At 59.5% G+C, this 49,175-nt stretch carries 49 protein-coding genes and 1 pseudogene; 24 read left to right on the plus strand and 26 right to left on the minus strand.

The window, feature by feature from the left end:
* Positions 1–192 (minus strand): hypothetical protein (locus ACIOZM_RS05265; protein ID WP_401210295.1); only part of this gene is annotated, 192 nt, incomplete at its 3' end.
* Here ACIOZM_RS05265 and iolD point away from each other — a divergent pair.
* The 10 genes from iolD to ACIOZM_RS05315 all read left to right on the plus strand — a co-directional run bounded on the left by iolD (position 170) and on the right by ACIOZM_RS05315 (position 11,967).
* Entirely contained in the window at positions 170–2,101 is a 1,932-nt protein-coding gene (iolD, locus tag ACIOZM_RS05270; protein ID WP_401210298.1) for a 3D-(3,5/4)-trihydroxycyclohexane-1,2-dione acylhydrolase (decyclizing), read from the plus strand. The genes ACIOZM_RS05265 and iolD overlap by 23 nt on opposite strands.
* A gap of 30 nt (positions 2,102–2,131) precedes the next feature.
* The gene (locus ACIOZM_RS05275; RefSeq protein ID WP_401210301.1) at positions 2,132–3,142 is read left to right on the plus strand and encodes a Gfo/Idh/MocA family protein; all 1,011 of its coding nucleotides are present in this window, start codon (positions 2,132–2,134) and stop codon (positions 3,140–3,142) included.
* 119 nt (positions 3,143–3,261) lie between these two features.
* Positions 3,262–4,122 carry a sugar phosphate isomerase/epimerase family protein gene (locus ACIOZM_RS05280; protein ID WP_401210303.1) on the plus strand — a complete coding sequence of 287 codons (861 nt, stop codon included), beginning with the start codon at positions 3,262–3,264 and terminating at the stop codon, positions 4,120–4,122.
* A 160-nt stretch (positions 4,123–4,282) separates the two neighbouring features.
* The gene (locus ACIOZM_RS05285) at positions 4,283–5,320 is read left to right on the plus strand and encodes a Gfo/Idh/MocA family oxidoreductase (RefSeq protein WP_401210306.1); all 1,038 of its coding nucleotides are present in this window, start codon (positions 4,283–4,285) and stop codon (positions 5,318–5,320) included.
* A gap of 127 nt (positions 5,321–5,447) precedes the next feature.
* On the plus strand, positions 5,448–6,374 hold the full coding sequence (locus ACIOZM_RS05290) for a sugar ABC transporter substrate-binding protein (protein ID WP_401210308.1): 927 nt from the start codon (positions 5,448–5,450) through the stop codon (positions 6,372–6,374).
* 70 nt (positions 6,375–6,444) lie between these two features.
* Positions 6,445–8,010, plus strand: coding sequence for a sugar ABC transporter ATP-binding protein (locus tag ACIOZM_RS05295; RefSeq protein ID WP_401210311.1), 1,566 nt, complete (start codon positions 6,445–6,447; stop codon positions 8,008–8,010).
* Positions 8,011–8,067: 57 nt separating this feature from the next.
* The gene (locus ACIOZM_RS05300) at positions 8,068–9,090 is read left to right on the plus strand and encodes an ABC transporter permease (RefSeq protein ID WP_401210313.1); all 1,023 of its coding nucleotides are present in this window, start codon (positions 8,068–8,070) and stop codon (positions 9,088–9,090) included.
* 327 nt (positions 9,091–9,417) lie between these two features.
* On the plus strand, positions 9,418–9,822 hold the full coding sequence (locus tag ACIOZM_RS05305; RefSeq protein WP_236485158.1) for a TraR/DksA C4-type zinc finger protein: 405 nt from the start codon (positions 9,418–9,420) through the stop codon (positions 9,820–9,822).
* A 605-nt stretch (positions 9,823–10,427) separates the two neighbouring features.
* Positions 10,428–11,651 carry a methyl-accepting chemotaxis protein gene (locus ACIOZM_RS05310; protein ID WP_401210423.1) on the plus strand — a complete coding sequence of 408 codons (1,224 nt, stop codon included), beginning with the start codon at positions 10,428–10,430 and terminating at the stop codon, positions 11,649–11,651.
* Between the two features lie 112 nt (positions 11,652–11,763).
* Positions 11,764–11,967 carry a hypothetical protein gene (locus ACIOZM_RS05315; RefSeq protein ID WP_401210315.1) on the plus strand — a complete coding sequence of 68 codons (204 nt, stop codon included), beginning with the start codon at positions 11,764–11,766 and terminating at the stop codon, positions 11,965–11,967.
* A 6-nt stretch (positions 11,968–11,973) separates the two neighbouring features.
* Here ACIOZM_RS05315 and ACIOZM_RS05320 read toward each other — a convergent pair whose 3' ends face one another.
* Both ACIOZM_RS05320 and ACIOZM_RS05325 read right to left on the minus strand, forming a co-directional pair.
* A complete protein-coding gene (locus tag ACIOZM_RS05320) occupies positions 11,974–12,210 on the minus strand; it encodes a DUF2789 family protein (RefSeq protein ID WP_401210318.1) in 237 nt (78 codons plus the stop codon).
* A gap of 32 nt (positions 12,211–12,242) precedes the next feature.
* Positions 12,243–12,518, minus strand: coding sequence for a hypothetical protein (locus tag ACIOZM_RS05325; RefSeq protein WP_401210320.1), 276 nt, complete (start codon positions 12,516–12,518; stop codon positions 12,243–12,245).
* A gap of 426 nt (positions 12,519–12,944) precedes the next feature.
* Here ACIOZM_RS05325 and ACIOZM_RS05330 point away from each other — a divergent pair, with 426 nt between their 5' ends.
* The 3 genes from ACIOZM_RS05330 (at position 12,945) to ACIOZM_RS05340 (ending at position 14,743) form a co-directional block, all read left to right on the plus strand.
* A complete protein-coding gene (locus tag ACIOZM_RS05330; RefSeq protein ID WP_401210426.1) occupies positions 12,945–13,394 on the plus strand; it encodes a hypothetical protein in 450 nt (149 codons plus the stop codon).
* Between the two features lie 5 nt (positions 13,395–13,399).
* The gene (locus ACIOZM_RS05335) at positions 13,400–13,597 is read left to right on the plus strand and encodes a hypothetical protein (RefSeq protein WP_401210323.1); all 198 of its coding nucleotides are present in this window, start codon (positions 13,400–13,402) and stop codon (positions 13,595–13,597) included.
* A gap of 129 nt (positions 13,598–13,726) precedes the next feature.
* Entirely contained in the window at positions 13,727–14,743 is a 1,017-nt protein-coding gene (locus ACIOZM_RS05340) for an ABC transporter substrate-binding protein (protein ID WP_401210326.1), read from the plus strand.
* 88 nt (positions 14,744–14,831) lie between these two features.
* Here the strand turns inward: ACIOZM_RS05340 and ACIOZM_RS05345 are convergent, their stop codons facing one another.
* Together ACIOZM_RS05345 and ACIOZM_RS05350 are read right to left on the minus strand one after the other, a co-directional pair.
* On the minus strand, positions 14,832–16,964 hold the full coding sequence (locus ACIOZM_RS05345; protein WP_401210328.1) for a TonB-dependent receptor: 2,133 nt from the start codon (positions 16,962–16,964) through the stop codon (positions 14,832–14,834).
* Between the two features lie 90 nt (positions 16,965–17,054).
* Positions 17,055–17,441 (minus strand): DUF2946 domain-containing protein, encoded by a 387-nt coding sequence (locus tag ACIOZM_RS05350; RefSeq protein WP_401210331.1) that lies wholly within the window; start codon positions 17,439–17,441, stop codon positions 17,055–17,057.
* Between the two features lie 94 nt (positions 17,442–17,535).
* Between ACIOZM_RS05350 and ACIOZM_RS05355 the strand changes: the two genes are divergently transcribed.
* Positions 17,536–17,976, plus strand: a complete 441-nt coding sequence (locus ACIOZM_RS05355) for a DUF3995 domain-containing protein (RefSeq protein WP_401210334.1) — start codon at positions 17,536–17,538, stop codon at positions 17,974–17,976.
* A gap of 114 nt (positions 17,977–18,090) precedes the next feature.
* Here the strand turns inward: ACIOZM_RS05355 and ACIOZM_RS05360 are convergent, their stop codons facing one another.
* From ACIOZM_RS05360 to ACIOZM_RS05390, 7 genes are all read right to left on the minus strand, one after another.
* Positions 18,091–18,453, minus strand: a complete 363-nt coding sequence (locus ACIOZM_RS05360) for a Na+/H+ antiporter subunit G (RefSeq protein ID WP_401210337.1) — start codon at positions 18,451–18,453, stop codon at positions 18,091–18,093.
* A complete protein-coding gene (locus tag ACIOZM_RS05365) occupies positions 18,450–18,728 on the minus strand; it encodes a K+/H+ antiporter subunit F (RefSeq protein WP_401210340.1) in 279 nt (92 codons plus the stop codon). Before ACIOZM_RS05365 ends, ACIOZM_RS05360 begins: the two co-directional genes overlap by 4 nt.
* A complete protein-coding gene (locus ACIOZM_RS05370) occupies positions 18,725–19,213 on the minus strand; it encodes a Na+/H+ antiporter subunit E (protein ID WP_401210343.1) in 489 nt (162 codons plus the stop codon). The genes ACIOZM_RS05365 and ACIOZM_RS05370 overlap by 4 nt, the downstream gene beginning before the upstream one ends.
* Positions 19,210–20,889: a monovalent cation/H+ antiporter subunit D gene (locus ACIOZM_RS05375; protein ID WP_401210345.1), complete on the minus strand. Its 1,680-nt coding sequence runs from the start codon at positions 20,887–20,889 to the stop codon at positions 19,210–19,212. The genes ACIOZM_RS05370 and ACIOZM_RS05375 overlap by 4 nt, the downstream gene beginning before the upstream one ends.
* Positions 20,886–21,230: a Na+/H+ antiporter subunit C gene (locus ACIOZM_RS05380; RefSeq protein ID WP_339450172.1), complete on the minus strand. Its 345-nt coding sequence runs from the start codon at positions 21,228–21,230 to the stop codon at positions 20,886–20,888. The genes ACIOZM_RS05375 and ACIOZM_RS05380 overlap by 4 nt, the downstream gene beginning before the upstream one ends.
* Complete coding sequence (locus ACIOZM_RS05385) at positions 21,230–24,148, minus strand: monovalent cation/H+ antiporter subunit A (protein WP_401210348.1); 2,919 nt, start codon at positions 24,146–24,148, stop codon at positions 21,230–21,232. Before ACIOZM_RS05385 ends, ACIOZM_RS05380 begins: the two co-directional genes overlap by 1 nt.
* A gap of 271 nt (positions 24,149–24,419) precedes the next feature.
* On the minus strand, positions 24,420–25,355 hold the full coding sequence (locus ACIOZM_RS05390; RefSeq protein ID WP_401210350.1) for a DMT family transporter: 936 nt from the start codon (positions 25,353–25,355) through the stop codon (positions 24,420–24,422).
* 85 nt (positions 25,356–25,440) lie between these two features.
* Between ACIOZM_RS05390 and ACIOZM_RS05395 the strand changes: the two genes are divergently transcribed.
* Positions 25,441–26,004, plus strand: coding sequence for a helix-turn-helix domain-containing protein (locus ACIOZM_RS05395; RefSeq protein ID WP_401210352.1), 564 nt, complete (start codon positions 25,441–25,443; stop codon positions 26,002–26,004).
* Positions 26,005–27,417: an FAD/NAD(P)-binding protein gene (locus tag ACIOZM_RS05400; protein ID WP_401210354.1), complete on the plus strand. Its 1,413-nt coding sequence runs from the start codon at positions 26,005–26,007 to the stop codon at positions 27,415–27,417.
* Positions 27,418–27,559: 142 nt separating this feature from the next.
* Here ACIOZM_RS05400 and ACIOZM_RS05405 read toward each other — a convergent pair whose 3' ends face one another.
* Positions 27,560–29,368 carry a monovalent cation:proton antiporter-2 (CPA2) family protein gene (locus ACIOZM_RS05405; RefSeq protein WP_401210356.1) on the minus strand — a complete coding sequence of 603 codons (1,809 nt, stop codon included), beginning with the start codon at positions 29,366–29,368 and terminating at the stop codon, positions 27,560–27,562.
* Positions 29,369–29,615: 247 nt separating this feature from the next.
* Here ACIOZM_RS05405 and ACIOZM_RS05410 point away from each other — a divergent pair, with 247 nt between their 5' ends.
* Positions 29,616–30,530, plus strand: coding sequence for a LysR family transcriptional regulator (locus ACIOZM_RS05410; protein ID WP_401210358.1), 915 nt, complete (start codon positions 29,616–29,618; stop codon positions 30,528–30,530).
* Here the strand turns inward: ACIOZM_RS05410 and ACIOZM_RS05415 are convergent.
* Positions 30,520–31,287, minus strand: a complete 768-nt coding sequence (locus ACIOZM_RS05415) for a substrate-binding domain-containing protein (RefSeq protein WP_401210360.1) — start codon at positions 31,285–31,287, stop codon at positions 30,520–30,522. The genes ACIOZM_RS05410 and ACIOZM_RS05415 overlap by 11 nt on opposite strands.
* A 12-nt stretch (positions 31,288–31,299) precedes the next feature.
* On the minus strand, positions 31,300–32,592 hold the full coding sequence (locus ACIOZM_RS05420; protein ID WP_401210363.1) for an MFS transporter: 1,293 nt from the start codon (positions 32,590–32,592) through the stop codon (positions 31,300–31,302).
* Positions 32,593–32,972: 380 nt separating this feature from the next.
* On the opposite strand from ACIOZM_RS05420, the gene ACIOZM_RS05425 reads away from it, so the two are divergent.
* Both ACIOZM_RS05425 and ACIOZM_RS05430 read left to right on the plus strand, forming a co-directional pair.
* Positions 32,973–33,281, plus strand: a complete 309-nt coding sequence (locus ACIOZM_RS05425) for an RcnB family protein (protein WP_401210366.1) — start codon at positions 32,973–32,975, stop codon at positions 33,279–33,281.
* Positions 33,282–33,383: 102 nt separating this feature from the next.
* The gene (locus ACIOZM_RS05430) at positions 33,384–33,848 is read left to right on the plus strand and encodes a hypothetical protein (RefSeq protein WP_401210368.1); all 465 of its coding nucleotides are present in this window, start codon (positions 33,384–33,386) and stop codon (positions 33,846–33,848) included.
* Between the two features lie 2 nt (positions 33,849–33,850).
* Here ACIOZM_RS05430 and ACIOZM_RS05435 read toward each other — a convergent pair whose 3' ends face one another.
* Positions 33,851–34,927, minus strand: coding sequence for a diguanylate cyclase domain-containing protein (locus ACIOZM_RS05435; RefSeq protein WP_401210371.1), 1,077 nt, complete (start codon positions 34,925–34,927; stop codon positions 33,851–33,853).
* 178 nt (positions 34,928–35,105) lie between these two features.
* On the opposite strand from ACIOZM_RS05435, the gene ACIOZM_RS05440 reads away from it, so the two are divergent.
* Complete coding sequence (locus ACIOZM_RS05440; protein WP_401210373.1) at positions 35,106–35,444, plus strand: FKBP-type peptidyl-prolyl cis-trans isomerase; 339 nt, start codon at positions 35,106–35,108, stop codon at positions 35,442–35,444.
* Positions 35,445–35,518: 74 nt separating this feature from the next.
* On the opposite strand, the gene ACIOZM_RS05445 is transcribed toward ACIOZM_RS05440, so the two are convergent.
* From ACIOZM_RS05445 to ACIOZM_RS05460, 4 genes are all read right to left on the minus strand, one after another.
* Complete coding sequence (locus ACIOZM_RS05445; RefSeq protein ID WP_401210375.1) at positions 35,519–35,854, minus strand: hypothetical protein; 336 nt, start codon at positions 35,852–35,854, stop codon at positions 35,519–35,521.
* Between the two features lie 8 nt (positions 35,855–35,862).
* The gene (locus tag ACIOZM_RS05450) at positions 35,863–36,102 is read right to left on the minus strand and encodes a pyocin S6 family toxin immunity protein (RefSeq protein WP_401210377.1); all 240 of its coding nucleotides are present in this window, start codon (positions 36,100–36,102) and stop codon (positions 35,863–35,865) included.
* Between the two features lie 222 nt (positions 36,103–36,324).
* On the minus strand, positions 36,325–36,705 hold the full coding sequence (locus ACIOZM_RS05455; RefSeq protein ID WP_401210380.1) for a DUF6124 family protein: 381 nt from the start codon (positions 36,703–36,705) through the stop codon (positions 36,325–36,327).
* A gap of 453 nt (positions 36,706–37,158) precedes the next feature.
* A complete protein-coding gene (locus tag ACIOZM_RS05460) occupies positions 37,159–38,262 on the minus strand; it encodes a cytochrome P450 (protein ID WP_401210383.1) in 1,104 nt (367 codons plus the stop codon).
* Positions 38,263–38,341: 79 nt separating this feature from the next.
* Between ACIOZM_RS05460 and ACIOZM_RS05465 the strand changes: the two genes are divergently transcribed.
* The 3 genes from ACIOZM_RS05465 to ACIOZM_RS05475 all read left to right on the plus strand — a co-directional run bounded on the left by ACIOZM_RS05465 (position 38,342) and on the right by ACIOZM_RS05475 (position 41,299).
* Positions 38,342–39,118 (plus strand): ArsR/SmtB family transcription factor, encoded by a 777-nt coding sequence (locus tag ACIOZM_RS05465; RefSeq protein WP_401210386.1) that lies wholly within the window; start codon positions 38,342–38,344, stop codon positions 39,116–39,118.
* A gap of 70 nt (positions 39,119–39,188) precedes the next feature.
* Positions 39,189–40,409, plus strand: a complete 1,221-nt coding sequence (locus ACIOZM_RS05470; protein ID WP_401210389.1) for a putative DNA modification/repair radical SAM protein — start codon at positions 39,189–39,191, stop codon at positions 40,407–40,409.
* The gene (locus tag ACIOZM_RS05475; RefSeq protein WP_401210392.1) at positions 40,406–41,299 is read left to right on the plus strand and encodes a TIGR03915 family putative DNA repair protein; all 894 of its coding nucleotides are present in this window, start codon (positions 40,406–40,408) and stop codon (positions 41,297–41,299) included. The genes ACIOZM_RS05470 and ACIOZM_RS05475 overlap by 4 nt, the downstream gene beginning before the upstream one ends.
* On the opposite strand, the pseudogene ACIOZM_RS05480 reads toward ACIOZM_RS05475, so the two are convergent.
* Positions 41,259–41,867 (minus strand): annotated as a pseudogene (locus tag ACIOZM_RS05480) (LysE family translocator). The gene ACIOZM_RS05475 and the pseudogene ACIOZM_RS05480 sit on opposite strands and share 41 nt — an antisense overlap.
* Positions 41,868–41,972: 105 nt before the next feature.
* Between ACIOZM_RS05480 and ACIOZM_RS05485 the strand changes: the two are divergent.
* A complete protein-coding gene (locus tag ACIOZM_RS05485) occupies positions 41,973–42,851 on the plus strand; it encodes a LysR substrate-binding domain-containing protein (protein WP_401210395.1) in 879 nt (292 codons plus the stop codon).
* Positions 42,852–42,903: 52 nt separating this feature from the next.
* Here the strand turns inward: ACIOZM_RS05485 and ACIOZM_RS05490 are convergent, their stop codons facing one another.
* The 5 genes from ACIOZM_RS05490 to ACIOZM_RS05510 all read right to left on the minus strand — a co-directional run bounded on the left by ACIOZM_RS05490 (position 42,904) and on the right by ACIOZM_RS05510 (position 49,054).
* Complete coding sequence (locus ACIOZM_RS05490) at positions 42,904–43,923, minus strand: branched-chain amino acid aminotransferase (RefSeq protein ID WP_401210399.1); 1,020 nt, start codon at positions 43,921–43,923, stop codon at positions 42,904–42,906.
* A 188-nt stretch (positions 43,924–44,111) separates the two neighbouring features.
* Positions 44,112–45,485: a dihydrolipoyl dehydrogenase gene (lpdA, locus tag ACIOZM_RS05495; RefSeq protein ID WP_401210402.1), complete on the minus strand. Its 1,374-nt coding sequence runs from the start codon at positions 45,483–45,485 to the stop codon at positions 44,112–44,114.
* Positions 45,486–45,489: 4 nt separating this feature from the next.
* Positions 45,490–46,758, minus strand: a complete 1,269-nt coding sequence (locus tag ACIOZM_RS05500) for a dihydrolipoamide acetyltransferase family protein (protein WP_401210404.1) — start codon at positions 46,756–46,758, stop codon at positions 45,490–45,492.
* Complete coding sequence (locus tag ACIOZM_RS05505; protein ID WP_401210407.1) at positions 46,759–47,817, minus strand: alpha-ketoacid dehydrogenase subunit beta; 1,059 nt, start codon at positions 47,815–47,817, stop codon at positions 46,759–46,761.
* 1 nt (position 47,818) lies between these two features.
* On the minus strand, positions 47,819–49,054 hold the full coding sequence (locus ACIOZM_RS05510) for a 3-methyl-2-oxobutanoate dehydrogenase (2-methylpropanoyl-transferring) subunit alpha (protein WP_401210409.1): 1,236 nt from the start codon (positions 49,052–49,054) through the stop codon (positions 47,819–47,821).
* Positions 49,055–49,175 lie beyond the last annotated feature (121 nt).

The following is a 49,175-nucleotide window of genomic DNA, read 5'->3' on the forward strand; positions in this document are numbered from 1 at the left end:
AAAAATACCCCGTATATTCAAAATTCTTGGGCTTTTTTCAATTCCTCCACTACCACCTTGGTCGCGGGTGCCGGCTGCTATTTTTTTATTTTTTTTTTTAATAAAAAAAGATCGCAGCGTGCCGCAGCTCCTACAGAGATTGGCGGTTGCCTTTAAGAAAGGTGCAAGCATGACCACAACAAGACTGACCATGGCCCAGGCCCTGGTGAAATTTCTCGATAACCAGTACATCGAAGTCGATGGCGTGCAGAGCAAGTTTGTTGCCGGGATCTTCACGATTTTCGGTCACGGCAACGTGCTCGGCCTCGGTCAAGCGCTGGAGCAGGACAGCGGCGACCTGATCGTCCATCAGGGCCGCAACGAGCAGGGCATGGCCCACGCCGCCATCGGTTTCGCCAAACAGCATCTGCGCCACAAGATCTACGCCTGCTCCTCCTCGGTGGGCCCCGGCGCGGCGAACATGATTACAGCAGCGGCCACCGCGACGGCCAATCGCATCCCGTTGCTGCTGTTGCCCGGCGACGTCTACGCCAGTCGCCAACCGGACCCGGTGCTGCAACAGATCGAGCAGTTCCACGACCTGAGCATCAGCACCAACGACGCCTTCAAAGCCGTGAGCAAATACTGGGACCGGATCAACCGCCCCGAGCAGTTGATGACTGCTGCGATCCACGCCATGCGCGTACTCACCGATCCCGCCGAAACCGGCGCGGTGACGCTGGCGCTGCCGCAAGACGTGCAGGCAGAGGCCTACGATTACCCGGATTACTTCCTGCAAAAACGCGTGCATCGCATCGAGCGTCGACCGGCCACCGAAGCAATGCTCGGCGATGCGCTGGCGCTGATCAAAGGCAAGCGTAAACCGTTGCTGATCTGTGGCGGCGGGGTGAAGTATTCCGGGGCCAATGCCGCGTTGCAGGCGTTCGCCGAACGCTTCGGCATTCCGTTCGCTGAAACTCAGGCGGGCAAGAGTGCTGTGGTTTCCAGCCATCCGCTGAACCTTGGCGGCATCGGCGAAACCGGATGTCTGGCAGCGAATCTGCTGGCGCCCGAGGCGGATCTGATCATTGGTGTCGGCACTCGCTACAGCGATTTCACCACTGCATCGAAATCTTTGTTCAAGCATCCGGACGTGCAATTCCTCAACCTCAATATCAGCCCTTGCGATGCGCTGAAACTCGACGGCGTGCAGCTGCTGGCCGACGCGAAAACCGCTTTGGAGACCCTGAGCAACATTCTCGGCGACTACCGCGCCGAGTGGGGCGATCAGCCGCGTGAGGCCAAAGCGCAGCTGGACGCAGAGGTTGACCGGATTTATCAGGCCGAATACCAGACTCAGGATTTCGTCCCGGAAATCAACGACCACATGGACCCGGCGGTACTGCGCGAATTTATCGAGCTGACCGGTTCATGCCTGACCCAGAGCCGCGTGCTCGGCGTACTCAACGAAACCCTGGCCGATGATGCGCTGATCGTCGCCGCCGCTGGCAGCCTGCCCGGTGATTTGCAGCGCAGTTGGCGCAGCAAGGGCGTCAACACCTATCACGTCGAGTACGGCTATTCGTGCATGGGTTACGAGGTCAACGCTGCACTGGGCGTGAAGCTCGCCGAGCCGGATCGCGAGGTCTATGCGCTGGTCGGCGACGGCTCTTACATGATGCTGCACTCGGAGCTGGCGACCTCGATTCAGGAGCGCCGCAAGATCAACGTGGTGCTGCTCGACAACATGACCTTCGGCTGCATCAACAACCTGCAAATGGAACACGGCATGGACAGCTTCGGCACCGAGTTCCGCTTCCGTAACCCCGAGACCGGCAAACTCGACGGCGGTTTTGTCCCGGTGGATTTCGCCATGAGCGCGGCGGCCTACGGCTGCAAGACCTACAAAGTGAACACGGTTGCAGAGTTGCTGGCGGCGCTGGCCGATGCGCGCTTGCAGACGGTGTCGACCCTGATCGATATCAAGGTTCTACCCAAAACGATGATCCACAAATACTTGTCGTGGTGGCGGGTCGGTGTGGCGCAAGTGTCCACCAGTGCCCGCACTGATGCAGTCGCGAAAACCCTTAATGAACGGTTGGCCAAGGCCCGCCAGTACTGATTGTCCTGAAACCCGAAATGGAGAATGTTCATGTCTTTGAAGCTTGGCGTTATCGGTACCGGGGCCATCGGCCAGGATCACATCCGTCGTTGCAGCCAGACTTTGCTCAATAGCCAGGTCGTCGCCGTCACTGACATCAATTTGCAGCAGGCTGCCAAGGTTGTTGCCGATCTGAAGCTGACGGCCGAGGTCTACCCGGACGGTCACGCGCTGATCAAGGCGCCAGAGGTCGAGGCGATCCTCGTCACCTCGTGGGGCCCGAGCCACGAAGAGTTTGTGCTGGCAGCGATTGCCGCGGGCAAACCGGTGTTTTGCGAGAAGCCGCTGGCGGTCACCGCCGAAGGCTGCCGCAAGATCGTCGAGGCGGAAGTCGCCCACGGCAAGCGTCTGGTGCAGGTCGGTTTCATGCGTCCGTACGATGAAGGTTATCGCGCGCTGAAAGCGGTGATCGACAGTGGTCAGATCGGCGAGCCGTTGATGCTGCACTGCGCGCACCGCAACCCGAGCGTGGGCGAAAACTACAAGACCGACATGGCAATCACCGACACACTGATCCATGAACTGGATGTGCTGCGCTGGTTGCTCGACGACGATTACGTCTCGGTGCAAGTGGTGTTCCCGCGCAAGTCGAGCAAGGCGCTGGCGCATTTGAAAGACCCGCAGATTGTCCTGCTGGAAACCGCCAAGGGCACGCGCATCGACGTCGAGGTGTTCGTCAATTGCCAGTACGGCTACGACATCCAGTGCGAAGTGGTGGGGGAGACCGGCATCGCCAAACTGCCGGAACCGCAGCAAGTGCAAATGCGCAGCGGCGCCAAGCTCTCCAACGCGATTCTGATGGACTGGAAGGATCGCTTCATCGGCGCCTATGACGTTGAGTTGCAGGCGTTCATCGATAGCGTGCGCGCAGGGCAGGTCGGTGGCCCATCGGCATGGGACGGTTTCGCCGCTGCCGTTGCTGCCGACGCGTGCATTGAAGCCCAGAACAACGGTCAGATAGTAAAAGTAACCCTGCCTGACCGCCCACACTTCTACGGCTAACCCAATCCCTGTAGGAGCTGCGGCACGCTGCGATCTTTTGACGTTGTCTTTAAGATCAAAAGATCGCAGCGTGCCGCAGCTCCTACAGGGGATCGTGTCGATTCTGGGAGAACAAGAATATGCGCATCGCACTAGATCCCTACATGTACCGCAATCTGTCCCTCGGCAAGATGGTCGACAAGGTCGCCGAGCTCGGTTACGAACACATCGAACTCTCGCCCCGAGAAGACTTTCTGCCGTTCTACAAAGCCCCGCGCGTCGACAAGGCGCGGATCAAGGAGTTTCGCAAAGCCTTGAGCGACACCGGGGTCAAACTCTCTTCTTTATTACCGATGTACCACTGGGCCGCCGCCGACGAAGGCCTGCGTGTGGCCGCCGTGCGCAACTGGAAGCGAGCGATCCAGATTGCCGTGGAAATGGACTGCGAGCTGGTCAACACCGAATTCACCGGTCAGTCGGACAACCCGCTGGTGTGCGAAAACCAGTTCATGCGCTCGATGGACGAGCTGATTCCCGAGTTCGAACGCGAAGGCATCAAGCTCGATATTCAGGCGCACCCGTACGATTTCTGCGAGCGTAACAACGAGTCGGTGGACATCATTCGCGGGCTTGATCGTGACTGGATCAACTACCTCTACGCCGCGCCGCACACGTTTTTCTATGACGACGGCGTCGGTGACATTGCCTCGATGCTCAAGTACGCCGGGTCGAAACTCAGCCACTTGATCATCGCCGACACCTACAACCACAAGGCCTCGTCGGGGCTGCGCTACATCGTCAATCCGCCTGGCGTAACCGCCACCGTGCATCAGCATCTGGATATCGGCCAGGGTGAAGTTGATTGGGAGGCGTTCTTCAGCACCTTGCGCGAGATCAAGTTCGACGGCATCGCCACAGTCTCGGTGTTCGCCTGGGAAGACCGACCGGATGAGTCCAACCGGATGATGCTCGAACGGGTCAAAAGCGAACTCTGCCGCTGACCTTGCACGCAATACCTGTGGGAGCGAGCTTGCTCGCGAAGGCGTCAGTACAGTCAATATCGATGTCGCCTGACACATCGCTATCGCGAGCAGTCTCGCTCCCACAAAGGCCGCGAATATCCAACAAGCGGCTCACAGAACAATAAGAAGGAGTCGAATCATGCGTATCGGACTTGTCGGTTACGGCCATGGCGGCCGGTTTTTTCATGCGCCGCTGCTCAGCAGTCTGCCCGGTGCGACGTTTGCCGGTGTGGTCACTCGCTCCCCGGAGCGCCGACGATTGCTGGCCGCTGAATACCCGGGCGTAGCGGCGTTCGACAGCATCGGCCAATTGGTCGAGGCCGGCGTTGATGTGTTGGTGATTTCCACGCCGCTGAAGGGCCGTCCGGCGCTGGTGCTCGATGGTCTTGAGCATGGGGTGATGGTGGTCAGTGACAAACCCTTCGCTGCCGATGCGCATCAGGCGCAAACCCTGATCACCATGGCCGAGCGCCAAGGCGTGCGGCTCAGCGTTTATCAGAATCGACGCTGGGATTCGGACTTTCTCACCGTGCGCAAACTTATCGAGTCGGGTGCGCTGGGGCAGGTCACGCGTTTCGAATCACGGGTCGAACGCTACTCGCCGCAGTCGGTGAATAACGGCAGCGGCGGTGGTTTTCTGCGCGATCTGGGTAGCCATCTGGTAGATCAGGCGCTGTTGCTGTTCGGCCCTGTCAGGCAGGTGTATGCCGAGCTCGATTACCAGGACAAAGACCAGACCTACGACAACGGTTTTTTTGTCTCTCTGACCCACGCCAATGGGGTGGTCTCGCACCTGGGCGGCAGTTGCCTGCAAAGCACGCCGGGCCCGCGCTTTCGCGTCACCGGAACCCAGGGTTGCTACAGCGTAAATGGTCTCGACGGGCAAGAGGCTCAGGCGCTGGCCGGGCTCTCGCCAAAAACCGAGGGTGAACGTTGGGGCGTTGAGGAACATCGGCGCTGGGGTTGGTTTGAACACGCTGACGAACGCGAGCGCGTGCCGTCGGAGCGCGGTTGCTGGCAGCAGTTCTATCTGCAGCTACAAACCGCGTTACAGACTGGCGGCCCATTGCCGGTCGAAGCCCATGATGCACTGGCGACCACCCTGGTTCTGGACGCTGCGCGGCAGAGCTTCAAGCAACGTCAGGTGGTCGAACTGAGCCCGATTGGAAGCCATTGAATAAATTTAGAATAAAATTCTAAAATGAGTTGATATGGAAAATAAATTCCAATAGAGTCGATTTTGCCTACAGAAACCGTCACGACTGATCCATAAAACCAACAAGAAATGTGGAGAAAGACAGTTCATGAAGACTCATCTGCGTTTTGCCTCGCTGGCCCTGTCCTTGATGTTTGTCAGCGGCGCTGCCCTTGCCGATATGAAGATCGGCGTCAGCATGTCCCAGTTCGATGACACCTGGCTGACCTACCTGCGTGAATCCATGGACAAGAAAGCCAAATCCTATCCCGATGGTGTGCAACTGCAATTCGAAGACGCCCGCAGTGACGTGGTCAAGCAGTTGAGCCAAGTCGAAAGCTTCATCAGCCAGAAAGTCGATGCCATCGTGGTCAACCCGGTGGACACTGCCGCCACCCGGAAAATCACCGAAGCCGCCGTAAAGGCCGGCATCCCGCTGGTTTACGTAAACCGTCGCCCGGATGACCTCAAACTGCCAAAAGGTGTGGTCACCGTAGCCTCCAACGACCTGGAAGCCGGCGAAATGCAGATGCAGTACCTCGCCGAAAAACTCGGCGGCAAAGGCGAAATCGTGATTCTGCTCGGCGACCTCGCCAACAACTCCACCACCAACCGCACCAAAGGCGTCAAAGAGGTGCTGGCCAAGTACCCGAACATCAAGATCGAACAAGAGCAGACCGGCATCTGGCTGCGGGATAAAGGCATGACGCTGGTCAATGACTGGCTGACCCAGGGTCGCAAATTCGACGCTGTGGTTTCCAACAATGACGAAATGGCCATCGGCGCCGCCATGGCCCTGCAACAGGCCGGCGTCGAGAAGGGCAGTGTGTTGATTGCGGGGGTCGACGGCACGCCGGACGGCTTGAACGCAATCAAGAAAGGCAACATGGCGGTCTCGGTGTTCCAGGATGCCAAAGGTCAGGCAGACGGCTCCATCGACACGGCAGTGAAAATGGCCAGGAACGAGGCGGTTGAACAGAACGTCTGGGTACCTTATCGCCTGATCACCCCGGAAAACGTCGATACCTTCAAGTAATACGTCGGTTCAATAACAACAATAATCCTGCAGGGTTGCTGCCGCGACCTTGCTGATGGAGTACCTGAACATGTTCGCTTCAGCGACCGCTTCGAGCACCTCGTTGCTGGATATCCAGCCAACTGCAACACCTGTCGATGAGCCGTACCTGCTGGAGATCAGCAACATCAGCAAGGGTTTTCCCGGTGTGGTGGCTTTGTCCGATGTGCAACTGCGTGTACGTCCGGGTTCCGTACTGGCACTGATGGGCGAGAACGGCGCGGGCAAGTCGACGCTGATGAAAATCATCGCCGGCATCTACCAGCCCGATGCTGGCGAGCTGCGCCTGCGGGGCAAACCGGTGGTCTTCGAAACGCCGTTGGCGGCACTTCAGGCGGGGATCGCGATGATCCACCAGGAACTCAACCTGATGCCGCACATGAGCATCGCGGAGAACATCTGGATCGGCCGCGAGCAGCTCAACGGCCTGCACATGATCGACCACCGCGCCATGCACCGTTGCACCGCGCAACTGCTGGAGCGCTTGCGGATCAACCTTGACCCAGAGGAGCAGGTCGGCAACCTGAGCATCGCCGAACGGCAGATGGTCGAGATCGCCAAAGCGGTGTCCTACGACTCCGACATTCTGATCATGGATGAGCCGACCTCGGCGATCACCGAAAAGGAAGTCGCGCACCTGTTCTCGATCATTGCCGACCTCAAGCGCCAGGGCAAAGGCATCATCTACATCACCCACAAAATGAACGAAGTGTTCGCCATCGCCGATGAAGTCGCGGTGTTCCGCGACGGCGCCTACATCGGCTTGCAACGCGCCGACAGCATGGACGGCGACAGCCTGATTTCGATGATGGTCGGGCGTGAACTGAGCCAGTTGTTCCCGGTGCGCGAGAAGCCGATTGGCGATCTGCTGATGTCGGTTCGCGATCTGAAACTCGACGGCATATTTCAGGGTGTGTCGTTCGATCTGCACGCCGGGGAGATTCTCGGCATCGCCGGGCTGATGGGCTCGGGCCGCACCAACGTCGCCGAAACCATTTTCGGCATCACCCCCAGCGACAGCGGTGAAATTCGCCTTGATGGCCAAGTGGTGCGCATCACCGATCCGCACATGGCCATCGAGAAGGGTTTCGCGCTGTTGACCGAGGATCGCAAGCTCAGTGGCCTGTTCCCGTGCCTGTCGGTGCTGGAGAACATGGAGATGGCGGTGTTGCCGCATTACGCCGGTCACGGTTTCATCCAGCAGAAAGCCCTGCGCGCGCTGTGCGAAGACATGTGCAAGAAGCTGCGGGTGAAAACTCCTTCGCTGGAGCAGTGCATCGACACCCTGTCTGGCGGCAATCAGCAGAAAGCCTTGCTTGCCCGCTGGCTGATGACCAATCCACGAATTCTGATTCTCGACGAGCCGACCCGTGGCATCGATGTCGGCGCCAAGGCCGAGATCTATCGGCTGATTTCCCTGCTCGCCAGTGAAGGCATGGCGGTGATCATGATTTCCTCGGAGTTGCCGGAAGTGCTCGGCATGAGCGACCGGGTGATGGTCATGCACGAGGGCGACCTGATGGGCACCCTCAGTCGTGACGAAGCCACCCAGGAACGGGTGATGCAACTGGCCTCGGGCATGTCCGTGGTTCACTAATTGATGCCGGTGGTGGCTGCGGCCGGCACTGGCGGTGCGATAGAAGGGTGAGTGGTTATGAACGCGATACTGGAAAACAAGCCTGCAACGGCACCGACCAAGAGTCGTCGGCGCTTTCCAACCGAACTGAGCATCTTCCTGGTGCTGATCGGTATCGGTCTGGTCTTCGAAGTATTCGGCTGGATCGTCCGCGACCAGAGCTTCCTGATGAACTCCCAGCGTCTGGTGCTGATGATCCTGCAAGTGTCGGTGATCGGCTTGCTGGCCATCGGCGTAACCCAGGTGATCATCACCACCGGGATCGACTTGTCATCCGGTTCGGTGCTGGCGCTGTCGGCGATGATTGCCGCCAGTCTGGCGCAGACCTCGGATTTCGCCCGCGCAGTGTTTCCGTCGCTGACTGACTTGCCGGTGTGGATTCCGGTAATCGCCGGGCTTGGGGTCGGGCTGCTGGCGGGGGCGATCAACGGCAGTATTATTGCCATCACCGGGATTCCACCGTTCATTGCCACCCTCGGCATGATGGTTTCGGCACGCGGCCTGGCGCGTTTCTACACCGAAGGTCAACCGGTCAGCATGCTCTCCGACTCCTACACCGCGATTGGTCATGGGGCGATGCCGGTGATCATCTTTCTGGTGGTGGCGGTGATTTTCCACATCGCATTGCGCTACACCAAGTACGGCAAGTACACCTACGCCATCGGCGGCAACATGCAGGCGGCGCGCACCTCGGGGATCAACGTCAAGCGTCATCTGGTCATCGTCTACAGCATCGCCGGTCTGCTGGCGGGGCTGGCTGGCGTCGTGGCGTCAGCTCGGGCGGCGACGGGGCAGGCCGGGATGGGCATGTCCTACGAACTGGACGCGATTGCCGCAGCGGTGATTGGCGGCACCAGTCTGGCCGGCGGTGTCGGGCGGATTACCGGGACGGTGATCGGTGCACTGATTCTCGGGGTGATGGCCAGCGGGTTCACCTTCGTCGGCGTCGATGCCTACATTCAGGACATCATCAAAGGCCTGATCATCGTGGTGGCGGTGGTCATTGACCAGTACCGCAACAAGCGCAAACTCAAGCGCTGAAACCCTGAAAAACATGAAAATGCGCCACACCCGACCGGTGTGGCGCAGCCGTTTGTCTTCTATATACATCCGCTCGACTGAATTTCTTGCTATAAACGCACTCCGATAATCGCCGTGAAGCCTGTATCAGAGCAGTTTCCGGGCTTTGTCGGACAAATTTGCTGGATTTCCAGTTGCTGAGGCCTCAAGTCGGCCTTAGACTGCCGCCCCTCGTAAATTGAGTGCCGGGTGGCGTTTGCCATAAACGATGCCTTTCCGATGACCGAAGACGGTTTACCGGAACGCTCCCTTATTCGCCTTAATGCACGTTTTTTTATAGAGATATCAATGACAAAGGACAAGTTGCTGGCCATGCCGGCAGATGACTACATGAATGCCGAGCAACACGCTTTTTTCAGCGCGCTGTTGCAGAACATGAAAGTCGAAACCCACGAGCGCATTGAGCAGAACCGTATCGCCATTGAAAGCCTGGACACCCCGGCTGACCCGGCAGACGCGGCATCGGTTGAAGAAGAGCGCACCTGGCTGGTAAACGCGATTGATCGCGACCAGCGTATGTTGCCGCAACTGGAACAAGCCCTTGAGCGCATCAAGGAAGACAGCTTTGGCTGGTGCGACGACAGCGGCGAGGCCATTGGCCTGAAACGCCTGCTGATCAGCCCGACCACCAAGTACTGCATCGAAGCTCAAGAGCGTCACGAGCAGATCGATAAGCACCAGCGTCAGGCTTGATCCCTGAGACGACCCGCCATCTGCGGGCGTCCTGAAAAGATCGCAGCCTTCGGCAGCTCCTATATAGAGCGGCTGAAGGCTGCGATCTTTGCTTTTGCTCGTCTACGATATTTCACGTCGTTCCATTGACCTGCCACAGACCCACGACTAACGGACCATGGATAATGGCCTTGTAGTGGCGTTTAATGCAGTCACAATAATGAGAACAAGCGTGGGGTGTTGATATGACGAGAGATGGATCTCTGGTTGGGGCTTTGCCTGCACCAGTGCTTTTGCCGAAAAACCGCTGGCTTTCGCCGACCTTGCAGAGCATCGCCCTGATGCTGCTGTTAGCCGGTATGACGCTGGGTGGATGGTCGTTATACGTTGGCATGCCGTTGGCGGTGCTGATTGTCTGGCTGCCGCGCCTGCGCTCCCGTGCGACACCCGATGTGCAGCCTGCCGAGTCCGGCAATGCGATGTCCGAACTGACTCGCGACCTTTCCTACACCACCAGTCATAACGCGTTGTCGGCTGCCGGCGTAGCATTTTCTGTCAAGGAACTGGCCAGCAAGCTGCAATCGCAACTCGACGCCGCAGCGCGGATCGTCAGCAACGCCGAAGTCATGATTGCTACAGAACAGGCCACCTCGCAGCTCAGCCGCGATGCGCTGGAGGCTGCCAGCGAAGCTCATCACAGCAGTGCGGCGGGCCGAACTGAACTGATCGATTCGATTTCACGCATGCATCAACTCAGTCAACGCGCCAATGCCAGCCGGGAACTGATCGAAGCCTTGAGCCAGCGTAGCGACGACATTCAGCGCGTGACGCTGGTGATTCAGTCCATCGCCAGCCAGACCAATCTGCTTGCCTTGAACGCAGCAATCGAAGCGGCCCGGGCCGGCGAGCATGGCCGTGGTTTTGCGGTAGTGGCGGATGAGGTGCGCGGTCTGGCGGCGCGTACGGCATCGGCCACGGGTGAGGTGGGCGAGATGGTCGCGGATATCCAGCAGCGCACCGCGCAAGTGGTGGAGCAGATCCGCGAGTTGTCGGGCGACCTGCAAAGCGGCGTCGAGCAGGTCGAGCATACCGGCCAGCATCTGGAGAACATCGCCCGGTTGGCGGCGGGCGTGGAAAGTCAGGTCGGCGAGATCGCCCGTGGCGCGCAGACCAATCGTGAGCAACTCGACAGCCTGTTCAAGGCCATCGAGCAGATGCGCAGCGATCTGGCGATCAGCGACCAGCAGACGCGACGTCTGGCCGAAGCGGCAGTGCAGATGGAAGGGCAGGCGGAAACCATCAGCGAACGTCTGGCCGAAGTCGGTCTTGATGATTACCACCAGCGTATCTACGACCTGGCGCGTGAGGGAGCGAGTCAGATCGCCGCGCGTTTCGAGGCTGACGTCGAACAGGGGCGGATCAGCCTGGAAGATTTGTTCGACCGACAATATCAACCAATTCCCGGCACGCAACCGGCGAAGTTTCAAACGCGTTTTGATCGCTACACCGATCAGGTGCTGCCGGCGATTCAGGAACCGTTGCTGCCGCGTCACGAAGGGCTGGTGTTCGCTATCGCCTGCACGCAGCAGGGTTATGTGCCGACGCACAATCAGGCGTTCTGTCAGCCGTTGACTGGCGATGTTCAAGTGGACGCAGTGGGCAATCGCACCAAACGCAAGTTCGCCGACCGCACTGGAATTCGCTGTGGCAGTCATCAGCAACCCGTTCTGTTGCAGACTTATACCCGCGATACCGGTGAGCTGATGCATGACCTCTCTGTACCGATCATGCTCAAGGGCCGGCACTGGGGAGGATTGCGGTTGGGCTACAAACCCGAGAGTCCGCGCTGATCATTGTTACCGCATCTGTAACTGAGCTGTGCATCGTGGTTGCTGTTTCTGCTGCGTCGAAGTCATTAACATGCCGATATAGTTAGGCTGCTAATTAATTTCGGAGGTCAACATGCAGAGCAGAGTCGATGTTGCGGTGATGATTGGCAGCGGCGTGCCGGCCGGATTGCGCGCGATGGGGCAAAGCGTCTGTTGGGTTGTATTGCTCAACGGCGAGCGGCGCGGCACCGCGTTCGCCAGCCGGGACGAGGCGGAAGAGTGCAGGGCTGCCTGGCTCGCGCAATTGGAGACTGAGCACATGGGCAGCCTGCACTGACTGTTTTCAACGGCCGTCGTGCAGGCGTACGTTCAGTTCATCGACCAGAATCGCTTCCTCGCCATCAGCGCGTAGCCACTCTTTGAGTAGCTGTGCCTGGGACGGCGTCCAGAACCCGGCATCGATAAGCTTGGTGTTGGCATCCAGCGGATGCGCTTCGATGAAGTCATCGATTGCCGTACCTTCCGCAGGCAGCCCCAGTTGTTCGAACAGGGTTTTCAGATCAAATGCAGGCAGTTCCATCGTGTGCTCCTTGAAAGTGGTCGATCATTCTTTTATCTGAGGCGGTCGCCGCTCAGGAGTTCGATTCGCATTTCAAGAGAACGGGCGAGGGCGCAGGCTTCGTTATGATCTTCGCGGAAACCTCTTACGCGGCCGGTGGATGATTCTTTTATGTGAAAGAACGCGGTACCGGCCGGTACTACACGAAAGCGTGGTGCCGCCATGCCCGGTTCCATTGCAGACGACACCTGCAAAGCCGCGACATGCAGGATGTCAGTGGGCTTGATGCGCAAATCGGTGGACGGTACAAAGTGAGTAAGAGTGCACATATGAAGTCCTTTTCATGGGTTAGCCGACATTTACTGGTCGGTTCGAGTAGTCGTAACGAGCATCGCTGCTCTAGAATCGCCAGTACCTGTTGACGACAGTGCTTATCTAAAGCAATTTTTTACGTGCGATATGTCGGAAAAGTGCTTTTTTTCGTCAGTTTTTTCCTTAAAGTTTGTAGTCCGCCTTCTTTGGTCTTCAATGACGATTTTTCCTGCAAGGTTTGGCGAACATTGAGGCAAGTTTCGCGAGTGACTTTCCAGTAGTCTTACGAACCTCGCGACGATTGAGCGCTCTGCTCAATTCAGGCTTTTACTTGAGTCATTCGGCAACACCATCGGCCTGGCCGTTTTTTATGCCGTGCGCGTTTTCCGTGTACGGCTTTTTTCAGATGTGGGGATGGTTCTTTGGCAGTCAGTAATCTGGATATGCACGCTTTGTTCGTGCTGGGTGATTTGCGCGCAAAGCTGGTCAAGCTGTTTCAATCGCGTTTTGTCTACATCACCGAGCAGAATGCGGAAGGCATTTATGTCGCCGAAATCGACACCGAAAGCGCTTTGGTGGTCGATGACAAACCCGGGCTCAAGCTCAAGGTTGGCGATCACTTCAGCGCCTCGGTGCTGCCGAGTCGCGAAGGCGGAAAAATGGATATCCGTTTCCGCGAGATCAAATTGACCGTCTACGGTCTGGGCGATTACGCCTTTGTCACCACGGCGGACGGCGAAGCCATTCTGTTCAAGGAAGGCCACAGCGTGGTGACGGTATTTGCCGCGCACCAACAATTGCAGGAAGGCCTGACCAAGACCCTGAAGGCTGTTACCGGTAAAGCCGCGAAATGGCGCAAGGGCGAGTTGATCACTTTCAAAGCCAGCGAGTGAGCGGCGTGAGTCGCGCCGATTTCCACTCGCAGAACCTCGACCAGGCTCTTGAGGAAGCACAGCGTCTGTTCGCCGCCAAGGCGCAGATGCAGGGCGCCTGGCTGGGTTGGGTCGCGTCCGAGATCTACTCGTTGCGCCCTGCGGAATACGCCGGCATGGTCAGACGAGAGCTGCAACGCTTGCAGGAAATTTCTGAAAAGTAGTCCGCGCACTTCGTATCACGCTTAAAAAGCAGGAACCTCTACTACAGTCAGATGACTTAAGTATTCAGAGGCTTGTCGGTCTTCTGTAGACCATCCTGCCATTGCTGTGAACCGCACGAGGTGCAATGCATGAACGGATTTCAACAGCTTGTTGCCGCCAGTCTTGCCACATTCGGCTTGTTGACGTCGGCGTCGGCGGTCAACGCTGCGCCAGCGCCGATCCATTTTGCCGACCTGAACTGGGAGAGCGGCAGCCTGATCAGCGAGGTTCTGCGGATCATCGTCGAGAAGGGCTACGGCCTGCCGACCGATACCTTGCCCGGGACTACCATCACACTGGAGACCGCACTGGCCAACAATGACATTCAGGTCATTGGCGAGGAGTGGGCCGGTCGCAGCCCGGTGTGGGTCAAGGCGGAAGCCGAAGGCAAGGTCATCAGCCTGGGCGACACGGTCAAGGGCGCTACTGAAGGCTGGTGGGTGCCGGAATACGTGATCAAGGGCGATCCGGCCAAAGGCATCAAACCGATGGCGCCCGATCTGCGCAGTGTCACTGATCTGGCGAAATACAAGGACGTGTTCAAGGACCCGGAAAGTCCGAGCAAGGGGCGCTTCCTCAACAGTCCGATTGGCTGGACTTCAGAGGTGGTCAACAAGCAGAAACTGACGGCTTATGACTTGCAGGATGACTACACCAACTTTCGTAGCGGTTCGGGGGCGGCGCTGGATGCCGAAATCACTTCGTCGATCCGTCGCGGCAAACCGGTGCTGTTTTACTACTGGTCGCCGACGCCGTTGCTCGGCAAGTTCAAACTGGTACAGCTGGAAGAGCCGCCATTCGATGCCGAAGCGTGGAAGACCCTGACCGACGCTGACAATCCCAATCCGAAACCAACCCGTTCGCTGGCGTCGAAGCTGTCGATTGGCGTGTCTACGCCGTTCCAGAAAGAGCATCCGGAAATCGTAGCGTTCTTCAGTAAAGTGGATTTTCCGATTGATGCGCTGAACAAGGCATTGGCCGAGATGAGCGAGAAACACACCGCGCCTCGGGATGCGGCGCAAGCCTTCATGAAGGCGCATCCGGATGTGTGGCAGGCGTGGTTGTCCAAGGATGTGGCGGACAAGGTTTCGGCTGATCTGAAGTAAAAGGCGCCTGTACGGGCCTCATCGCGAGCAGGCTCACTCCCACATTGGAATGCGTTCCCCTGTAGGAGTGAGCCTGCTCGCGGTGCTTTTAGAACCGGGTTTGTACCGACAATTCGAAGGTGCGCGGCGTACCGAGGTAGTACGCCGGTGACACATGCGCAAACTCGGCATACACCTCGTTGGTCAGGTTGCGCACTCGACCGGTGACGGTGGTGTGCGAGTCGACCTTGTAGCTGAGGAAACTGCCGAACAGCGTGTAGGACGGCACCGTCATGGTGTTGGCATTGTCGGCAAACACCGAGGCCACGTAGCGGGCATCGACGCCACCTTGCCATTGCGAAGAAAAGTCATAGGTAAGCCACAGGTTGCCCACGCGGTCCGGGACGTTGGTCGGTGTGTTGCCCTTGCGCGATACAACCACGCCAGCGGCATTCTTCTCGTTGAACTCGTCGTACTGCGCATCGACCCAGGCGAAGTTACCTTCGGCCAGTAACTTGTCGGTGATCCGCAAGGAGCTGGCAATCTCGATGCCTTTCGACGTTTGCTGTCCCACCGGGATGCTGCTGGTCGGGTCCAGTGGATCGGTGACCGCGAAGTCCTTGCGCTCGATGGTGTACGCTGCAACGGTCGCCGAGCCGCGCCCGTTCAGGTAGTCGAACTTGCTGCCGATTTCCCATTGTTTGCCGGTCGAAACATCGAAGTCCTGCGTGCCGTTCGGCTGTTCGGCGGCGGTGCTGTATTGCACGTAGACGTTGGCTGAAGGAATGAACTGGTAGGTCATGCCAACCCGGCCGGTCAACGGCTCCCAACTGCGCTTGAGATGGTGCGGATTGCTGGCGGTCACGGTGCGATGGTTGGTCACGTCGAGATCGATATCGTCATAGCGCAGGCCGGTGAGCAAGGCGAGTTTGTCGGTCAGCGCCAGACGGTTTTCGGCGAACAACGCTTTGGTGGTGACCTCGTTGGTCTTGTCGCTGACAAAGCCCGGTTTAGTGCCGGGGATGTCGTAGAAGTGTCCCGGGCGATAGTTGTTTGGATCGACCGTGCTCGCACCTTTGACGTTTAGCGGCGAGTTGGTGGTCTGATTGACCTTGTACTCAAAGCCGCCCGACCAGGTTGTGTCCAGGCCGAACAGCGTATTGTCGTGACGCAGTTCGAACTGGTTGCCGTTCTGCTCACCCTGATGGCGCACCTGATAAGCCGTGGAGCGGTTCACTGCGCTGTTGTCGGCGTTGTATTGATAGGTTTCCAGATTGCGGTAATCGCGCTGACTGTCGAGGTGATACAGCGTGTTGCGCAGGGTGGTGCTGTCGTTGATCCGGTAGTCGATGATCGAGCGTACCCAGATCGTGCGCTGCTCGTAGCGCCCGTCCTCGACGTTGTAGTTGTTGAAGCGGTTGTGCTTGTCGATCTTCAACTCGCCGGCCTTGGGATTGAGCACCGGCGTGCCCCAGTACGGACTGTCTTCGTGCTCGTCCTGATATTCCAGCGCCAGGGTATGCGACAGGTTCGGCGTCAAATCGCTGAGCAGCGAGAACGCCACGCTCCACGCATCGCGTTCCTGACGGTCGATGTAGCCGTTGCTTGTGTTGTGGCTGACGTCCAGCCGGGCGTAGTGCTGCACGTCGGCGCCGGGCGCGGTCAGTGCGTGATTGAGGCCAAACGCGGTTTCCGTGGTGTCGTAAGTGCCGTAGCTGACTCGGCCCTCCAGCGCCTGTTCGTCACGGGTCGCCAGTTTGGTCACGTAGTTCAGCGAACCGCCCACCGAGCCTGCGCCGTTGATCAGCGACGATGGGCCACCGACCAGTTCCACCCGATCGTAGATCCACGAATCCACCGGACGGGCGAGGCCGCCGGAGACGTTGATGCCGTTGAACATTTGGGTGATTTGACTGCTGGTGAAACCACGATAGGAGACAAAACCGCCGAAACCCGGTGGTGCACTGGCGTTGACGCCGGGCAAGGTATTGGCGGCGTCCTGAAAGTTTTGCGCGCCGCGACGCTCGATGTCATTGCGATTGGCGATGGCCACCGATGCTGGTGTGTCGCGTACGCTCAGGCCGAGGCGTGAGGCCATGCCGCTCGATTGATCGAGGCTCAGTCCCGGCTCGTTGCCGGCCTCGCCATCAATGGTGATCGGGGCCAGATCGACAGTCGATTGTGCCCAGGCGTTAACGGACAGGCAGCCGCACAGGCTCGCCAGCAAAGTAAGATTTTTCATCGATGAATCCTGAATGCTCGTCTAGGAATCAGCGCACAGACAAACGCGGCGCGTTGGCGCAGTGGGCTGAACAGAAAAAGGCAAAGACACTCAGGCGAGCGGTGGGGCGCGGGGGTTGGCTGACGGCCAGGTGAAGCGGGCAGGGAGGTCGGCACTGACGATCGGCGCCAGCGGCGGGCTGTGTTGTTCCGGCAGGATCGCCAGCGTCAAGCTGGAGTTGAACGCCGGGCCCATGCCGCCAGTGGAGCACAGCGGACAGCCGAAGGCCTTGGCCAGGGTCGGCAATTTTTCTTCGGATGGACTGGTGGTTTGCGGTGCCTGGGTTGCAGGGTCTACCGCGCAGAACTGACCGCCGATGCCGTTGAGCTGCATCCCGACCATTTGTCCGTGACCGATGCTGCAGGCGAACACGTTGAACAGGACGCAGCAATAGAGCATCCAGGCCAGCAGTGAGCGATCGGAACGGTTGAATTTCATGGGGCGGCACTTTAACCCACCGCCGATCGGTCGTGCACTTCAAAAAATGCCGACTAGGATGTTTTGTTCAGATCCCTTTCAAGGATTCTCGACCATGACCTTTGCGTTGGCTCAATGGCTGGTGACGATATTTGCGGCAATCAGTCTGGTACATGTGTATTGGGCGTTGGGTGGGCAGTGGGCGGCGGCAGCGGTTGTGCCGCAAATTCCGGTGGATGGCGCAGGTTTGAAGCTGCGACCGGCGTTCAAGCCCAGTAGCTGGATCACGTTTGTGGTGGCGGCGGCTTTGTTGGTGATTGCGCTGCTGGTGTGTCTGCGGGTGGGGTGGTGGCTGCCGGCGGTGCATCACTGGTCGCTGCAATGGCTGATCAGTGCGATTGCGTTGTTGATGTTTGCGCGGGCGATTGGCGATTCGAATCTGGTGGGGTTTTTCAAGGAGATCAAAGGCTCGCGGTTTGCGCGGCTTGATACCTGGGCGTATTCGCCGTTGTGTGTGGTGCTGGGGGCGGGGTTATTGGCAGTGGCGTGGGTTTGAGGGCAAGGTGATCTGGAGATAGCTATCGCGAGCAGGCTCACTCTTACAGGGGAACGCATTCCAAATGTAGGAGTGAGCCTGCTCGCGATAGCGGCAGTTCGAACAACTGGATTTTCAGTTACCGCTTTCAGTACGACGACTACTCACCTCGGCCGGCACATCATCCCCGGCCATGCGCTTGCGGAACAATGCCGCCCGCGCCAGCAGCAGGGTGGTCACCGGAACCGTGATCGCCAGCAGAATCGGAATCAGCCACGCATGCAGCACCGGCCCGGACTTGAGCGCCGAAAAGCAGATGATCGACGCCAACGCCACGCACCACGCGCCGATGGTCGAGGCCAATGCTGGTGGGTGCATGCGCTGAAAGTAATCCTTCATTCGCAACATGCCGATTGCGCCGATCAGCGCAAACACGCCGCTGAGGACCAGAAGAATCGCCACCGGGATTTCCACCCACAGAGACAGTTGTTCGTTCATTCAATCACCTCGCCACGCAGCAGGAATTTCGCCAGGGCAAACGAGCCGACGAAGCCGAACAGCGCGATCAACAGCGCCGCCTCGAAGTAAGTGTCGCTGGAATAACGAATGCCCAGCGTCAGCATCATCAGCATCGCGACGATGTACAGATAGTCCAGCGCCAGTACCCGATCCTGCGCCGAAGGCCCTTTGAATAGGCGGATCAGGGTCAGCACCATGGCCATCGAAAACAGGAACAGCGTCAGCAGGATCGCGTTCGACAGTAATGGGCTCATTCGAAAATCTCCATCAACGGTCGCTCATAAGTCGTCTTGAAGTGCTCGATGAATTGCGCCTCGTCATCCAGATCCCAAACGTGCAGCAACAGAATGCTGCGATCCAGCGCCAGTTCCGACCAAACAGTACCGGGCACCACCGTGCAGATCATCGACAGCGCCGCCAGGCCGTGGGCTTCGCGCAGGTCCAGCGGCACTTTGACAAAACGCGAGCGCGGTGGGCGACGACCGGCGTTGAGCACGCCCCAGGCCACGATCAGGTTGGAGGCGATCACGTCGCGACCAACGAGGAAGAACAGCCGCAGGATCGTCAACGGCCGGCGCACGCGTACTTGTTTCGGACGCAGCTTGCGCATCATCAGTGGTGCGCAGAAACCCAATATTGCGCCGAGCAACAGGTTGCCCGGGCTGATCGACAGGTTCAGCACCAGCCACAGAATCCACAGCGCCAGTGACAACCACGGAGCAGGAAACAATCGCTTCATGGTTGCACCTCCAGCATGGCCGCTTTGCTTTCCGGACTGGGCACCGAGCGGGTGCCGAGCACCGCCATCACGTATTGCTGAGGATTGTTCAGTGCATCAGCCGCCGCTTGGGTGTAACGCATTAGCGGTTCGGCCTTGAAGGTCAGCGCGATGCTGAGCCCGAGCAGCAGGAAGATCGGCGCGCATTCGAGTTTACGCAGCAGCGGCGACGGGCGCTCCTCGGGCGTCCAGAAGCGCTGGATGCCCATGCGCGCGAAAGCCATCAGCGAGGCCAGCCCCGACAGGATCAGCAGCGCCAGCAACGCCCAGGCAGCGTTCGATACTGGCTCACCCGAGCCCATTCCCAGTGGATTGAGCAATGCGTTGATCAGGTTGAGCTTGCCAATGAACCCGGAGAGCGGCGGCATGCCGATGATCAGCAGGGCGCAGGCGATGAAGCTCAGGCCGAGGAACGCCATGGTCCACGGAATCACCTGACCGACCACGGCTTTCTGTTCGTCGTCGAGGTTGATGCCTTTGGGCGGTTGCAGCGATTCCTGCGGGCGCGGCAGTAGTTCGCTTTCATCCTCCAGCGGAATCTCGTTGGCCGAACGCGAACGCTCGATCAGCTCCGACAGCAGGAATAGCGCGCTCAGCGCCAACGTCGAGCTGACCAGATAGAACAGCGCCGCGCCAATCAGGTTCGGCTGAGCGAAACCGACCGCCGACAGCAGAATACCCGCAGACACCAGAATGCTCAGGGCAGCCATACGCTCAAGACGCTGCGCGGCGACAATCGCCAATGCGGCGCAGGCCATGGTCGCCATGCCGCCGTAGATAAGCCATTCGCCACCGAAATACGCCGAGGCTCCGGCCTGTCCGGAAAACAGCAGCGTCCACAGGCGCAGCAAGGTGTAGACGCCGACCTTGGTCATGATCGCGAACATCGCCGCCACTGGCGCACTGGCTGAGGAATAGGCCGGCACCAGCCAGAAGTTCAGCGGCCACATGCCGGCCTTGGCCAGGAACGCCACCGCGAGAATCCCCGCGCCGGCGTGCAGCAAGCCACGGTCGGCTTCCGGCACCAGCGGAATCTTCAGCGCCAGATCGGCCATGTTCAAGGTGCCGGTAACGCCATAGATCAGCGCCGCGCCGATCAAAAACAACGACGATGCCAGCAGGTTGATCGAGATGTAATGCAGCCCCGACGATACCCGCGCCCGACCGGAACCATGCAGCAACAGGCCATAGGAAGCGGCGAGCAGCACTTCGAAGAACACGAACAGGTTGAACAGATCCGCCGTCAGGAACGCGCCGTACAGGCCCATCAACTGAATCTGGAACAACGCGTGGAAGCTCGAACCGGCGCCATCCCAGCGCGCCATCGCAAACAGTAACGCGCTGACGCCGATGATTCCGGTCAGCACCAGCATCAACGCCGACAGGCGATCCACCACCAGCACAATGCCGAACGGTGCCTGCCAGTTGCCCGGCAGGTACACGCCGATGGAGCCGGGCACGCCGGTGGTATTAGTCCACTGCAACAGCATCACGGAAATGAACAGGCCGACCAGGCTGGAGAACAGGTTGATCCTGGCTTTCAGCGGCCGGTGCTTCTCGCCGAGCATCAGCATGATGGCGGCGGTCAGCAGCGGCAGCAGAATCGGTGCGGCGATCAGGTGAGTCATCGCCATCATTCTTTAGGCTCCCGGCCGTCAACGTGGTCGGTGCCGGTCAGGCCCCGGGACGCGAGCAGCACCACCAGAAACAACGCGGTCATGGCGAAGCTGATGACGATAGCGGTCAGTACCAGCGCTTGCGGCAGTGGATCGGTGTAATGCAGCAGATCCTGGGTGACGCCGTCCTTGATCACCGGCTCCTTGCCGATGAACAGGCTGCCCATGCTGAAAATGAACAGGTTGACGCCGTAGGACAGCAGGCACAGGCCCATGACCACCTGAAATGTCCGTGGCCGCAGGATCAGCCACACGCCGGACGCGGCGAGCGCGCCGATGGCGATTGCGATGACTTCTTCCATCAGACGGCTCCTTTGCTGGCGACGGATTTGGGCAGGGATGCAGTCTTGTGGCCTCGCACCGATTGGTGGGCGAGGGCGGTGAGGATCAACAGTGTCGAGCCGACCACCACTGCGTACACGCCAACGTCGAAAAACAGCGCGCTGGCGATATGGATGTCACCCAGCACTGGCAACGAGAAATGCCAGGTGTGGGTGGTGAGGAACGGATAACCGGCCGCCATCGCCCCGAGCCCGGTGACGGTGGCGAACAGCAGTCCGGTGCCCATCCAGCGCAGCGGCCGCAGGCTCATTTGTGCTTCGACCCACTGAGTGCCGGCGACCATGTATTGCAGGATGAACGCCACCGACATCACCAGACCGGCGACGAAACCGCCACCCGGCTGGTTGTGCCCGCGCATGAACAGGTAGAACGACACCACCAGCGCAATCGGCAGCAGCAGGCGCACCAGCACCGCCGGTACCATCATGAAGCCCAGCGCGGTATCCGTTGCCGAACGCGGGTTGACCAGATCGGTGACCACGTCCGGTGCCAGCAGACGCTGCTGGGCCGGCAGTTGCAGGCTTTCTTTCGGCGGACGGAAGCGTCGTAGCAGGGCGAACACGGTCAGCGCCACGGCGACCAGCACGGTGATTTCACCCAACGTGTCGAAACCACGGAAGTCCACCAGCATCACGTTGACCACGTTGCTGCCGCCGCCCTCGGGCATGGCCCGGCTGAGGTAGAACGAGGAAATGTCGTTCGGTGTTTGTCGGGTGAGCATGGCGTAGGACAGCAACGCCATGCCGCCACCGACTGCAATCGACAGCAGCAAGTCGCGCAGACGTCGGACCCGCGCCTTGCGCAGACTGCTTGGCAGTGGCGAGACTTCTTCGATCCGACGCGGCAACCAGCGCAGGCCGAGCAGGATCAGCACGGTGGTCACGACTTCGACCGCCAGTTGCGTCAGCGCCAGATCCGGCGCCGAGAACCAGACGAAGGTCACGCAGGTCATCAAGCCGCAAACGCTGACCATGGTCAGGGCCGCGAGACGGTGATACTTGGCCTGCCACGCGGCACCGAGGGCGCAGGCGATCGCCAGCAGCCACAGAGTCACGAACACGATGGAGCCGGGGATCTTCGGCCGGTCGCCCCAACTCAGACTGCTGTGCAACATCGGGATCAAACCGGCGAGCACCGCCGCCAAAACCATCAGGAACAGTTGCGCTTGCAGGCGCTTGGTGCCGATCCGTCGCTCGACACGGCGGGCCAGACGCATCATCACCACCAGACTGCGCTCGAACAGACGCTTGCCGTTGAAGCGTCCCACCAGCGGCGGGTATTTGAAACGGCCATGCTTGAACTGGTTACGCAGCAGCAGATAAAGGACGATGCCACCGGACATGGCGATCAGGCTCATGATCATCGGCGCATTCAGACCGTGCCAGATCGCCAGGCTGTACTCCGGCAACTCGCCCCCCACCACGGGCATTGCCGCAGCGGCCAATATCGGGCCGACCACTTGCGCCGGGAAAATCCCCACCAGCAGGCAAGTGAACACCAGCAACTCTACCGGCGCACGCATCCAGCGCGGTGGTTCGTGCGGGGTGTGCGGCAGGTCGGTGGCAGGCGGGCCGAAGAATACGTCGACGGTGAACCGCAGCGAATAAGCGACGCTGAAGGTACCGGCGATGGTCGCGACAATCGGCAGCGCCGCTTCGACCCACGCCGTTGCGTTGATGAACACGGTCTCGGCGAAGAACATCTCTTTCGACAGGAAGCCGTTGAGCAACGGCACCCCGGCCATCGACGCACTGGCAACCATCGCCAGCGTCGCGGTGAACGGAATCAGTTTGATCAGACCGCTGAGTTTGCGGATGTCGCGGGTGCCGCTTTCGTGGTCGATGATGCCCGCTGCCATGAACAGCGAGGCCTTGAAGGTCGCGTGGTTGAGGATGTGAAACACCGCCGCGACTGCCGCCAACGGACTGTTCAGGCCCAGCAGCAGCGTGATCAGGCCGAGATGGCTGATGGTCGAGTAAGCCAGCAGACCCTTGAGGTCGTTCTGGAACATCGCGCAGTACGCGCCGAGCAACAGGGTGCAGGCGCCAGCGCCGCTGACGATGTAGAACCATTCTTCACTGCCGGACAGCGACGGCCACAGGCGTGCGAGCAGGAACACCCCGGCCTTGACCATGGTCGCCGAGTGCAGATAGGCCGAAACCGGTGTGGGCGCCGCCATTGCGTGCGGCAGCCAGAAGTGGAAGGGGAACTGGGCGCTTTTGCTGAGTGCGCCGATGAGAATGAGGGGAAGCAGAATAGGGTAGAGGGCATGTGCGCGAATCAGATCGCCGGCGGCCAGAACCTTGTCCAGGTCATAGCTGCCGACGACATGGCCGAGAATCATCACCCCCGCCAGCAGGCATAGTCCGCCCGCGCCAGTGACCATCAGCGCCATGTAGGCGCCACGACGTGCGTCGGCGCGGTGATGCCAATAGCCGATCAACAGGAACGAGAAGAGGCTGGTCAGCTCCCAGAAAAACACGATCTGGATCAGGTTGCCCGAGATCACCAGACCGAGCATGGCGCCCATGAATGCCAGGAAAAACGCGAAGAAGCGCGGCACCGGGTCGTCCGGCGACATGTAATAGCGGGCATATAAAGCGACAAGGGTACCGATGCCGAGGACGAGCATCGAGAACAGCCAGGCGAAGCCGTCCATGCGCAGGACGAAGTTCAGGCCCAGGCTGGGCAGCCACATGAACTCTTCACGGATCACGCCGCCGTGGGCGATTTGCGGGTACAACAACGCAACCTGGACGGTACCGATCAGAGCGACCAGACCCGCCAGCAGGGATTCGGTATTACGCGCGTTGTGTGGCAGCACGGCTGCCAGACAGCTGCCGATAAAAGGCAGAAGCAGTAGAACTATCAGGGACATAGGCTTCTAATCTGCGGAAGTTTGTGAAGCATCATACGTGCCAGCTCCCCGATCACCAAACGCCAGGATGTCTCAGAATCCTACAAAGTAGTCTCAAATTTTCTGTTTGGCATTATTTCGGGGGAAGGGATATTGCCTGTACCGACCTCTTCGCGGGCAAGCCCGCTCCCACAGGTTTCTTTGTCGTACACAAAATACGGGTGCACCGCGAATACTGTGGGAGCGGGCTTGCCCGCGAAGGCTTACGCAAGAGCACTATCGAAAGTTGCTGTTAACTATTAACTTCCTGATCCAATTCGGCGGCAGCTACTTCAGCCTTACCCTTGGTCTTCAGCTCACTGACAATCACCGCCGCGACAATCAACCCGGCGCCCAGCAGGGCAATCGCCGGCAGTCGCTCCCCGGCGATTCGCCCGACGATCCCGGCCCACACCGGCTCCCCGGCATAGATCAACGTGGCACGAGTCGGTGAAACGCTTTTCTGCGCCCAATTCATCGCCACTTGAATCGCCGCACTCGCTGCGCCCAGGCCCAATGCGGAAGCCAGCAACAACCAGGAAAAGTCCGGAATCGCCTCACCGGTCGGCACCACCATCAGAAACGCCAGCACCGAAGTCACCGCCAGTTGCACCACCGTCACCCGTCGCACATCGACCAGACCTGCGTAGGTGCTGATCAGGATGATCTCGGCAGCAATCGCGATGGCGCTGATCAACGTGGCGATTTCACCGGGACTGAAATTCAGCGATGCACCAGCAGGGCCCGACAGCAGCATCAGCCCGGTAAACGCCAGCATGATGCCGATGCTTGGCATCAACCCCGGGCGACGGCCGAGCACCATCCATTGCAGCAGTGGCACGAACGGCACGTACAGCGCGGTGATAAACGCCGACTGGCTGCTCGGAATGGTCTGCAAACCAACCGTCTGCAAGCCATAGCCGAGCATGATCGCCACACCAATGAACGCACCAGCCTTGAGTTCGAACAGGGTCAGGTCACGCAGGTGGCGCCAGGAGAACAGCGCGACGATGCTCGCTGCTGCGGCAAAGCGCAGGCCAACGAAGAACATCGGGCCGCTGACGGTCATCGCGTGTTGCACCAGCAGGAATGTGCCGCCCCAGACCATGGTAATCAGCACCAGCACGCACTCGGCCTTGCTGAAACGGGAGAAGCGGAGCGGGGTTTGGGGGCTGTTCACCGACGTCATGACCTTGCGCACTATAAAAGAGAGGCCGCACAATGCGCCCAACGTTGCGCAGTATACTGCCCAACCTCACCAAGTGAGCAATATAGTGCACAAAGATTCCACCCAACGGGCGTCCGTCCTGCAACACGTCAGCCAGAACGTCCGACGCCTGCGGCATGCCGCCGATATGAGCCAGACTGCGCTGGCGGAAAAATCCGGAGTCAGTCGACGGATGCTGGTGGCGATTGAAGCGGGCGAGAAAAATGTCAGCCTGACCACCCTCGACCGTGTTGCTGAAGCACTCGATGTCGCATTCAGTGATCTGATTCAGGCGCCCGACGCTCGCGACACCAGCCGTATCAACGAAGTGGCCTGGGCCGGCGTGATTCCCGGCAGCAAAGCGGTGTTGCTGTCCAAAGCCACCGCGACGCGAGAAGTGGAACAGTGGGAGTGGTGCCTGCAACCTGGAGAGGTTTATCCCTCGCAGCCGGATGCCGAAGGCTGGAGCGAGCAGATTTACGTATTCGAAGGCTGCCTGACGTTGACGGTCGGCGATGTGACCAACATGATTTCGGCGGGTGAGTTTTTCATGTTCGCCAGCAACCAGCCGCACGGCTATCGCAATGACGGGCAAGTGGCGACGCGATTCGTCCGTAACGTGGTGATCTGAATGAATCAAAGCTCCAGCGACAAGCGCAGTGCGGACATCCTGATTATCGGCGGCGGCCTCAGCGGCACGATGCTCGCGGTGCAACTGCTGCGTCAGCCCGGCCAGCGGCAGATCCTGATCATCGAACCGCGTGCGGAACTGGGGCGTGGCGAGGCTTATAGTGCTGTCGAACTGGGCCATACGCTGAACGGAAATGCGGCGCGGATGAGCGTCGATCCGGACAACGCCGACGATCTGACGCAATGGTTGACCGAACATATTGCCGGTGGTGGCTGGCCGGAATCCGCTGAGCAGAACGTGCCGGTCAGCGAGTTATTCCCTCCGCGCGGTCTGTTTGGTGTCTACGTGCAGCAACGGCTGGCCGAAGCGCGAGCCGTGGGCGCGCAGTACGGCTCGACGGTTGAACACCTGCGTGCCGAGGTCGTTGACCTGCAAATCGCCGATGATTCGGTGCATCTCACTCTGAGCGACGGCCAGTGTTTGCAAGGCGCGCATGCCGTCATTGCCACCGGAATGTTCCCCGCTGCGCGCACCCCGCAGAGAGAGTCCAGCGGACTCAATGCCGCCGCGCTCGATCCGTGGGACGTCGCAGCCATGCGTCAGCTCAGCCCGCAATCGACGGTGCTGATCATCGGCTCGGGTCTGACCATGGTCGATGCCGTGGTGTCGCTGGAGCAGGCCGGACACCGTGGCCCAATTGAAATTTTTTCCCGTCACGGACTGCTGCCGCATGTGCGGCGGCAACCACCAGCCTGGGTAGACTTTCTCGCTGAGGATCACGGCATCCGTTCGCCGCGCCAGTTGTTGCGGGAGGTGCGCCGTCAATGTGCTGAAGCCATCGCGCAGGACATCGATTGGCAAGCACCGCTCGACACGGTTCGGGCGCATATCGGTCGCTTATGGAGCCAGGCAACTGACGTGCAGCGTCGACAATTCGTACGGCACGTGCGGCCGTGGTGGGAAAGTCATCACCATCGTTCGCCACCATTAAGTGCGGCGCTGGTTGCGCGTTTGCATAGTGAGGGGCGATTGCAGATTCATGCGGCGTCGTTCAAAGGGCTTGAGCCGGACAGGGAGGGCGCGGTGAGTATCCGCATCCGTCGTCGCGGCGAAACTGAAACCCGCGTGGTGCGCGCAGCGGCGCTGATCAACTCCAGCGGCATCGAATACGACTGGCGTCGAGTGGCGCGGCCGTTGCCGCAGCAATTACTGGCTCGCCGGTTGGTGCAGTCGGGGCCTTTGGCGCTGGGGATTGCGGCGGCGGTCGATGGCGCGGTGCTGAGTACCGACGGGCAGGTTTCTGACCGTTTGTTTGCCATGGGACCGCCGTTGCGCGGGATGTGGTGGGAGAGCACGGCGGTGACCGATGTGGCGTTGCAGGCGAAGGCGCTGGCGTTGCGGTTGCTGAGGTAAACATTGAGTTGATCTCTCTGGCCCCATCGCTGGCAAGCCGGCCCCCACAGGTTTCTATGTTGACCTCACAACTCCGGCACACTACAGATCCCTCTGGGAGCGGGCATACACCGCGATGGCGACTTGAGCTGCGCCTGATTTCTCAGGGCTTGCGCGCTTCTTCTTCCAGTTGATCAGATTCAAACAGCCGCGCCAGTTCCGCCCGGGCTTCCTGGGCGGTTTGCAAGACTTTGGCCGCGTCGTCATAGATCGAGTGCTGCGCCTCCAGTACCTGTTCGTCGTGATGCTTGAAGCGCTTGATCCGCGCATCGGCCTGGGCCTGGGTCAAACCAAGGCCGACCAACGTGCGCCGGCTCATTTCCAGACTTGAATAATAGGTCTCACGAATCGCCTCGGCGCCGACATCCACCAAACGGTGAACGTGCTGACGGTTACGCGCACGGGCGATGATTTTCATGTGCGGGTAAAGCTTGCGCACGATCTCGGCGGTCTTGATATTGGTTTCCGGATCGTCGGTAGCAATCACAAAGTATTCCGCGTCGCCGACCTTGGCTGCGCTGAGGATTTCCGGGCGCATCGGGTCACCGTAGAACACCGGCACCCCACCGAAACTGCGCGACAACTCAATGGTCTCCACCGACGTATCGAGGGCCACGAACTTGATGTTCTGCGCGCGCAGAATCCGCGCGACGATCTGGCCCATCCGGCCCATGCCGGCAATCACCACCCGTGGAGCGTCGGTATCGATTTCGCGGAATTTCTCCGGCACTTCCACCGGCTGCACCTTGGGGCTGACCAGTCGCGCGCAGATCAACAGCAACAACGGCGTGACGGCCATCGACAGGGTGATGGTCAGCACCAGCAGGTCGTACAGACGCGGCTCGAACAGGCCCTGATCTCGGCCGATCTTGAACACCACAAAGGCAAACTCACCGCCCGCCGCAAGCACGATCCCCAGGCGAATCGCACTGACCTTGTTCAAACCACCGGCCAGACGCCCGACGACAAACAGCAGCGGCAATTTCAGGCCGATCAGCAGCAGCGTCAGGCCGAGCACGGTGATTGGCGCACTCAACAGCAAACTGAGGTTGGCGCCCATGCCGACGCTGATGAAAAACAGTCCGAGCAGCAGACCTTTGAACGGTTCGATCTGCGCTTCCAGTTCATGCCGGTATTCCGAGTCCGCCAGCAGCAGACCAGCGAGAAACGCCCCCAGCGCCATCGACACGCCTACCTGATCCATCAACCATGCAGTGCCGATCACCACTAGCAATGCAGTCGCGGTGGAAACTTCCGGCAGACCGGTTTTTGCTACCACGCGGAACACCGGGCGCAGCAGATAGCGCCCACCGATCACCACTACCGCGATGCTGCCGAGCACGCGTAAACCGTGGTTCAAGTCCTCGGCGGCGCTGGTGGTGTGATCGCCGCCCGCGAGCATCGGCACCAATGCGATCAGCGGGATCGCGGCGATGTCCTGAAACAGCAGAATCGCAAACGCCAGCCGCCCATGGGGGCTTGTCAGCTCCTTGCGTTCCGCCAGACTTTGCAGACCGAACGCGGTGGACGACAGCGCCAGCCCAAGGCCAAGCACGATGGCGCTATTGAGCGACTGGCCGAAAGCAAACAGCGCCAGCACGCCAATAACCGAGCCAGTCAGCAGCACCTGCGCCAGCCCTACGCCAAATACCGATTTGCGCATCACCCACAAACGTCGCGGCGACAACTCAAGACCGATGATGAACAGCAGCAACACCACGCCCAGTTCCGAGATGTGGCTGACACTCTGCGGATTACCGATTAGCCCCAACACTGACGGGCCAATGATCACCCCGGCAAACAGATAACCGAGTACCGCTCCCAGTTGCAGACGTTTGGCCAGCGGCACAGTGAGCACCGCGGCAAACAGAAACACGACGGCGGCTTGCAACAAATTGCCTTCATGGGGCATGGGATAACTCCTGACAACGGTACGGCGGGGGCGACAAGGATAAGGGCTGAATCGATTCAAGATCCACAGAAGATCCATTGTAGGAGTGAGCCTGCTCGCGATCGCGGTGTGACATTCGACAATGATGTCGACAGATTCACCGCGATCGCGAGCAGGCTCACTCCCACAGGGATTTTCATCGAGTCTGTAATATGTTGCATCAATTGGTTACATTTATAGCCTTAACGAATCAATCCCGAGTCCCGCCATGGCCATCAACTTCGACCTCAACGACCTGCAAGCCTTCCGGGCCGTGGTCGAGCAGGGCAGTTTTCGTAAGGCCGCCGACACCGTGCGCCTGTCGCAACCGGCGCTGAGCCGGCGCATCGAAAAACTCGAAGACGCCCTCGGCGTGAAACTGTTCGAACGCACCACACGCAAGGTCAGCCTGACCCAGGCCGGGCGCGGCTTCATGCCGAGCGTCGAGCGTCTGCTGGACGATCTCGATGTAGCCCTGCTGGGCATCAGCGAAGTGGCCTCGACCCGGCTCGGCCATGTCACGGTCGCTTGCGTGCCGTCCGCCGCGTACTACTTCATGCCGCGCGTAGTCGCTCGCTATCACCAGCAATTCCCACGGATCAAGGTCAAGGTTCTCGATTCCAGCGCCCACGATGTGTTGAGCGCGGTGGTCAATGGCGAGGCGGATTTCGGTTTGAGTTTCTTGGGTACGCAGGATGCCAAAGTTGATTTCGAATCGCTTGTGCAGGAGTGCTACGTCGTTGCCTGTCGCCGCGATCATCCGCTGGCTGGACGCACTAGCGTGAGCTGGGACGAGTTTTATCAGCAGGATTACATCTCGCTGGACAAGACTTCAGGCAATCGCTTTCTGCTCGATCAGGCCTTGAGCAGCGTGGTGCCGCAACGCCAGAGCATCTGCGAAACCCGGCATGTGACGACGATGATCGGTCTGGTGGAGGCGGGACTGGGCGTGGCGGCAGTGCCGCTGATGGCGATGCCGGGGCCGGATCATCCGATCCTGACGCGGGTACCGCTGACCGATCCGCAAGTGATGCGCAGCGTCGGCATCATCAAGCGCCGGGGTCGCACGTTGACCCCGGCAGCGTTGGAACTGGAGCGGCTGGTGGTGGAAATGAAGGTACAGCCGCCAATCGTCAGCGCTTGACCGAATCCAGCCCGGTGGCTTGCACATCAGCCTGCGCGGCGGGTGCGGCGAGGTACTCGAGCAGGGCTTTGGCTTCGGTCGGGTGTTGCGCGCCGACCGGAATCCCGGCAGCAAAACGCGTCACTGACTGCACCGATTCCGGAATCTTGCCGACAAAACTCACCCCTGGCACCGGCAGCAATTCACTGACCTGCTGGAAGCCCAACTGATAATCGCCAGTCGCAACCACCGAGCCGACCGGGATTTTCGGGATCATTTTCGCCTTCGGTTTCAGCTGATCTTCAACGCCGAGTGTCTTGAACAGTTGCTGCTCGATGTACACGCCGCTGGCGCTGTCGGAGTAGGCCACCGATTGCGCGTCGAGCAGGGTTTGCTTCAGCGCTTCGACGTTGCTGATATCCGGTTTCGGCGCGCCTTCGCGCACCACCAGGCCGATCCGCGAATCTGCCAGTTCAACGCGTGAGGCCGGGTCAACCTTGCCTTGCTTGATCAGGTCATCAAGGGCGTAGCCGACCATGATCACCACATCAGCGTGCTCACCACGGGCGAGTCGATTGGGAATTGCCTCCGGCGCCTTGCCCATCGACGGGCCGAGTGCGGTGTCGAGGGTATTGCCGGTGGCCGCCGCGAATTTCGGGCCGAGGATTTTATAGGCGGCAGTGAAGCCGCCCGAGGTCATCACCCGCACCTCTTCGGCTTGCGCCAGGACGCTGAAAGCGAGAAGGGCGAGGGCGCTCAGCTTGATCAGTTTTTTCATGGTGAGCGCTCCTTATGCCGCAACCGGTTGCAGACGACCGCCCGCACGGCGATAGAGATACAGCGTCGCGCACAACGCGCAGAGCGCGCCGACACTCATCCAGTACCCCGGCGCGGCTTTGTCGCCGGTGTACTGAATCAGGAAGGTCGACATCGCCGGCGTGAACCCGCCGAAGATTGCCGTCGCCAGGCTGTAAGCGAGGGAAAAACCGGCAACCCGCACCTCGACCGGCATGATTTCGGTCAGCGCCGGAATCATCGCGCCGTTGTACATGCCGTAGATAAACGACAACCACAACAGCGACAGCAGCATGTGACTGAAACTCGGAGCCTGCACCAGATACGACAGCGCCGGATAAGTCGTCGCGAGGGCCAGCAGCGACATGGCAATCAACAGCGGACGACGACCGATACGATCGGACAACATCCCGCCAATCGGCAACCAGAAGAAGTTCGAAACCCCGACCAGCAACGTCACCAGCAACGCATCGGAAGTGCTCAGTTGCAGCACGGTTTTACCGAAGGTCGGCGCGTACACGGTGATCAGATAAAACGCAGTGGTGGTCAGCGCGACCATCAACATCCCGCCCAGCACCACCACCCAGTTCTGGCCGAGGGTACGGAACACTTCGCCCATGCTCGGACGGTGTTTGCGGGCGGCGAACTCTTCGGTTTCCGCCAGATTGCGTCGCAGCAAGAAGATGAACGGCACGATCATGCAACCGACGAAAAACGGAATCCGCCAGCCCCACGCGGCAATCATGTCCGGTGCCATCCAGGCGTTCAGCGCGTAACCCAGCGCGGCGGCAACGATGATCGCCACTTGCTGACTGGCCGACTGCCAGGCAGTGAAAAAGCCCTTGCGACCCGGCGTGGCGATCTCGGACAGATAAACCGAAACACCGCCCAGTTCCGCACCGGCCGAGAAGCCTTGCAGCAACCGCCCGAGCAACACCAGCGCCGGAGCAAACAGACCGATGGTTTCGTATCCGGGCACCAGCACAATCAGGATCGTGCCGCTGGCCATGATCGACAATGTGACGATCAAACCTTTGCGCCGACCGACGTCATCGATGTACGCGCCGAGCACGATAGCCCCCAGCGGACGCATCAAAAAGCCTGCGCCGAACACCGCAAAGGTCATCATCAGAGAGGCGAATTCACTGCTCGCCGGAAAGAACACCGCCGCGATCTGCGTGGCATAGAAGCCGAACAGGAAGAAGTCGAACTGTTCGAGGAAGTTACCCGAGGTCACCCGGAAAATAGCGCCGGCCCGCGAGCCGCCGTGTGGGATTGAGGCTGTCATAGAAAAGTACTCCACCGCTTTTATGACGTGCGCGACGGGGAGGCGGCGCACGGTTTTTATTGGGGCGGATGGTGGCGCAGGTGTAACAGGATGTTAATTGCATAGTTGGCATGGATTGATGCGCAAAGCGGATCAATGGTTTGTCAGCGATTGAACATGTCGTATGTGCGGGCCCCATCGCTGGCAAGCCAGCTCCCACAGTTTTTTGTGGTGAACACACTGATTCTGCAAGCGCCCCAGAACCCTGTGGGAGCTGGCCTGCCAGCGATGGCGGCCTGACAGCCGACTACAATCCCTCAGCCAGTCCAGGCAAAAACAAGGAATGATTCCAACCCCGCGCAGTCGGAGTTCAGGTATCACACATCTCAGGAGGTTCACCGATGAACAGCAAGACCCTAATCGCCAGCCTGGCCCTCGTCGCCGGCATCGCCGGGATCAGCCCCATCGTTCAAGCGGCACAAACCTCACCCGACACCGTCGAACATTCGCCCACCGGCGACCGCGAACTGAAAGTCGGCGACCGCGCCCCGGACGTCTACCAACGCAACGAAAAAGCCCTGAACAACTGGAAGCAGAAAGGCCTCAAGCAGCCGGATGCGCAGTCGCAGTGGGTGCAGATGAATGACAAATACGTGCTGGTGAAGATTACTAACGGGACGATTGTCGATATCAAACCGGTTGAGCGTTAGGCCGTCCGGTAACAATTGACCACGGACGGTCGATTGAAAACGAGCGCCGTTCTGGTAAAACCCGTGGGGCGTTTCGTGTGACTGGATGTCAGGAGCAACAAGTTGGAAAAGAAACCGCTTTATCGCAAGGAAAACACTACCGCCCACAACGTTTGGCGCAACAACCCGGGTGGGCACTATCGGTATGAACGCAACACCAAGGCTGAAAGCAACAGCAAGGCGTTGCGCGGTTCGATGCACGGAATCAAGCATCACGGCTACGATTACACGCCGTTGTTTCGTTTCCTGTTATCTCGTGTCGGAGGCAATTGGGATGAGATTTTCAGTGAGGCAGTTTCTCGCCTTGATCGGCCGGAACCGGTGTTCTGGATGGTTGCACAGCATGAACATGAGCGACGGGAGGTCTTCGGCGTGGGTGAGTCGAGTTGCTTCAGCGGCTTGTACATCGATGAACAAAAACGTCTGCGAATCGTCAATCCCGAGTTGAAGGCCGAGGACATGACGCCGACCTGTACATGCTGCACGCATACCTTTAACGGTGTTGTGATTGGCAAACCTCAGGTTTGATTTCACTCCACCCGGCTATGGCTCAACGTCTGCCCGCCACCCAACCGATACTGATTATTCCCACTCCTTTTCGCCTCATACATCGCCAGATCGGCAATATGGATCAAACGATCCATGCTCGGCGCATGGTCCGGAAACACCGCGACCCCAAGGCTGGTGCCGATGTGGCGCTGGTCGTTGCCGATGCTGATCGGTGGCGATAACTCGATAAAAATTTTCTGGCAGATGCTGCGCGCTTCGTCCTGCAAGTTGATGCCCGGAGCCAGGCCTTGCAGGATGACCACGAATTCGTCGCCGCCGATGCGTGCGACAGTGTCGGTAGTGCGCAGAATCCGTTTCAGTCGCGTGGCGGTGGTGATCAGCACGCGGTCACCAGCGGCATGGCCGTAATGATCGTTGATGGCTTTGAACCCGTTGAGATCGACAAACACCAGCGCCACACGGGTGTTGTTCTGTCGTGCCAGTTCCAGGGCTTCGGACAAGCGTTCTTCGAGCACCAGTCGATTGGGTAAACCGGTGAGCGGGTCGAAGTGGGCAAGGTGCTGGAGGTAACTGGCCGAAGCTTTCTCCTCGGTAATGTCGCGCACCACGCCCATCATTTTGATCACCGCATCGTGGTCGTTGCGCACCACATTGCCGGTTTCCCGTAGCCAGTGAGTGGTGCCGTCAGGCCAGACCACGCGGTATTCCTCGTCGTGGTTTTCACCGGTTTGCAGGCAACGCAATTCACCGTCGCGCACCCTGACGCGGTCATCTGGATGCACGCAGGAGCAGAACAGCGCGTAGGAGGGCGTAATCTCACCGATCTTGAAACCGAACATGCCGTAGATCGCGTCCGACCAATACAGCCGATCAGTATCGACCTCCCAATCCCAGGTGCCGATACGGGCAAAATACTGGCTACGTTTGAAGCGCTCGGCGTCGCCGTCCTGATGGATGTTCTGGCCATCGACGGCGCGGGTGAGCAACTCGCGGTACTCGGTCAGTTGTTGTTGCAGCCCGCGCACCCGCCAGATCAGCCAAATGATCACGGCAAGCATCCCGGCGCCGATGGCAACGCTGATCCACAGTTGAGTCATTTGGAAACTGCGCGCATGGCAAATCGATCCGTGAGCTGATGGCGGTTGGCTATCTTAATTCTTCACAAGCGTGTTCGGATACAGCGCCGATCTTCGCTTTTTTGTTGCCAATCCCTGGCAATTCTGGGAAAACGGCGGCCATCGAGCCTCTGGGCCACTGAACAATAGAGTGAATGTCATGAATGATGAACTGCAAGTAATCGAACTTCAGATGGGCGACGGCAAAGCCGCCGTCAAAGGCGCGCTGATCACCGCTCAATACACTGGATGGCTGGAGGATGGCACCGAGTTCGATTCTTCCTGGGGTCGGGGCAAACCCTTTCAATGCGTGATCGGCACGGGCCGCGTGATAAAGGGCTGGGATCAGGGCCTTATGGGCATGCAGGTGGGCGGCAAACGCAAACTGCTGGTGCCGGCGCACCTGGGGTATGGCGAACGGACGATGGGCAAGATTCCGCCGAATTCGAATCTGGTGTTTGAGATTGAGTTGTTGGAAGTTTTGGCGCGGGAGGATTGAGGCCCGCGGGTTTTGATGGTGCTGGATGAGGGGCGGGCCTCATCCAAGTGTTTGGCATCTGAGTGTTAGGCAAGTCAGGTGAATGCATCGATATCGTCAAGTGTGTCCTCAATGATTCCTTGCAGAGAAGGGTATTTCCTCTTCACCGACTCGAGTGCCGGCAAGACCACATCAGTGTCCAGTTCGCCATGTCGCCGAGCGATGTGGCCAAACGCCGTAACGGCAGAAGCCACAATTGCTTCGGTTTGGGCGGTGAGGTGTTGGAGGCAAATGTCTTGAGCCCAGTTTCTGTCGGTTTCATTCAGGCCGATGGAAGTCAGTGCTGAGATGACATCTGCATCCAATTCGCTGGCCAGAAGTCGTATGGCCGTATCGTGGCTTATTGATGGATCTTGATAGGTGAGGCTCACTGGAGAGGCTAACCCCTAACACCGATAAAAAGATCGAGTTCTGTAGGTAGCTTTTCGTTAACCGCTAAGGCGATTTTTCGAGCTTGATCACCTGTCAGCAGCCATTCTCCGTCCGGACTGGCTTCAAGCCCTTGCCAACTCATTACTGCCAACACTGCAGGCTCAAACTCAGGCTTGACCGTAAGTTCATATTTTAAGGCGTCGTCTTCGTCGTCACCTTTCAAGAAACCGCTAATCCATAAAAACATTCATAGCCTCCTGTTTATTTCGCCAGAGCGGACCGCGCCGGTTGAGCCAAATGATCACCACCATCCAGGCACCTTCCCCTGTGGCGAGGGAGCTTGCTCCCGCTGGGTTGCGTAGCGACCCCAAAACCATTCGCCCGGTTATGTCAGGCAAATCGGCATCGGTCGGGTTGCGACTGCTTCGCAGCCGAGCGGGAGCAAGCTCCCTCGCCACAGGGGTTCGGGTCAGTTTCTGGTTGGCGGTTCGAGGTTGTCGAGGGCGCGGTTTACGGCGAGTTCGCCGAGCATGACGACTTGCTGGATGCCGAGCAGGGTGTGGCGGTAGGGCGTGTCGAGCAGGGCGGCGAAGTCGCTGAGCATGATGCTGGCCGAGGCCATGGATTCGCAGGCGTGGGCCAGCAAGGATTCGTTGTCTATTTGCGGGGCTACGACGAACATGCCGCTGGGTTTGCGCGGTGGCTGTGGGGTGGTCGGTTTGAGGTAGTGGTCGAGGGCGCGTTCGGCGGCGTCGTTGAGTTTTGTGGGGTCGAGGGTGGAGTAGGGCGACGTGGGATCGGAATCGGTGGGTGCGTCTGATTCGGGTGGATTTGGTGTAATTTTGAACATTTTTGAGACCTTATATTGAGGCTGCCAACCAGTCGCGACTAAACGATGGGAGGCAGCTATGCGCAGGTTAGTCGACCGGTGGTCTCACAATATCCGGCGCGCCCGAAAGCGCCCTGCGCACAGCCACCATTCAGTGCAGGAATGTGAATTACCTGACTAGATGGACGCTTTACGATTTGTAAGACCACCGAGCGACTAAACCCGATCACTGAACATTCAGTGACCCGAACCAAGTTACCGGCACCCCCCAAACCGCACAAGCCGGCGGATTCTGGCTTGTTTGTAGGCAAAAGCACAAGGCGCTGTAGCCTCTTGGGTGGAGGCAAAATGATGCTGCGTTTTTCCGGGCCCCATCGCGGGCAAGCCACGCTCCCACAGGTTTTTATGTCGATTGCAAAAGGTGCGGGCACTCCAGAACTTGTGGGAGCGTGGCTTGCCCGCGATGGCTGACTATCAGTCACTAATGAAGCTGAACAGTGGAATACGCCCATTCAGAGAAGGCCGATAGCGCCAGGCCAGCCGCTCCAGATTCACACCGTGGTCGAGGATTTCTCCGACAGTGGCGCTCGCAATCCCCATCGCCAACACCTGCCCCGGACACTGATGCCGCCCGCCACCAAAACTGAAACTGCGCCGATTCGGTCGATCCAGCAGAAACCGCTCAGGCGCCTCATTCAGCGCCGGATCACGATTGGCCGAAGCCAACAGCACCAGAATCACTGCGCCAGCCTCGACCCGCACGCCATCGATATCACAACTCTGCGCGACAAAACGCCGAGTGTTCTGCACCGACGGATCAAACCGCTGCACCTCGGCCAACAACGATTCAATCGATTCACCGCGCAACTCTGGCTGAGCCCGCAACGCCAACAATGCATTGCCGATCAACCCGGCAGTGGCTTCATAGGTCTGCGAGCAAAGTCCGATCAGATTAGCGATCAAGGTTTCCTGATCGCCTTCAAATCGCTGCGTAATACCGGAAAGCAAACCGCTATTCGATTCCGCCAGCAACTCGATGAAATATCCGCGCAGCCGTTCCGCCGCCAAGTGCGCCGTAGCCAATTGCAGGTCATTGCTCAACGGCGACAGGCACGCGACGAAATCCGCCGTCAGCTCACGGATCGCTCGAGCCTGCGCCGGGTTGAAGCCAAGCAGCGCCGCAACCACGCAGACCGGGCCGCGAAACATTGCCTTATATAAGCCGTCAGCATCTGCCGTGATCAGCCGCGCCGCCACTAAAGCGCGAACTTCATCCAGATCAACCATCGCAAGCGACGGCTCAATCGCCGAGCGCGGGCAGCGCTGACGTTCGCCGTCATTCATCCGCATCAACTGGCCAAACACTTCGCCGGCCATGCCTGAAGCAATCGCTTTGGGCACCGGTTCCTGCGCCGGACGCACTCGGCAATCAGCATGCGCCAATACTTCGCGGACAGCCCGGGCGCTGCTGGCGACCCACATTTTCAGCCCCGGGTGAAACACCAATCCGCCCTGAGCCCGCAGCTCGGCGTAATAAGGATAAGGATCAGTGTGAGTCGCAGCGATGATCGGGTCCATGGTCGGCAGCCTTGTCGATGGGGAAAGTGTTGCTACTATCTCCAGTCCGTAGCGGCGACGATTCGTCCGGGAGCGAAATATGCACGCAGAACACCAAGACATCGGCGTCTCACAGGTGGCCGCCGCCATCGCCGAACCGGCGCGCACCAAAATCCTCTGCTCGCTGATGGACGGCCACGCTCGCACCAGCACCGAGCTCGCGGCCATCGCCGAGGTTAGCGCCTCCACCGCCAGCGCGCACTTGGCCAAACTCAAGGATCTGGCCTTGGTGCGCCTGCATGTACAGGGCCGCCATCGTTACTACAGCCTCGCCGACCAGCGAGTCGCGCAAGCGTTGGAGGCGTTGATGGTGATCGGCCAGAACGCTGCGCCGACCTTCAAACCGCACACGCCGGATCGTCTGCAATTTGCCCGCACTTGCTACGACCACATGGCTGGCACGTTGGCGGTTCTGCTGCACGACCGCTTGATCGAGGCGGGGTGGCTGATCGAGACCGATGAGCAGGCCTATCGCTTGAGCGACAGCGGCGAAGCATTGTTCGCTGGGTTGGGCATCGAGGTGCAGGACTTGAATACATTGCGCCGCAAGTTTGCCTGCCCGTGCCTGGACTGGAGCATGCGTCGGCCACATCTGGGCGGTTCGCTGGGGGCGGCGTTGCTGCAAACCGCGTTGAAGCGCAAGTGGGTGACGCAGGATCTGGACAGTCGGGCGTTGGCGTTGACAGTGCTGGGGCGCAAGGAATTCGGGAAGCGGTTTGGGGTGGAGTTGCCGATTGAAGATAAGGTCAAAAGATCGCAGCGTACCGCAGCTCCCACAGGAGATCGCGTACCCGTTTTAAACGCTGCGATATCTTGATCACGCTTTGCACCTTGTGCCAATCCAATAGACTCGATACTGTACGCATAACCAGTATCGAGCCGCCGCCATGCAAATCATCGACAAGCTCAGCATCCTCGCCGACGCCGCCAAGTACGACGCCTCCTGCGCCAGCAGCGGGGCGCCCAAACGCAGCTCCGAAGGCAAGAACGGGCTGGGTTCGACCAATGGCATGGGCATTTGTCACAGCTATACGCCGGACGGGCGCTGCGTTTCTTTGCTGAAGATTCTGCTGACCAATTTCTGCCTTTACGATTGCCAATACTGCGTCAACCGTCGCTCAAGCGACGTGCCGCGTGCGCGCTTCACGCCCGAGGAAGTCGTGGCGCTGACCATGGATTTCTACCGGCGCAACTGCGTCAGCGGGCTGTTTCTCAGTTCGGGGATCATCCGCTCGGCGGACTACACCATGGAGCAACTGGTGCGCGTGGCGAAGCTGCTGCGCGAAGAGCACGAGTTTCGCGGTTACATCCATCTAAAGACTATTCCCGAGGCCGATCCGGCACTGATCGCAGAGGCTGGGCGCTATGCCGACCGCTTGAGCGTCAATATCGAACTGCCGACCGATGCCAGTTTGCAGATCCTCGCTCCGGAGAAGCAGATCGGCTCGATCAAACAGGCTATGCAAACCATCTATACCGGCGAGCAAACCGTGCTCAACGAGCCTCGGGCGCCTAAGTTCGCGCCGGCCGGGCAGAGTACCCAGATGATCGTCGGCGCCGATGACACCGACGACAGCACAATCCTGCATGGCGCGCAGGCCTTGTACGGCAATTTCCGCCTGCGTCGGGTCTATTACTCGGCGTTCAGCCCGATCCCCGACAGCCCGAAAAGTGTACCGCTGGCCGCGCCGCCTCTAATGCGCGAGCATCGCTTGTATCAGGCGGATTTTCTCCTGCGCAGCTACGGCTACAGCGCTGGGGAGTTGCTCAAGGGGCCGGGCAATCTGGCGCTGGATATCGATCCGAAACTGGCGTGGGCGTTGCAAAATCGCGAGGTGTTCCCACTTGATCTGAACCGCGCCGAAGCCTCGTTGATTGCCCGTATTCCCGGCATCGGCCTGCGCACCACAGAACGTCTGGTGGAACTGCGCCGGCAACGGCGAATTCGTTACGAAGACCTGGCGCGCATGCGCTGCGTGCTGGCCAAGGCCAAGCCCTTTTTCATCACCAGCGACTACCACCCCCAGCAGGCGGAAGTCACCAGTCATTCGCTCTATCAGCAATTGCGCGACCGGCCCGCGCCGCAACAGATGGGGCTGTGGGGATGATCAATCTTGACTGTGATGATCTGTTCGACACCTGGCGGCAACAGGCGCGCTGGCTGCTCAGTCATGAAATTGATCCGAGTCTGGTGAGTTGGGCGTCGGAAGGTGTCGGTGATCTGTTCGCCAGTGACGTGGCTGTGCCTGAGGGGCAAGGGCCGTTTATGGCACGCATCCCGCGCGCGCTGATCGATACGCTGGAACAAGCCGCACGTTATCGCGGCGATCAGCGCTGGAGTCTGCTTTACGAAGTGTTATGGCGAGTCAGTCACGGTGATCGCACCGCAATGATGGCGGGCGACAAACTCGGCAGTGAGTTGCAGCGACGAATCAAGCAAGTGCAGCGTGAAGCTCATCATTTGCACGCGTTCGTGCGTTTCATCGAACGGCCGCAGGATCTGCCGGGTCCTCAATACGTGGCGTGGCACGAGCCGGCCCACGACATTCTGCAGAGTGCCAGCGAGCATTTCATCGGACGCATGGGCCGCCACCGTTGGTTGATCGCGACGCCACGTGACGGGGTTTATTACGATGGCGAACAGTTGATCCATCAGCGCCAATGCCCGGTGGAATGGCAGCAGCTGGCGCAGAACGTCGACGACCCGCATGGCGACCTGTGGCTGACCTATTACAGCCACATCTTCAACCCGGCGCGGTTGAATCCGAAAGTCATGCAAGGGCATTTTCCGGTGCGCTTCTGGAAGAACCTGCCAGAAGGCGAGTTGATTCCCGGCCTGATTACTCAGGCACGCACCGGCAAGCAACAAAACGGTCAGGCCAGCGGGATCGGCGGGCGGGTGGGCAAGCGAATCACCCTGAAACAGGTCGATGGCGGACAGCGAGAAGTCCGCCCGCTCAACGACTGGCCGATGCCATCAGCAGACCAAAACCGGTGAAGGTCACGCCCGAGATTTTCGCCACCAGCCAAGCGCCTTTCGGACTCGACAGCCAGCCTTTGGCAGCATTGGCCAGCAGGGCGTAGCTGCCGTGCACCAGAATCACCAACAGCGCATAAGACGCCACCAGTTTGAAAAACTGCGGATAAAACTACTGCGAGGTGTCGATGAACTGTGGGAACACCGCCAGAAAAAAGAAGATGGCCTTGGGGTTGAGAAACTGCAGTGACGCACCCTCCAGAAACCGATAGCCCGGGCGTGAAGGACGAACTTTTTGCAGGGCACTCGAACGATCCGAGCGCCAGCTCTTGAAGCCCAGATACAACAGATAAGCCGCTCCGGCATATTTCAGTACGGTAAAGGCAGTCGCCGAGGCGCTGAGGATCAGGCCGACACTGGTGGCGCTGAGGGCCGCCACTACCAGAGCGCCCGAAGCGATCCCGAAAATCCCCGGCAACGCTCCGGTCCAGCCCAGGCGCACGGCGTTGGACAGCGTCAGCGCTACTCCCGGGCCGGGGCTCAGAATTGTCAGGGCGGCGAACAGTACAAAGAGTCCGTAGCTGTGCATGGTGTTGCTCCGTCGAATCGCATGTCTGTGTGGAGGCAGATTGGCGTGACGACAAAGGTGTGACAAACGCTTTAAATGCAACGCATAGGTGACTAAATTAGACGCATGAAAAATCCATTGCCTCCGCTCAATGCTGTTCGTGCCTTCGCCGTGGCTGCTCGTCATCAGAGCTTTAGTCTGGCGGCCGAAGAGCTGCATGTCAGTCACAGTGCCGTCAGCCGCCACGTAAAACTGCTGGTAGAGCACTTGGGTGTTCTGTTATTCGAACGACGAATCCGCCAGTCCTTGCTGACCCCGGCCGGCGAGCGTTTTTACCAGCAGGTCAGCGCCGGTTTGGCGCAGATCGCCGATGCTGCTGCCGAAGCCAAGCAGCAGGCTGCGCGGCCAACGCTGAAAATCAATGTCCGGCCGTCCTTCGCTTTGTTGTGGCTGACGCCAAGGCTCGCGGACTTCTCGGCGCAGTATCCGCAGATCGACACGCAGGTGATTACTCAGACCCAATCGCCAGACCCGGCCAGAGATGACTTCGATATCGTCATCCGTCGCGGGCGTGACGACTGGGCGCCGACGCTTGAGGCGCACGCGCTGTTCGAAGACGAGTTGGTGTTGGTCGCGGCTCCGGCGTTGATTGAGCAAATGCCGCTGGCCGATCTTGCGGGTCTGAGCGCTCATACACTGTTGACCGTCAGGGCTCGTCGCGAAGACTGGCACCACTGGGCCAGGCACTTTGGACAGAACCAGAGCACCACGCAGGTTATCCGGCAGTTTGATTACATGCACCGGGTGCTTGACGCCGCGGTAGAGGGCGAGGGCATTGCGTTGTGTCCGAGCACGTTGCTCGGCACACATTTGTCGAGTGGTCGGCTGATCTGCCCGCTGCCGGATTTACGCATGCCGTTGCCACGTTATTACTACGGCGTTGCGCCGCAGGCGTCGGAGCACACAAACCTATTTGTGGAGTGGCTACAGAAACTGCAGCCATGAAAAAGCCCCCAGCGATTGCTCGATGGGGGCTTTTTTACGTCTGGCCGTCAGATCAAACCTTGACGATCCAGCCCGCTGGCGCTTCAACGTCGCCGGTCTGTACGCCAGTCAGCTCTTTGTAGAGCTTCTGAGTAACAGGACCCACTTCGGTTTCGCTATGGAACACATGCAGATGGTCGTTGTAGCTGATGCCACCAATCGGCGTGATCACCGCAGCGGTACCGCAAGCGCCGGCTTCTTTGAAGTCCGACAGCTTGTCGATCAGCACGTCGCCTTCAACCACTTCCAGGCCCAGACGCGATTTGGCCAGTTCGATCAGCGACAGGCGGGTGATGCCTGGCAGAACCGATGGCGAGCTCGGGGTCACGAACTTGTTGTCGTGGGTGATCCCGAAGAAGTTGGCCGAACCGACTTCTTCGATTTTGGTGTGGGTCATCGGGTCCAGATAGATTGCGTCGGCGAAGTTGGCTTTCTTCGCTTTCGAACCCGGCATCAGGCTGGCGGCGTAGTTGCCGCCGACCTTGGCTGCGCCGGTGCCTTGTGGGGCTGCGCGGTCGTAGCTGGAGATCTGGAAGTTGTGCGGGGTCAGGCCGCCCTTGAAATAGGCGCCGACCGGGATGCAGAAGATCGAGAAGATGAACTCCGGCGCAGTACGCACGCCGATGTTGTCACCCACGCCGATCACGAACGGACGCAGGTACAGCGCGCCGCCGGTGCCGTACGGCGGAATGAAGCGTTCGTTGGCACGAACCACTTCTTTACAGGCTTCGATGAACTGCTCGGTGTCGACTGTCGGCATCAGCAGACGCGCGCAGCTGCGTTGCATACGCAGGGCGTTCTGGTCCGGGCGGAACAGGTTGATCGAGCCGTCCTTGCAACGATAGGCCTTCATGCCTTCGAAGCACTGCTGACCATAGTGAAGGGCAGTCGAGCCTTCGCTGATGTGCAGCACGTTGTCTTCGGTCAGGGTGCCTTTGTCCCACTCGCCATCGCGAAAGTACGACAGATAGCGTTTATCGGTCTTGATGTAGTCAAAACCCAGCTTGTCCCAATTGATGCTCTCGTTACCCATGACACCCTCTATCACTGAACAACCGTCGAAACGGTTCAAGGCTTCTGACGTTTTTTGGATGGGCACAACAATACTTCATTCTTGAGCGGTTTCGCAGCCCGGACTATCGGATGACAGACAGATAATTCCGGTGCCCTCAAGAAATCGCTAGCAGGCTAGCTCCCACAGGGGAACGCATGCGATGAGGCCTACAGGTGCAACGCATGCCCCAAGGCACGCAACGCCGCTTCCTGCACCGCTTCACCCAAGGTCGGATGCGCGTGGATGGTGCCGCCGATATCTTCCAGCCGCGCGCCCATTTCCAGGCTTTGCGCAAACGCAGTCGACAGCTCGGAAACCCCGACCCCCACAGCCTGCCAACCGACAATCAGATGATTGTCCCGACGAGCGACCACCCGCACGAAGCCGGTTTTCGACTCCAGGGTCATCGCCCGGCCATTGGCCGCAAACGGGAAGCTTGAGACGATGCAGTCCAGACCAGCAGTCTTGGCTTCGTCCGGCGTCTTGCCGACCACCACCAGTTCCGGGTCGGTGAAGCACACGGCGGCAATGGCCGTCGGATTGAATTCGCGGGATTTGCCGCTGATCAGTTCGGCGACCATCTCGCCCTGAGCCATGGCCCGGTGAGCCAGCATCGGTTCGCCGCTCAAGTCGCCGATGGCGTAAACGTTGCGCATGCTGGTCTGGCAGCGGCTGTCGATCTTGATCGCTGAACCGTTCATCTCAAGATTCAACGCTTCGAGGTTCCAGCCCTGAGTGTTTGGCTTGCGACCGACGGCGACCAGCACCTGATCGGTCTCCAGATTCAGGGTGTCGCCATTTGGATCGCGAACCTGCAAGGTGCCGTCGAAACCCAGCACGCTGTGCTTCAAATACAACTTCACGCCCAATTGCTTTAGCGCGTCGTGCACCGGTTGCGTCAGTTCGGCGTCGTAGGCGGGCAGGATGCGATCCTGCGCCTCGACCACGCTGACCTCGGCGCCGAGCTTGCGGTAAGCAATGCCCAGTTCCAGACCGATGTAACCACCACCGACCACGATCAGGCGTTTTGGCACGGATTTCGGCGTCAGCGCTTCGGTGGACGAGATGATCGGCCCGCCAATCGGCAAGATCGGCAAGTTGACGCTTTTCGAACCGGTGGCCAGCACCAGATGCTCGCACTGGATACGCGTGTCGCCGACATCGACAGTCTTGCCGTCGATGACTTTGGCCCAGCCTTGAATGACCTGGACTTTGTTCTTTTTCAGCAGCGCGGCAACGCCGGTAGTCAGGCGATCAACGATGCCGTCCTTCCACTCGACGCTCTTGCTGATGTCGAGGGTCGGCGCCGCAACGCTGATACCCAGCGCCGAATGCTGACTGTGGTGTTGCGTCTGATGAAACTGCTCGGCGACGTGGATCAGCGCTTTCGACGGAATGCAGCCGATGTTCAGGCACGTACCGCCGAGGGACTCGCCCTCGACCAGAATCGTCGAAATACCCAGTTGCCCGGCACGGATCGCCGTTATATAGCCGCCGGGGCCGCCGCCAATGATCAGCAGCGTGGTGTTCAAAGTTTGCATGCCATCACTCCACAAACAGGGTGGCGGGTTGTTCGAGCAAGCCGCGAATGGCCTGGATGAAGAGTGCCGCGTCCATGCCATCGACCACGCGGTGATCGAAGGAACTGGAGAGGTTCATCATCTTGCGAATCACCACCTGGCCTTTGACGACCATTGGCCGTTCGACGATTTTGTTCACGCCGACGATCGCTACTTCCGGCAGGTTCAGCACTGGAGTGCTGACGATGCCGCCGAGGGCGCCGAGGCTGGTCAGGGTGATAGTCGAGCCGGACAGTTCATCGCGGCTGGCCTTGCCATTGCGTGCGGCGTTGGCCAATCGCGAGATTTCGCTGGCGCTGTCCCACAGGCTGCGCGCTTCGGCGTGACGCACCACTGGCACCATCAGACCAATGTCGCTTTGTGTGGCGACGCCGACATGAACTGCGCCGAGGCGAGTGATGACCTGGGCTTCGTCGTCGTAACGGGCGTTTATCTGCGGGAAGTCGCGCAGGGCGACGACCAGTGCGCGCACGAGGAATGGCAGCAAGGTCAACTTGCCACGGCTGGCACCGTGTTTTTCATTCAGGTGAGCGCGCAGTTCTTCGATTGCAGTGACGTCGATTTCTTCGACATAACTGAAGTGCGCGGCACGCTGAGTGGCGTCCTGCATGCGCTGGGCGATCTTGCGGCGCATGCCGATCACTTGAATCTGTTCTTCATCGTTACGCTGGGCGTAAGCCGCCGCGACCGGAGCCGAGGCGTTTGACTGACCTTGCGCCAGATAGGCGTCTAGGTCGTCATGCAGCACGCGACCGGCCGGGCCGGAACCGCGTACCAGACGCAATTGAATACCCAGATCCAGCGCGTGTTTACGCACGGCCGGGGAGGCCAGCGGACGTTCATCGGCCTCGCGGGCGACCATCGGGCCTTGGCAAACAGCCGCCGGACGCGGCGCTGCGGCAGCGGGTTTACTCTCCACGACAGCTTCGGCTTTCGTCGCAACAGGCTCTTTCACGGGAGCAGGCGCAGCCGACTCTTTCAGATTGCCCGCACCTTCAACTTCAATGCTGATCAGCACACTGCCGACCGCCATCACTTCACCCGGCTGACCGCCGAGCGCAATCACCTTGCCGTGTACCGGCGACGGAATATCGACCATCGCCTTGTCGGTCATCACGTCTGCCAGCACCTGATCTTCAACCACCAGATCGCCGACCTTGACGTGCCACTGCGACAGTTCTACTTCTGCGATGCCTTCGCCGATGTCCGGCATCTTGATAACGTGCGTGCCCATTCAGACCTCCATGACCCGTTTCAGCGCCGCGCCCACTCGGGACGGCCCAGGGAAATACGCCCACTCTTGCGCGTGCGGGTAGGGGGTGTCCCAACCAGTGACGCGTTCGATCGGCGCTTCCAGGTGATGGAAGCAATGCTCTTGCACCAGCGACACCAGTTCGGCGCCGAAACCGCAGGTGCGGGTGGCTTCGTGGACAACCACGCAGCGACCGGTTTTCTTCACCGATTTGACGATGGTTTCCAGGTCCAGCGGCCACAGGCTGCGCAGGTCGATGACTTCAGCGTCAACACCGCTTTCTTCGGCTGCGACTTGCGAGACGTACACGGTGGTGCCGTAAGTCAGCACGGTCACGTCCTTGCCCGGACGGGTGATCGCGGCGACGTCCAGCGGCACGGTGTAATAACCGTCCGGCACTTGTGCGGCAGGGTGTTTCGACCACGGGGTTACCGGGCGGTCGTGGTGGCCGTCGAACGGGCCGTTGTACAGGCGTTTTGGCTCAAGGAAGATCACCGGGTCATCGTTCTCGATGGAGGCGATCAGCAGGCCTTTGGCGTCGTACGGGTTGGATGGCATGACGGTGCGCAGACCGCAGACCTGAGTGAACATCGCCTCGATGCTCTGGCTGTGAGTCTGGCCGCCGTAGATGCCGCCGCCGCAAGGCATGCGCAGGGTCATCGGCGCGGTGAACTCGCCAGCCGAGCGATAACGCAGGCGCGCTGCTTCGGAGATGATCTGGTCGGACGCCGGGTAGACGTAGTCGGCGAACTGAATCTCGGCCACCGGACGCAGGCCATAAGCGCCCATGCCCACGGCGGCGCCGACGATACCGCTCTCGGAGATCGGCGCGTCGAACACTCGGGAGGTGCCGTACTTGTTCTGCAAACCTTCGGTGCAACGGAACACGCCGCCGAAGTAGCCGACGTCCTGGCCGAAGACGACCACGTTGTCATCGCGTTCAAGCATCACGTCCATGGCCGAGCGCAGGGCCTGGATCATGGTCATGGTGGTCGTGGTCATGGCGGTTTCCAGCTGGATTTGGTTGTTGTGATCGTTCATGTCAGATCCCCAACTGCTGACGCTGGCGCTTCAAGTGCTCCGGCATCTCTTTGTAGACGTCTTCGAACATGGTCGCAGCGCTTGGAATCTGGCCGCCGGCGAGGGTGCCGTACTGTTCGGCTTCTTTTTGCGCGGCGATCACTTGGGCTTCGAGTTCGGCGCTGACAGCGGCGTGCTCTTCTTCCGACCAGTGGCCGATCTTGATCAGGTGCTGTTTCAGACGGGCAATCGGGTCGCCGAGCGGGAAGTGGCTCCAGTCATCGGCAGGACGGTATTTCGACGGATCGTCAGAGGTCGAGTGCGGGCCGGCGCGGTAGGTGACCCATTCGATCATGGTCGGGCCAAGGTTGCGGCGCGCACGTTCGGCGGCCCAGGCAGACGCTGCATAAACAGCGTAGAAATCGTTGCCATCGACCCGCAGCGAAGCGATGCCGCAACCGACGCCGCGTCCGGCGAAGGTAGTCGCTTCACCACCGGCAATTGCCTGGAAGGTCGAGATTGCCCACTGATTGTTGACCACGTTGAGAATCACCGGCGCACGGTAAACGTGGGCGAAGGTCAGGGCGGTGTGGAAGTCCGATTCGGCGGTGGCGCCGTCACCGATCCACGCCGAAGCGATTTTGGTGTCGCCCTTGATCGCCGAAGCCATCGCCCAGCCAACGGCCTGGATGAACTGAGTGGCGAGGTTGCCGGAAATGGTGAAGAAACCGGCGTCCTTGACCGAGTACATGATCGGCAACTGACGGCCCTTGAGCGGATCACGCTCGTTGGACAATAGTTGGCAGATTAGATCGACCAGCGGCACGTCGCGAGCCATCAGGATGCTTTGCTGGCGGTAGGTCGGGAAGCACATGTCGTCGATGTTCAAGGCCAGAGCCTGTGCACTGCCGATGGCTTCTTCGCCAAGGCTTTGCATGTAGAACGACATTTTTTTCTGACGCTGGGCGACGACCATCCGGTTGTCGTAGATCCGCGTCTTGAGCATGGCGCGCATGCCCTTGCGGAGGATCTCGACCGAGACGTTTTCAGCCCACGGACCGAGGGCGTTGCCCTGGTCGTCGAGCACACGAATCAGGCCTCTGGCCAGGTCGGCGGTCTCGGCGGGTTCTACGTCGATTGGGGGTTTGCGCACCGTGCCGGCATCGGTCAGATGCAGGTAGGAGAAGTCGGTTTTGCAGCCGGGACGGCCCGAGGGTTCAGGGACGTGCAGGCGCAGCGGTTCATACGCTTGGGTCATGGCTTCTACGCTCGATCTTGTGAATTTCTTGTAGTGAGCTGGCAGTCATTCTTCGGTAGAAGAAATCTTGTCCTACAAGAATCATCGGCCCGGGCACGAAGAATATTTATCTCTGTGTCGT

Origin of the sequence: Pseudomonas sp. NPDC087346, assembly GCF_044744235.1 — a bacterium.
Taxonomy (GTDB): Bacteria; Pseudomonadota; Gammaproteobacteria; order Pseudomonadales; family Pseudomonadaceae; genus Aquipseudomonas.

Coding starts and splice junctions, on each gene's coding strand:
- iolD (WP_401210298.1), top strand. CDS start 170: ATGACCACAACAAGACTGACCATGGCCCAGGCCCTGGTGAAATTTCTC.
- ACIOZM_RS05275 (WP_401210301.1), top strand. CDS start 2,132: ATGTCTTTGAAGCTTGGCGTTATCGGTACCGGGGCCATCGGCCAGGAT.
- ACIOZM_RS05280 (WP_401210303.1), top strand. CDS start 3,262: ATGCGCATCGCACTAGATCCCTACATGTACCGCAATCTGTCCCTCGGC.
- ACIOZM_RS05285 (WP_401210306.1), top strand. CDS start 4,283: ATGCGTATCGGACTTGTCGGTTACGGCCATGGCGGCCGGTTTTTTCAT.
- ACIOZM_RS05290 (WP_401210308.1), top strand. CDS start 5,448: ATGAAGACTCATCTGCGTTTTGCCTCGCTGGCCCTGTCCTTGATGTTT.
- ACIOZM_RS05295 (WP_401210311.1), top strand. CDS start 6,445: ATGTTCGCTTCAGCGACCGCTTCGAGCACCTCGTTGCTGGATATCCAG.
- ACIOZM_RS05300 (WP_401210313.1), top strand. CDS start 8,068: ATGAACGCGATACTGGAAAACAAGCCTGCAACGGCACCGACCAAGAGT.
- ACIOZM_RS05305 (WP_236485158.1), top strand. CDS start 9,418: ATGACAAAGGACAAGTTGCTGGCCATGCCGGCAGATGACTACATGAAT.
- ACIOZM_RS05310 (WP_401210423.1), top strand. CDS start 10,428: ATGATTGCTACAGAACAGGCCACCTCGCAGCTCAGCCGCGATGCGCTG.
- ACIOZM_RS05315 (WP_401210315.1), top strand. CDS start 11,764: ATGCAGAGCAGAGTCGATGTTGCGGTGATGATTGGCAGCGGCGTGCCG.
- ACIOZM_RS05320 (WP_401210318.1), bottom strand. CDS start 12,210: ATGGAACTGCCTGCATTTGATCTGAAAACCCTGTTCGAACAACTGGGG.
- ACIOZM_RS05325 (WP_401210320.1), bottom strand. CDS start 12,518: ATGTGCACTCTTACTCACTTTGTACCGTCCACCGATTTGCGCATCAAG.
- ACIOZM_RS05330 (WP_401210426.1), top strand. CDS start 12,945: ATGCACGCTTTGTTCGTGCTGGGTGATTTGCGCGCAAAGCTGGTCAAG.
- ACIOZM_RS05340 (WP_401210326.1), top strand. CDS start 13,727: ATGAACGGATTTCAACAGCTTGTTGCCGCCAGTCTTGCCACATTCGGC.
- ACIOZM_RS05345 (WP_401210328.1), bottom strand. CDS start 16,964: ATGAAAAATCTTACTTTGCTGGCGAGCCTGTGCGGCTGCCTGTCCGTT.
- ACIOZM_RS05350 (WP_401210331.1), bottom strand. CDS start 17,441: ATGAAATTCAACCGTTCCGATCGCTCACTGCTGGCCTGGATGCTCTAT.
- ACIOZM_RS05355 (WP_401210334.1), top strand. CDS start 17,536: ATGACCTTTGCGTTGGCTCAATGGCTGGTGACGATATTTGCGGCAATC.
- ACIOZM_RS05360 (WP_401210337.1), bottom strand. CDS start 18,453: ATGAACGAACAACTGTCTCTGTGGGTGGAAATCCCGGTGGCGATTCTT.
- ACIOZM_RS05365 (WP_401210340.1), bottom strand. CDS start 18,728: ATGAGCCCATTACTGTCGAACGCGATCCTGCTGACGCTGTTCCTGTTT.
- ACIOZM_RS05370 (WP_401210343.1), bottom strand. CDS start 19,213: ATGAAGCGATTGTTTCCTGCTCCGTGGTTGTCACTGGCGCTGTGGATT.
- ACIOZM_RS05375 (WP_401210345.1), bottom strand. CDS start 20,889: ATGATGGCGATGACTCACCTGATCGCCGCACCGATTCTGCTGCCGCTG.
- ACIOZM_RS05380 (WP_339450172.1), bottom strand. CDS start 21,230: ATGGAAGAAGTCATCGCAATCGCCATCGGCGCGCTCGCCGCGTCCGGC.
- ACIOZM_RS05385 (WP_401210348.1), bottom strand. CDS start 24,148: ATGTCCCTGATAGTTCTACTGCTTCTGCCTTTTATCGGCAGCTGTCTG.
- ACIOZM_RS05390 (WP_401210350.1), bottom strand. CDS start 25,355: ATGACGTCGGTGAACAGCCCCCAAACCCCGCTCCGCTTCTCCCGTTTC.
- ACIOZM_RS05400 (WP_401210354.1), top strand. CDS start 26,005: ATGAATCAAAGCTCCAGCGACAAGCGCAGTGCGGACATCCTGATTATC.
- ACIOZM_RS05405 (WP_401210356.1), bottom strand. CDS start 29,368: ATGCCCCATGAAGGCAATTTGTTGCAAGCCGCCGTCGTGTTTCTGTTT.
- ACIOZM_RS05410 (WP_401210358.1), top strand. CDS start 29,616: ATGGCCATCAACTTCGACCTCAACGACCTGCAAGCCTTCCGGGCCGTG.
- ACIOZM_RS05415 (WP_401210360.1), bottom strand. CDS start 31,287: ATGAAAAAACTGATCAAGCTGAGCGCCCTCGCCCTTCTCGCTTTCAGC.
- ACIOZM_RS05420 (WP_401210363.1), bottom strand. CDS start 32,592: ATGACAGCCTCAATCCCACACGGCGGCTCGCGGGCCGGCGCTATTTTC.
- ACIOZM_RS05425 (WP_401210366.1), top strand. CDS start 32,973: ATGAACAGCAAGACCCTAATCGCCAGCCTGGCCCTCGTCGCCGGCATC.
- ACIOZM_RS05435 (WP_401210371.1), bottom strand. CDS start 34,927: ATGACTCAACTGTGGATCAGCGTTGCCATCGGCGCCGGGATGCTTGCC.
- ACIOZM_RS05440 (WP_401210373.1), top strand. CDS start 35,106: ATGAATGATGAACTGCAAGTAATCGAACTTCAGATGGGCGACGGCAAA.
- ACIOZM_RS05450 (WP_401210377.1), bottom strand. CDS start 36,102: ATGTTTTTATGGATTAGCGGTTTCTTGAAAGGTGACGACGAAGACGAC.
- ACIOZM_RS05455 (WP_401210380.1), bottom strand. CDS start 36,705: ATGTTCAAAATTACACCAAATCCACCCGAATCAGACGCACCCACCGAT.
- ACIOZM_RS05460 (WP_401210383.1), bottom strand. CDS start 38,262: ATGGACCCGATCATCGCTGCGACTCACACTGATCCTTATCCTTATTAC.
- ACIOZM_RS05465 (WP_401210386.1), top strand. CDS start 38,342: ATGCACGCAGAACACCAAGACATCGGCGTCTCACAGGTGGCCGCCGCC.
- ACIOZM_RS05470 (WP_401210389.1), top strand. CDS start 39,189: ATGCAAATCATCGACAAGCTCAGCATCCTCGCCGACGCCGCCAAGTAC.
- ACIOZM_RS05475 (WP_401210392.1), top strand. CDS start 40,406: ATGATCAATCTTGACTGTGATGATCTGTTCGACACCTGGCGGCAACAG.
- ACIOZM_RS05485 (WP_401210395.1), top strand. CDS start 41,973: ATGAAAAATCCATTGCCTCCGCTCAATGCTGTTCGTGCCTTCGCCGTG.
- ACIOZM_RS05490 (WP_401210399.1), bottom strand. CDS start 43,923: ATGGGTAACGAGAGCATCAATTGGGACAAGCTGGGTTTTGACTACATC.
- lpdA (WP_401210402.1), bottom strand. CDS start 45,485: ATGCAAACTTTGAACACCACGCTGCTGATCATTGGCGGCGGCCCCGGC.
- ACIOZM_RS05500 (WP_401210404.1), bottom strand. CDS start 46,758: ATGGGCACGCACGTTATCAAGATGCCGGACATCGGCGAAGGCATCGCA.
- ACIOZM_RS05505 (WP_401210407.1), bottom strand. CDS start 47,817: ATGAACGATCACAACAACCAAATCCAGCTGGAAACCGCCATGACCACG.
- ACIOZM_RS05510 (WP_401210409.1), bottom strand. CDS start 49,054: ATGACCCAAGCGTATGAACCGCTGCGCCTGCACGTCCCTGAACCCTCG.